Here is a 57671-nt window from a genome sequence, read left to right as displayed (position 1 = left end):
CGGGCGCAGGTGGCCGATCATGCAGATCTCGATGCGCTCGGCACGGGGTATGGCGGGCGCCGCCGGCGCCAGCGTGGGCGCGGACTGGTAGATGACGCGCGCCTTGGCGCGCAGCGGCGCCGGCAGGCGCGCGAGGGCGGCCTCCTGCAGCACGACCAGGGCGCTGGCGCGCTCGAGCGAGGAGCGTGCCTCGGGATCGGCGTCGATGTCGCGGTAGAGGTCGGTACCGGTCAGCGCCAGCACGGCCGGGCGCTGCGGAAAGGCCGCGCGGAAGGCGGCCAGCGCCGCGGCCGAGCGGCGTGCATGCAGGGCGACCAGCAGGTCGGGGGCGTCCAGAGCGCCGGGCGCGGGCCAGCCGCCCGCGACCTCGACCTGGTACTGCCCGCCCAGCATCCGCGCCCAGCGGCTGGCGGTCTGCCAGTTGCCGTTGTTGTCGCTGGCGGCGGCCGGGCTGACGATCAGGATGCGGGGACGGCTGGTCACGGGACGTGCGCTTTGGTGGAGGGAGGTGGGCGATTATACGGCGTGCCGGGCCACTATGCCGACTTGAACGCGGCGGCGGGCGCCGGCAAGGGGCGAAAAAAAACGGCTGCCGAGGCAGCCGTTTTCCGATGTCGCCGACAGCGATCAGTTATCGCCGAAGGTGCGGCGGGCGCTGTCGAAGGAGCGCGGGTGCGCGTTGCCGCGGTAGCCGCCTTCGCGACGGGCGCCGCCTTCGCGCGGAGCCGCGTCGCGGTTGTAGCCGCGGTCACGGTTGTAGCCGCCTTCGCGCGGGGCCGATTCGCGGTTGTAGCCGCCTTCGCGCGGGGCGGAAGTGCGGTTGAAACCAGCCTCGCGGTTGTAGCCACCCTCGCGCGGCGCGGCGTCGCGGTTGTAGCCGCCCTGTGCGCCATCGCGCTGGCCGTAAGGCTTGCTGAAGCTGCGCTGGCCTGGTTTGGCGGCGCTGCGGCCGTCGCCCGGCTTCCAGCCCGGACGCGCGCCCGAGCGGGTCGGCGCGGCACGCTTCGGCTCGTAGCCTTCCACCACATTGACCGGGATGGTCTGCTTGGTGAAACGCTCGATGCGCTTGATGTTGATGCCTTCGGCATGGTTCACCAGCGAGATCGCCACGCCGTTGCGGCCGGCGCGGCCGGTGCGGCCGATACGGTGCACGTAGTCCTCGGGGAACTTCGGCAGGTCGTAGTTCACCACGTGGGTGATGTTCGGCACGTCGATGCCGCGGGCGGCGACGTCGGTCGCCACCAGCACGCGCACCTGGCCGCGGCGCAGGCTGTCCAGGGTGCGGTTGCGCGCGCCCTGGTGCATGTCGCCGTGCAGGGCGGCGGCCGCGAAACCGGCGATATTCAGGCGGTCCGCGATGGTGTCGGCGTCGCGCTTGGTCGCGGTGAACACCACGGCCTGGTCCAGGGTCTCGTCGCGCAGCAGGTGGTCGAGCAGGCGGTTCTTGTGCGACAGGTCGTCGACGAAGTGCACGCGCTGCACGATGTTCTCGTGGCGGTTGGTGGCGCTGGCGATCTGGATCACCAGCGGGTTCTTGGTGATGCGGCGCGCCATGCTGCCGACCACGCCGTCGAGGGTGGCCGAGAACAGCATCGTCTGGCGGGTTTCCGGGGTCGCTTCGACGATCTTCTCGATGTCCTCGATGAAGCCCATGTCGAGCATGCGGTCGGCTTCGTCCAGCACCAGGATTTCCAGCTGCGAGAAGTCGATCTTGCCCGACTCCATGTGGTCGATCAGGCGGCCCGGGGTCGCCACCAGGATTTCAGGATTGCGCGACAGCAGCTGCATCTGCTTCGGGTAGGGCATGCCGCCCAGGATCGAGACGGCGCGGATGCGGCGCATCGAGGTCGTGTATTGTTCGGTCGCGGTGGTGACCTGCAGGGCCAGCTCGCGGGTAGGGGTCAGCACCAGCATCTTCGGCTGGGCTGGCTTGAAACGGACGCGTTCGCCACGGGCCTTGGCAGCCTGCGCTTCCTGCGCAGGGGTGCGGCCCATCGGCGCCGGCTCGGTATTGGCAAACTTGTTCAGCGACGGCAGCATGAACGCCGCGGTCTTGCCCGAACCGGTTTGCGACGAGACCAGCAGGTCGCGGCCGCCGATGGCGGCGGGGATCGCCTGTTCCTGGACCGCGGTCGGCTTCAGATAGCCGGCTTCGGTGACTGCCTTGACGAGCGACGCGTGGAGACCTAGTGCTTCAAAACTCATTGTTTTCTTTACTCTTTCGGTAGTGATCAGCGCTCGCCTATCGTTTGCGAGCGCAAAATAGCAACGCGAACCAACACAACGAAATGACTCAGAAATGAAAGAAATTTCGGCACAAAAGCTTTGCGCCGGGACGGTGTCAAGGTGCGACACACAGGGCGGGAGGGCTTTATGGGAGGGTATCTGAACGATACGCCTGGCTTGCGAAGCTGCTAGTTGTACTTCCAGTGCGGTGCTCGGCGAAAAGGTATCGCAACGTGGTTATTGCAGCGCACAAACCACACTATACAGCACTTTCGAAATGCTTGCACAGTGTGGTCCGTTTGATGTAGCGCAAAGAGCGAGCTGATGAAAATCCAGCTCCTGCGCGGGTCGACAGCGGGCCGGGCGGCCCGGCGGCGCCCGCTCAGCGGTGCTTGCGGGTGCTGTTGGTGTTGCGCGACACCCGGTTCTTCGACGAGGCCACGGCCTTGCTCTTGAAACGCTGGGTGCGGGCGCCGCCGCGTTTCTCGCCGCGGTCCGCTTCGAGGGCCACCACGGCGCTCTCGATGATGTTCTCGGCGATGTCGCTGTGCATGCTGGCCGAGGTCTTCGGCACCAGGATGGTCGAGCCGGCCTTGAGGCGGGTCTGGGCCGGGATGTTGTTGGCCTGGCGGATGACTTCCGGGGTGGTGCCGAACTTCGATGCGAGCGAGCCGATGCTTTCCTTGGCGCTGGTGATGCGGTGCGTGGTCCAGTTCGACAGCGCCTGGCCCCACTGCGCCAGGTTCAGGTGAAACTTCTCGGCGTTTTCCTTCGGCAGCAGGATCTTGGTCTTCTCGCCGGTGATGACCGGGCGCTTGAACTGTGGGTTCAGGGCCTTGAACTCGTCGAGCGACATCTCGGCCAGCTGGGCGGCGACGGCGACGTCGATGTCGCTGGTCTTGTCGACCGCGGTGAAGTAGGGCTGGTTGTCGATCACCGGCAGGGTCACGCCGAACTGGGTCGGATTGGCGACGATGTTCTTCACCGCCTGCAGCTTCGGCACGTAGTTGCGCGTCTCGGCCGGCATCAGGTCGGCCAGGCTTTCGAAGTCGGTCGGCTTGCCCGCTTCCTGGTTGGTCTTGATCGCCTTCAGGACGTTGCCTTCGCCCCAGTTATAAGCGGCCAGGGCCAGCTGCCAGTCGCCGAACATGGTGTACAGGCGCTGCAGGTAGGTCAGGGCGGCGTCGGTCGAGGCCAGCACGCCGCGGCGCTCGTCCTTGAACATGTTCTGCTTCAGGTTGAAGTCCTTGCCGGTACCCGGCATGAACTGCCAGATGCCGGCCGCGCTGGCGGTGGACAGGGCCTGGGGATTGAACGCCGATTCGATCACCGGCAACAGCGCCAGTTCGGTCGGCATGCCGCGCTTTTCCAGTTCCTGCACCACGTGGTACAGGTAGAGCGAGGCGCGGCCGGAGATGCGGGCCATGTAGTCCGGCTTGCTGGCGTAGGACTTGACGTGGCGCTCGACCAGGTTGTTGCTGATGTCGGGAATCGCGTAGCCGCTGCGGATGCGGCCCCAGACGTCGGTTTCCTTGTAGTCGTCGACCTTCAGCATGGCGGCGCCGGCAGGCGCGGCGGGACGGCCGATGGCGGCGCCCTGGGTGGCGCTGCTTGGGGCGTTATCGATGGCCTGGGCGAACGGTGCGGAGAAGAGAAGCACCAGCGCGGCGGCGACGGAAGTAAGGCGGGTCGTGTCGTACATAGCTTTCCAGTGTTGCGTCCAGGAACGGCGGGACTGACGATTAAGGGGGCAGTGTAAGGAGCTGCTGTTGAGGCAGTCAAGCAATATGTCAGCCCCGTTACAAATTTTTCTGTCTACTCTTTCTGCTAACAAGCAATACTTTATGGAATTTTTTAAAGGGGTATCGAATTTTTATTCCGCGTTTTGCCAATGAAGATGCGCAATGATGCCAAGGTACTCCCTCCGGGTATCACAAAAATTGCCTTATAGAAGAAATGCTTTACGGCAATATTTATGCGCCTGGCAGCCTTGCCAGCCCGACAGGGGCACGTGTTTACCGATGTGCTCGCGTGTTTCCAAAGTTACCCGCCGAGCATAGGCGGACCTATGAGCACACGCAAACTGTGCGTACAATCGCGCTTTCGCCTCAGGCATTTTTTATTATCGAAAGCATCACATGAGTACTGCCAACCCGAACGCCGACGACGACGCCATCGTCGCCGCCACCCGCCGCTGGCTGGAAAAGGCCGTCATCGGCCTGAATCTCTGCCCCTTCGCCAAGTCGGTCTACGTGAAGGAGCAGGTGCGCTACGTCGTGTCGCCGGCGCGCACACCCGAGGCATTGCTGGAACAATTGATGGACGAACTACAGCGCCTGTCCGACACCCCGGCCGAGGAAGTCGACACCACGCTCCTGATCCATCCCTTCGTGCTGAACGATTTTCTGGACTACAACGAGTTCCTCGACGTGGCCGATGCCGCCGTCGAGGACATGCATCTCGACGGCGAACTGCAGGTGGCCAGCTTCCACCCGGACTACCAGTTCGCCGACAGCGATCCGAACGACATCGCGAACTACACCAACCGCGCGCCTTACCCGATCCTGCACCTGCTGCGCGAGGACAGCATCGCGCGCGCCGTCGAGGCCTTCCCCGACGCGGCCGAGATCTTCGAGAAGAACATCGACACCATGGAACAACTGGGCCACGAAGGCTGGGACAAGCTCGATGTCGGACCCGCACGATAAGCCGCCCGTGCCGCAACGTCCGGACACGCCTTGCGTCGCGGTCTGCTCGACCACCTTCGACGAGGTCTGCCGCGGCTGCGGGCGCACCGTGGCGGAAGTGGCGCACTGGGTCTCGATGACGGCCGAGCAGAAGGAGCGCGTCTGGGAGCGCATCCTGGCGCAGGGCTATCCGCGCCGGAATACCTGAGCCGCCCGCGCTGGAACACCCGAGCACGGTTGAAACGCGCCGCGCGGGCTGCGCGCCCTGTGCGATCATAAGCCGTAACCGCCGGTCGATGCCGGCCCGTCTACCGGCGGTTGTCGGATGCCGGTGTACACCATAAATGATGACTCAGGGCAATTTGCTGTGCATAATCGTGGCGAGTGACCCGACGACTGGCCGGCCGCGCCGGCCCAACCATTGCTGCCACGACGATGTTCCGGATTGATTTGCGCGCCCTCGTTTCGCGTCTGAGCCGCTTCTACGGCAATTCGGTCTATGGCGCGCTCCTGATCGTCGTCGTCGTCGGCCTGGTGGTCCCGGCCGTGGCCGGCTACCTGCTGGTCGCGGCGCAGGAACGCCGCGCCACCGCGGCCGAACTCGACGCCGCCCTGCGGCGCAACGCCGAGATCCTCGCGCTCGGCATGCAGGAGTCGCTCTGGAACATGAATCCCGAGGCCGCCCGTCCCCTGGTCGACTCGGTCATGCGCGACCCGTCGGTGCTGCGGGTCCAGGTGCGCGGCGCCGCCGACGGCCCGATCGAGGCCGGCTTCATCGACGTCCGCGCGCCCGACCGTCCGCTGGGACGGGTGCTGCGCGCCGAACGCGAGATCGTGGTGCACGGCCAGCCGATCGGCCGGCTCACGATCGAGATGGACGACCGGCGCAGCGCACAGGCCCTGCACCGCAAGCAGGACAACTACGCGCTGGTGCTGGCGCTGCAGGTGGCGCTGTCGATGGCGCTGATCGTGGCCTACCTGCAGACCCGCCTGCACCAGCCGCTGCGCGCCCTGGCCGCGTTTTCCGAGCGCCTGTCGCGCGGCGACTTCGACACCCCGCTGGCGCTCCAGGCGAAAGGCGAACTGGGCCTGCTCGGGCGCCAGATGGAGCGCATGCGCGGCGCCATCCGCGAGCTGTTCGTCGACGTCGCGCGGCGCGAGGAACAGTTCCGCACCATCGTCAACCAGGTGCCGGGCGCCGTGTTCCGCGCCCAACCGGGCGGGGCGCTCGAGTTCGTGAGCGACGCCATCGAGGACATTTCCGGCTATCCGGCGGCAAAGCTGATGCGCGGCACCACCGACGACTGGTCGAACCTGGTGTGCCCGGAAGACCGGCGCATGCGGCGCCGCATCACCCGCGACGCCATCCTGTCCGGCCGCAGCTACGAGATCGAATACCGCATCGTCGACGCTTACGGCCTGGAGCGCTGGGTGCTCGAAAGCGGCCAGCCGCAGGGGCGGCCGGGCGAGCCGGGGTTCCGGGTCGACGGCATCATCTCCGACATCGGCGAACGCAAGCACAACGAGATGCGCATCGAGGCCTTGCTGGTAGAGCAGGGCGCGATCCTGGACAACGTGATGTTCGGCGTGGTCTTCACGCGCGAGCGCCGCATCGTCTCGACCAACCGCCGCGCCGACGAGCTGTTCGGCTATCCGGACGGCGGCCTGGTCGGCCAGCCGGCCGCGGTCCTGTTCGCCAGCAGCGACGAGCACGCGCGTGCCGAGGACGAATTCTTCCCGCGCATGGCGCGCGGCGAGGACCCGCGCCACGAACGGCGCTTTCGCCGCCGCGACGGCAGCCTGCGCTGGTGCCTGGTCAGCGGCAGTTCGCTGGTGCCCGGCCGCCCGGAGGCCGGCAACGTCTGGGTGTTCGCCGACATCTCCGAGCGCAAGGAGGCCGAGGAAAGCCTGCGCCTGTCTGCCACCGTGATCGACCATATCGCCGACGGCGTGATGGTGGTCGACACCGCGGGCACGGTCGTCGCCGTCAATCCTGCCTTCACCGCGATCACCGGCTACGCGGCCGGCGAGGTGGTCGGCGGGCCATGGGACGTGCGGCGTTCGCCGCGCCATGACGCCGCGTTCTACGAGGAGCTGGCCCGTGACGTCGCGCAGCACGACCTCTGGCGCGGCGAATTCTGGGCCGTGCGCAAGAACGGCGACATCTATCTCGAGTGGCTGACGGTGTCGACGGTGCGCGACGACGCCGGCGCGCTGACCCACTACGTGGGCGTCTTCAGCGACATCACGCGCCTGAAGGAGTCGCAGGAACAGCTCGACTTCCTGGCCCACCACGATCCGCTCACGCGCCTGCCGAACCGTCTGCTGTTCCAGGACCGCCTGCTGCACGCGACCGGGCGCGCCCTGCGCGAGCACCAGGAGCTGGCGGTGATGTTCATCGACCTGGACCGCTTCAAGAACGTCAACGACACCCTCGGCCACCAGGTCGGCGACCAGTTGCTGGAACAGGTGGCGGCCGCGCTGGGCATGCGCCTGCGCGAGGGCGATACCCTGGCGCGCCTGGGCGGCGACGAATTCGTCGTCCTGCTCGAGCACGTGGACGGCCACTTCGGCGCAGCCCAGGTGGCGGACAAGCTGGTGGCCCTGTTCGAGCAGCCCTTCCTGGTGTCCGGCCACGAGCTGTTCGTCACCGGCAGCATCGGCGTCAGCCTGTTCCCGCGCGACGCGCTCGACCCGGCCATGTTGATCCGCAATGCCGACGTCGCCATGTACCAGGCCAAGGCGCGCGGACGCAACGGCTACCAGTTCTATGCGCCCGAGATGGACGGCGAAGGGACGCTGCGCCTGCGCATGGAGGCGCTGCTGCGGCGCGCCATCGAGCGCGGCGAGATCTTCCTGCACTACCAGCCCCAGGTCGAGATCGAGAGCCGGCGCCTGATCGGGGTCGAGGCCCTGGTTCGCTGGCATAATGCCGAGCTCGGCGCGGTCAGTCCGGAACGCTTCATCCCGATCGCCGAGGACACCGGCTTCATCAACCAGCTCGGCGAATGGGTCCTGTTCGAGGCCTGCCGCCAGATGGTGCGCTGGGACGCGGCCGGGCTGGCGGTGCCGAAGATGGCGGTGAACCTGTCGGTGCGCCAGGTCGAGCGCGGCGCGATGGCGCCGCTGGTCCGCGCGGCGCTGGCGGCGACCGGCCTGGCGCCGCAGCGGCTGCAGCTGGAGGTGACCGAGTCGATCATCATGCACGCCGACGACGCCGCCGCCTTCATCGGCGAACTGCACGGGCTCGGCGTGGGACTGGCGATCGACGATTTCGGCACCGGTTACTCCTCGCTGGCCTACCTGAAGCAGCTGCCGGTGGACGTGCTGAAGATCGACCGCAGCTTCATCAAGGACATCTCGACCGACGTCAACGACGAGGCGATCGCGATCGCGATCATCCAGCTGGGCAAGAGCATGAACCTTTCGGTGATCGCCGAAGGGGTGGAAAACGACGACCAGGCGGCCTTCCTGCTGCGCCATGGGTGCGGCCGTGCACAGGGTTACCTGTACGGGCGGCCGGTTGGGGCGGACGAGCTGCTGGCGAATTGGGGATCGAAGGACAATGAGAGACGTGGACGGAAGCGGGAAACCAGCACTTGAACAAGGCGGCGCGGCGCCCCGGCGGTCGCGGCGCCGCTTCCTGATCGGCGGCCTGCTCGGCAGCGGCGCGCTGGTGGTGGGCTGGGGCATGCAGCCGCCGCGCCAGCGCCTGCACACGGCCGAGCCGCTGCCGGTGGAGCAGGGCGCGGTGGCCCTGAACGGCTGGGTGGCGCTCAATCCCGACGGCACGGTGTCGGTGGTGGTGCCGCGCAGCGAGATGGGGCAGGGCGTGCACACCGCACTGCCGATGCTGGTGGCCGAGGAGCTCGACATCGGCCTGGACCGGGTGCGCATCGCCCCGGCGCCGATCGACAAGATCTTCGGCAACCTGACGGTCTTGCGCGAGAACCTGCCTTTCCATCCCGACCAGCGCGGCAACGTCAAGGACGGCGCCCAGTGGATGCTGTCGAAGATCGGGCGCGAGCTGGGCATCATGTTCACCGGCGGCTCGACCAGCGTAAAGGACGCCTGGCTGCCGATGCGCGAGGCCGGCGCGGTCGCACGGGCGATGCTGGTGAAAGCCGCGGCCGCGGACTGGAAGCTGCCGGCCGCGCAGCTGCGCACCGAGGACGGCTTCGTGATCGGCGACGACGGCCGCCGCGCCAGCTACGCCAGCCTGGCCGCGCGCGCGGCCGAGGTCGGGGCCGGCATCGATGCCTCCGATGTGAAGCTGAAGGAGCCGCGCGCCTTCCGCCTGATCGGCAAGGCCGCGCCGCGCCGCGACACGCCGGCCAAGGTCGACGGCAGCGCGCGGTTCGGCATCGACGCGCGCGTGCCCGGCATGCTGTACGCGGCGGTGAAGATGGCCCCGACGGTCGGCGGCAGCGTCGCTTCCTTCGATGCCGCCGCAATCAAGGCCATGCCGGGCGTGACCGGCGTGGTCGATATCTCTTCGGCGCTGGACGCACGTGCCGGCGCCGGCGCGGGCGTGGCCGTGGTGGCGCGCAGCTGGTGGCAGGCGAAGAGCGCCGCGGCCGCGCTGCCGGTCGACTGGAACGCAGGCGAGGGCGCCGCGTTATCCTCGGAAGCGATCTTCGCCGGCTTCGCCGCCGCCCTCGACAAGGAGTCCGGCTACACCTATTTCGAATCCGGCACCCAGGACGTCGCCAACGTGGCGAAGACCGTGAGCGCCGAATACCGCGCGCCCTTCCTGGCGCATGCGGCCATGGAGCCGGTGAACTGCACCGCCCAGGTCGCGGACGGCAAGGTGCGCCTGTGGGCTTCGACCCAGGTGCCGAGCATCGCGGTGGACGTGGCGGCCAAGGTCGCCGGCGTGGCGCGCGAGGACGTCAGCATCGAGGTGATGCTGCTCGGCGGCGGCTTCGGGCGCAGGCTGGAAGGCGACATGGTGGCCCAGGCGGTGGCGGTCGCGATGCAGACCGCTGGCCGCCCGGTGCAGCTGATCTGGACCCGCGAGGACGACACGACCCACGACGTCTACCGCCCGGCGGCGCTGGCGCGCTTCACGGCGCGGCTCGACGCCGCCGGCAACATCCTGGCCTGGGACAACAAGTCGGCCAGCGGGGCGATTGGCCACCAGTACTTCCCGCGCAACCTCGGCCTGCCCGGCGTGGGCCCGGACAAGACCACGGCCGAGGGCGAGTACGACATGCAGTACGAGATCGACAACCAGCGCATCGCCCACGTGATCGTCGACAGCGCCGTGCCGCTCGGCTACTGGCGCTCGGTGGGGCACTCGCACAACGCCTTCTTCAAGGAAGCCTTCCTCGACGAAGTCGCGCATGCGGCCGGGCAGGACCCGGTCAGTTACCGGCGCGCGCTGCTGGCCCGGCATCCGCGCCACCTGGCGGTACTGGACAGGGCGGTCGCGGCGGCCGGCCCGGTGCCCGCGGGGCGCGCGCATGGCGTCGCGCTGCACCAGTCCTTCGGCAGCATCGTGGCCCAGGTGGCCGAGGTCTCGGTCGAGGGAACCGACATCCGCGTGCACCGCGTGGTCTGCGCGATCGACTGCGGCATCGTGGTCAATCCGAACATCGTGGCTCAGCAGATGGAAGGCGCGGTGGTGTTCGGCCTGTCGGCGGCGCTGGGCGGCGAGATCACGATCAAGGACGGGCGCGTGCAGCAGACCAACTACGGCGACTACCCGGTACTGCGCATGGACCGCGCGCCGATGGTCGAGACCATCATCGTCCCCAGCGCCGAGCCGCCCGAAGGCGTGGGCGAGCCGGGCGTGCCGCCGATTGCGCCGGCGGTGGCCTCGGCGGTGTTCCAGTTGACGGGCAAGCGGCTGCGCAGTTTGCCGCTGCGGCTGGCGTAAGCAAGGCCAGCCCGGGTGCGGCCGGTGCCAGGGGACCTGGCTCGTCTCTGATTTATTGCGCGCGCCGGTAGTGCATAGCGACCGCGCCGTTTCGGAGCGGCCTCGCCGAGATCAACGCGAGCCGTCGCGTGGCGGGCAGCCCCGTCTCGTACAGCGTCGGGCCGTGGCCGGCGATCCTGGGGTGGACGAGCAGCTTGTACTCGTCGATCAGGTCCAGCCGGTCAAGTTCGGCCGCGAGCCTGGCGCTGCCGAGCAGCACGCCGTCCGGGGTCGCGTCTTTGAGATGCTGTACGCCCGCACGCAGGTCGCCGGCGAGATGGTGGCTGTTGGTCCAGGGGAAGTCCGTGCGCGTCGAGGACACCACGACCTTCGGCTTGGCCTCCAGCTTGACCGCCCACGCGCGCAGCGCCGGCGGCGCCTCCACGTCGCCGCGCGCGACCGCCGGCCAAGCGCTTTCCATCATCTCGTAGGTGACGCGGCCCCACAGCATCGCCCCGGCCTGGTCCATGAGGCTCGTGAAATAGGCGTGCGTCTCGTCGTCGGCGATGCCTTCCTGGTGGTCGATGCAGCCGTCCAGGGTCAGGTTGATGCTGAAGGTAAGTAGTCCCACGATGTCCTCCGTTCGAGATATGCGAAGGGCCGTTCGCCATCTGCAGCAAGGGTAGAAACGGCCACTCCTGGCTGACTGTTGACGACCCGAAGCAGACCTTGCCGGAGCATGCCGTTAGATACTTGGTCTAGAAACAAACTGCCGCCACAGTCGAGAGACTACTGACCCGATAAAAAAAGCAACGACCGCATAGAACAAGATGAGTGCAGTGAGAAGCGGCACCATCACGAACCCAGCTGGAATCGAGTTGCCGAGCAGTAGCCCTAAACCTGAGAAGACAACCATCATTGCGAGCATGCCAGCAACAAAAGTCATCAGCTCATGTCGGGGAAATGCGCCTTGGATGACTCCGATTAAACAAACTAATCCGATGCCCACCGGGGCCGCGTCCAACATAGACGCGACAAGAAAGCACAAGGCCGCAATAGCGCCACTAACGCAGGGAGTGTTCAGTCGTTTCAGTAAATTCATGGTCTGGCTCGCCTCCGTGCATCGTCGCCCAGGGATTGCATCATCGTGATTTGACCGTCCGCTGTTGGTCGATAGCGGACAATCAATATGGCTCAGTGTATGCGAATGTTGTTCTCAGAAGAAGGTGGACGCTTCCGCCAGTCGTGCTTTCAGGCTTGCCGGCGCAGCATCCAATGCACACCCACGCCGACCACCAGCGCCAGCCCGACGTTCCACAACGCCACCGCCGCCGTCACCAGCACCGGCAACAGCACCCGCCAGTCGCGCGTGCGCGGCACGTTCCCCGCGACCAGGCGCGCGCCGGCGAGGGCGAGGATGGCGCCCAGCACGGCGGCCGGGATGGCGTGCAGCAGGAAGGCGATCGCGCCGCTGAAGCACAGGGCCAGCACCAGCAGCACCGCGCCGAAGATGACGGGCGCGCCGCCGCCGCGCGCGCCGAAAGCGGCGTAGGCCGCCATGCCGCCGGCGCCGTGGCACATCGGCACGCCGCCGACCATGCCGCCGAACAGGTTCATCAGGCCGGTGGACAGCGACAGCTTCTTCACGCTGGCCGGCCGGTCGGGAAACAGGCGGTTGTTTTCCTCGCTGGCGCCGATCACCGCGTTGCCCAGGGTGAGCGGCAACTGGGGCAGGGCCAGCAGCAGGGTGCCGGCGACGAGGTCGTCCCAGCGCAAGTCGCCCGGCGCGAAGGCGGGCAGGCGCAGGGCGAAGGCGAAGCTGGCGTCGCGCCACAAGTCGGGGTTGCGCGCCACGCCATAGGCCAGGCCGCCGAGCAGCAGCACCAGCATCGCCGGGAACAGCCGGCTCCTGCGCAGCAGCAGCGCCAGCGCGAGTGCGGCCAGCGCCGCCCGCCAGTCCCCGTCCATCATGCGCAGCCCCTGCAGCACGAACGTCAGGCCCAGTCCCAGCATGACACCCAGCACCGCCGCGCGCGGGACCAGGCGCGCCAGCCGCGTCGCCAGGCCGCTCATGCCCAGCAGCAGCCACAGCGCGCCGGTTACCAGGCTGGCGGCGATGACCGCGTGGGCCGACAGCATGCCGGCCTGCGCCACGGCGAGGGCGCCGACAGCCTTCATCGGCTGCACCGGGACCGGCGTGCGATAGGCCAAGCCGCAGCAAACCAGAGCCACGCCGAAGGCGAGCAGGATGCCGACCGGGTCCATGCCGAGCACGGCGACGTAGGCGACCACGTAGGGAACGAAGGTGCCGAGGTCGGCGAAGGCGGCGGCCCATTCGGCGCGGTCGAAGCGTAGACCTTGGCGTTCGTCCGCCGCCAGTCCGCCACCATGCCTCAGCTGTTCATCCATGGCCGCTTTCACTTCGGCTTGCGAAACGCATACCAGGGCAGGGCGCGGCTGAGCGAAATCACTTCGCCGGCGCCCGCGGTGTCGTAGCCGGGCAGGTCGCGGATCCCTTCCTGCCAGGCGCTGCGTCCGAGCAGTTCGCGCAGGGTGCTGATCGGCGCCACGTCGACCGCCTCCTTCAGGCAGACAAAATAATACTGTTCGCGCATCACCGGAATGAAGTCGAGCCCGAACTCGGCGGCGGCGGCCTGGATACCGAAGCCGGCGTCGGCCAGGTTCGACGCCACCGCCGCGGCCACCGCCAGGTGGGTGGGCTCGGCGCTGTCGAAGCCCTGCACGCGGGCAGGATCGACCCCCGCCTGGGCCAATAACTGCTCGACCGCCAGCCGGGTGCCGGACTGGGGCTGGCGGTTCACGAAGCGCACCTCGGGCCGCGCCAGGTCCTGCACGCTCCGGATACGTTTCGGGTTGCCACGGGCGACCATCAGGCCCTGGCGCCTGCCGACGAAGTTGATCAGCTTGTGGCGCCCGGGTTTGAGCAGCGCCTTGAACGCCTTCTGGGTCATGCTGCCCGGGGCCCGGTCTTCGCTGACGTGAAAGCCCGCCAGCAGGCATTCGCCGCGGCTGAGGGCCTCGATGCATTCCATGCTGCCGCGGAACTGCAGGTCGAGGTAGAGCTTGGCGTCGCGCGCGAGGCTGTCCTTCAGGCGCGGCAGGGCCAGGTCGTGGCTGGCGACCATCGGGATCACGTGCACGTTCGGATCGAAGGCCAGCGCGAATTCGCGCTCCATCTCGGCGATCAGGTTCTCGACCTGGGGCATGACCCGCATCCGCGCGCGCTGTTCGGCGAACAGCAGTTTTTCGCCGAAGGGCGAGAGGCGGGCGCGCTTGCCGCGCTCCCAGACGATCAGGCTGGATGCGAGCGCCGTTTCCCATTTCTTCAGTTCGCCCCAGACGTGGCGGTAGGACAGTTGCAGGCGCGCGGCGGCCTGGCCGACCGAGCCGGAGGCGTGGATGGCGGACAGGATGTCGAACAGGGGATTGTCGAGCTGGGTCCGCATGCCGGCGCACCGGTCGAAGGTATAGGCAAGCTTAACGTGCAGCATTTTCAGGGTGCAACCTATGCAATGATGTTCATATTGAAAGTTTTTAAAGGCGGCTTACCATAGCACATCGATAACAATGACACAGGGGATGCGAATGGGGCTGCACTCGAACAAGCGTGCGCCGGGCGCGAACGTGGCCGCGAATCTGTTCGCCACTGTGCTTGCGGCTTCTGTTCCCGGCGCCGCGTTGGCGCAGGATGCGAGCCCGGTCCGGGCGGCCGTCGGGGCCCCCGTGCTGCTGGCGGCCGGCAGCCTGCGCCCGGCCTTCGGCGAGATCCTGGCGGCCTGGCGCGCCGCCGGCGGCGCCGATTTCGCGGTTCAGTACGGCCCCTCGGGCAAGCTGCGCAAGGAGATCGAAGGCGGCCGCGCCGTCGACCTGTTCGCCTCGGCCTCGCCCGAGCACACCGAGGCGCTGGCGCGCCAGGGCCTGCTGGGCGAGTCCCGCGTCTTCGCCCGCAACGCGCTGTGCGTGGTGTCCACGCCCGAGATCGGCCTGCGCGCCGACAAGCTGCTCGACACCCTGGCCCGCCCGAGCCTGCGGCTGGCCACCTCGACCCCGGGCAGCGACCCAATGGGCGACTACACCTGGCAGTTCTTCCGCAAGGCGGATGCGCAACAGCCCGGCCTGTACGCCGTGTTCGAGGCCAAGGCGCTCAAGCTGTCGGGCGCCGCCCATCTCGACCCGAACAGCACCTTGCCCTATATCGCGGCCTTCCGGGACGACAAGGCCGACGCCTACATCATGTACTGCACCAATGCGGTGGTCGTGCGCGACGCGCTGCCGCGCCTGGAGATGCTGCGCATCCCCGACAGCCTGAACGTACCGAGCAGCTACGGCATCGCCGCGCGCAAGGGCTCTATCGAGGGCGAACGCCTGCTGCGCTTCGTGCTCGGCGCGCCCGCCCAGGACATCCTGCGCAAACACGGATTTCAATGAAAGGAAAGAGCATGACCCGACTGAAGAAACACCTTGCCCTGCTGGGCTTCCTGCTGGCCACGGCGGTGGCGACCCCGGCCCCGGCCTTTGCCCAGCAGGTGATCCGCCTGTCGACCACCACCAGCACCGAGAATTCGGGCCTGCTGCAATACCTGCTGCCGAAGTTCGAGGCCAAGACCAACTCGAAAGTCAACGTGATTTCGGTCGGCACCGGCAAGGCGCTGGAACTGGCGAAGAACGGCGACGTCGACGTGACCCTGGTCCATGCGCGCGCCAGCGAAGACAAATTCGTGGCCGAAGGCCATGGCGTGAACCGGCGCGACGTGATGTACAACGACTTCATCATCGTCGGCCCCGAGAACGATCCGGCCGGTATCAAGGGCAGCAAGGACGTGCTGGGCGCGATGAAGAAGATCGTCGACAGCAAGTCGAAATTCATCTCGCGCGGCGACAATTCCGGCACCGACCAGATGGAAAAGGCCTACTGGAAGCAGGTCGGCAGCCAGCCCCAGGGCCCGGCCTACGTGTCGGCGGGCCTGGGCATGGGCGAGGTGCTGAACATGGCGGCCGAACTGCGCGCCTATACCCTGACCGACCGCGCCACCTACATCGCCTACCGCGCCAAGACCGGCCTGCAGATCGCGGTCGAGGGTGATCCGAAGATGTTCAACCCCTACGGCATCATCGCGGTCAATCCGCAGAAGCACAAGGAAGCCAACTACAAGGGCGCGATGCAGCTGGTCGAGTGGATCACCTCGCCCGAGGGTCAAAGCCTGATCGGCGCCTTCAAGGTCGACGGCCAGCAGGTGTTTTTTCCATCATATAAAGGTGGGCAGTAGCAGGGCTTTGCCTGCCGGCTAGGCGACGCCGCCTGCCGGCGGGCTGTGTCACACTGGCATGCCATCGAACGACACGCAGGAGGAGCATCATGGCAAACCAGAACCAGCCGGGCCGGCAAGCCCAGCCCGACGCGCAGCAGGCGGGCCAGCCGCCGCAGCAGCAGGAGCAGCAACAACAGCAGGAGCGCGACGCCGCCCAGGCCCAGGGCGAGGCGCGCGGCGAGGAAAGCTTCGACGGCCTGAAGGACAAGAAGCCCGAGGACCTGACGCCGGAAGAGCTGCGCCTGATGGCCGACACCATGCCGGGCGAAGGTCCCGGCGACTGATCCTCCGGCCGTTTTTCGGAGAGGCTTGCCGTCGCATCATGTAAAATCCCCGGCGACTGCATTTTCATAGGTGGCACGCGACATGGGGTGGATCGGCAAGCTGTTCGGCGGCGAAGGAGAAAAACCGGCGGCGCGGACGGTCGAGACGGCGGATGCGGCGGCGCTGGCCGACGCGCACGCACCGGCCACCGCCGCCGAGGTCGACGCCGCCTGGTACCGCTGGCTGGTCGGCGCGAGCTGGCCGGCGGCCTCGCCCGATACCGAACACCGCATCCTGGCCGAGCTGGCGCGCCTGGGGCAGTCGCCGTCCTCCGGCGCCGCCCTGGTGCCGCGCGTTCCCGAGATCATCCCGCAACTGCTGCGCACCCTGCGCGACGAGAACATGAACGCGGCCGACCTGTCGCGCCAGATGGGCAAGGACGTGGTGCTGGTCGCCGAGGTCTACCGCGAAGCCAACTTGCCGCGCTACCGTCCGCGCTACCACGCCGGCCCGCCGGTCGACAGCATGGAAGCGGCCATCATGCTGCTCGGCCAGAACGGCATGCGCATGCTGCTGGCGCGCGTGGCCCTGCGTCCGGTGCTGAGCGTGCAGACCGGCGCGCTGGCGAAGCGCGCGGCGCCGCTGGTCTGGACTCAGTCCGAAAAATGCGCGCTCGCCGCCAGCATCCTGGCGCCGCATGCGCGCGCCAATCCCTTCGAGGCCTACCTGGCCGGCCTGATCGAGAACGTCGGCCTGGTGGTGGCGCTGCGCCTGGTCGACATGGCCTGCAAGGACGGCGCGCTGCCGCAGTCCGACGATTTCGTCGCCGGACTGTTCGCCGGCGCCCGCCTGCTGTCCTCGCGCATCGCCCGGCTATGGGAATTTCCCGAGACGGTGGCCGAGGCGATCGCGCGCGCCGGCCGCTCCGAGGCGCCGCCCCTGGCCCGGACGCTGGCGCTGGCCGACCGCCTCGGCAAGCTGCGCATGCTGGTCGACGCGGCGCGCGTCGGGATGGACGATCCTTTCGTGACGGCCGGGCTGGACCGCGCGGCGCTGGGCTGCTTCGAGCGCTTGCAGGACGAGGAAGAAGAGTAGGCGCGGCGCGGACGCCGCGAGGCGACGCGTGGCTGAGGTGACGCTCAGGCGGCGCTCTGCAGCAGCGTGCGCAGGTTGCAGTCGCGCTGCCAGGTCCGCCGCTCTTCGCTGGACTGGGCCAGGCGCGCCAGTTCCTCCGGCGCCAGTTCGGCCTGGGCCTGGACCAGGCGGTCGGCGACTGCGGGGTCGGGCAGCATGGTGCCGAAGAAGGCGACCGTGTCCTCGCGCTGCACCAGCAGGGCAGGGAAGTTCTCGACGTCGAGGTCGCCGACCACGTCGGCCTGGTCTTCGATGTCGATCCAGACAAAGACCTTGTCCGGGTGGCGCGCGGCCAGTCCTTCGAAGGCGGCGCGGTAGCTGCCGCAGGTGCCGCACCAGGCCGCGCACAGGCAGGCGACGACCCAGCGGTCGCCTTCGATGGCGGCGGCGATCGTGTCGCGGTTGTCGAACTCGAGTGTCAGGCTATGCATGGGCGCATTCTACCTCGGGCGCGGCAATCCAGCAGCAGGGTGTTGGCCGGCGGCCATGGCCGGGTCCCGCTCCGGCGGGTTAAAATAACGCATGCCTATCATCCTTGCTATCGAAACCTCGTCGGAACTCGCCTCGTGCGCGCTGCTGTCCGGCGCCCACCTTTATTCGCGCGAATCCGGCGGCGTGCGCACCCATTCCCAGGCCGTGCTGCCGATGGTGCAGGAACTGCTGCTGGAAGCCGGCGTGAAGCTGGCCGACGTCGACGCGATCGCCTTCGGCGCCGGTCCCGGTTCCTTCACCGGCGTGCGCACCGCCTGCGGCGTGGCCCAGGGCCTGGCCTACGGCGCCGACCTGCCGGTGGTCCCGCTGGTTACCCTGGAAGCGATGGCCGAAGCCTGCCGCGCGCGCACCGGGGCGACCGAGGTGCTGGCGGTGCTCGACGCGCGCATGGGCGAAGTCTACTGGGCGCAGTACCGCTACGACGGCGGCTGGTACGTCGTCTCCGAACCGGTGCTGGCGGCGCCGGATGCCGTGCAGCCGCTGCCGGCCGCGGGCCTGGTCGCCTGCGGCAACGGCCTGGCGGCCTATCCGGAGGCCTTTGCCGGCAAGGATTTCGCGGATGTCGTCGTTCCGGGCATCGGCGACATCGTCCCGCACGCGCGCGAGCTGGCCGTGCTGGCCGTGCCCGCGCTGGCGGCCGGGCAGGGTGTGCCGGCCAGCCAGGCCCAGCCGCTCTACCTGCGCAACAAGGTGGCCTACACCAGCGCCGAGCGCCAGGCGATCAACGCGGCCAAGGCCGGCGCATGACCGGCGTGCCTGTTCCGCCCGGACTGGCGCTGCGCCCGATGCTGCCGGCCGACGTCGACGAGGTCCATGCGCTGGAGTGCAGCGTGTTTCCGCACCCGTGGAGCCGCGCGAACTTCGACGATTGCCTGGTCAGCGGCTACGACGCTTGGGTCGCGCGCGAGGAAGTTGGCAAGCAGGCCGGCAAGCTGGCCGGCTATTTTCTCCTGATGTACGCGCTCGACGAAGCCCACCTGCTCGACGTGGCGGTGGCCGGCGAACGCCATGGCACCGGCCTCGGCCGCTGGCTGCTCGACAGCCTGTGCGCGCGTGCCCGCGAGATGGGCGCGACGTCGGTGCTGCTGGAAGTGCGCCCGTCCAACGAACGCGCGCTGCACGTCTACCGGCGCTACGGTTTCGCGGAGATCGGGCGGCGCAAGGGGTATTATCCGGCGCATGAGGGCAAGCGCGAGGAAGCGATCGTGATGAGGCTGGACGTATGAAGGTGAGCGAACGCGACGAGGTCTTCCTGCAGGAGATGGGCATCGCCCCGCTGTGGCGCCTGCGCCATGCGCCGCAGGAAGCGGCACAGGAGGAAGCAGGGCAGGCCGGGGCGGCGGAGGCATCCGCGCCCGTGGCCGAGGCAGCGGCTGCACCGGCGCTGGCGCCTGTCGCCCCCGCACCGCCCCCCGCACCCGTGCGTCCGCCCGAGCGCGACCCGGCCTGGGGTCCGATCCCGGTCACGGCCGCGCCGCCGCCGCCCGCCTGGACACCGCCGCCCCCGCCCGAGCCGGAGCCCGACCCGTTCGCCGTCGACGAGGCGGCGATCGCGTCCATGGACTGGGACGAGCTGCGCACCGCGATCGCCAACTGCAAGCGCTGCGGCGCCTGCGCGGGCGGCGCGAAGCCGGTGTACGGCGCCGGCGCCCGCGAGGCGCGCTGGTTCGTCGCCGCCGGGGCCAGCTCGGCCGCCGACGAGAAGGCCGGCGCGCCGCTGTCGGGCGAGGCCGGCAAGCTGCTCGACAACATGCTGGCCGCGGTCGACCTGTCGCGCGAGCGCGATGTCTACGTCACCAACCTGGTCAAGTGCCGGCCGACGACCGCGAACGGCGGCGACCGCGCGCCCACCCAGGACGAAGCCGCCGCCTGCCGCCCCTTCCTGGAGCGCGAACTGGCGCTCACCAGGGCATCGACCGTGCTGACCCTGGGCCAGATCGCCGCCAACGGCCTGCTCGGTAAGCCCTTGCAGGAGCCGCTGGCCGGCTCGCGCGGCGCGGTCCACGCCTTTGGGGCGGCCAGCCTGGTGGCGACCCTGCATCCGGGCGAGCTGCTGCGGCGCGGCCTGGACAAGGCCCAGGCCTGGGCCGACCTGTGCCGCGCGCGAGCTGTCCATGCGCGACGGGACCGATAGCTACCAGGCGTCTTTCCACCGCCGCTGGGGCCACCTGCGGCGCGCGCGGGTGCGTGCGCTGGCCTGGCTCCTCGATTCACCCGATCTGCTCGACGCCGGCGCCCCGCACTGGCAGGGCCGCATCGCCTCGCTGGGACCGGTAGCGGAGGAAACCGCGCGCTGGCTGGCCGAGCTCGACCGCGACCCGGCGCCGCTCGACGCCGCCCTCGGCCCGCGCGTCTACACCCGCCTCGGGCTGTACGCGGAAAAGCTGATGGCCTTTTATTTCCAGCACCAGGGCCGCCTGATCGCGCACGGCCTGCAGGTGCGCGCCGGCCGCAACGACACCGTCGGCGAATTCGACTTTTTGCTCGAGGCCGGCCCGGACGCGGCCGAACACATCGAGTTCGCCACCAAGTTCTACCTGCTGCAGGGAGAGGCGGACAAGGAATTCGACGCCCTGGTCGGCCCCAACCTGGCCGACAGCCTGGGCGCCAAGATGCGCAAGATCTTCGAGCGCCAGCTGGAACTGGGCGCGCATCCGGCCGCCCAAGCCTTGCTCCCAAGGCCGGTGGTGCGAGCGCGCGCGCTGGTGAAGGGCTGGCTGTTCTACCCGGCCGGCAGCTGGCCGGCGATGAGCGGCATCACCGCCGGCCACTGCCGCGGTTTCTGGTGCGCGCTGGACGAGCTCGATGCGACCGGGGCGGATGCCTTCCTGATCCTGCCGCGCCTGCAGTGGCTGGCGCCGTTCCGCGCGCTGTCGGCCGCCTCGTTGATGAACCGCGCGCAGTTGCACGCGGAGCTGGAGGCGCAGTTCGAGGAATCGGCGTCGCCGGTGCTGGTGGCCGTGGTGCGCGAGACGCCGGGCTGCGTGGAGGAGATCGAGCGCGGCTTCATCGTGCCGGACGACTGGCGCGAGCGCGCCGCGGCCCGCCGCGCCGGCGATGCGACGCGAAATATTGTTTGGTAATATTGCAATAATTGCAAATATTCGTAGGGTGGGGTCATTGATGCCGGGGGCATCAATGACGTGCCCACGCGTTACCTGCGTCTCTCATATTGTCGGCCGCGACGTAGCGCTACGCGGCGTTGACAGAATCCCTGGCGGCAGAGTGATGCGTTATCGAGCGATGTTTCCCGGTACGTAGCCGAAGGATGCGCCCGAAACGCGTGGGCACGGCGTGCCCACCCTACTTAATGCTTGTGCTCGCCAATCAAAGCCAGCGAATCGTGCTGCGCCTGGTTGCGCTGGTGACGCTTGAGGATGAGCCAGGTGATGCCCGCGATCGACAGCCCGAAGATCACGATGATCACGTTCAGGTCGAGGTTCAGGGTGATCATGATGGCGTACATCGCCAGCATGGTCAGGATCGACAGGTTTTCGTTGAAGTTCTGCACGGCGATCGAGTGGCCGGCGCTCATCAGGACGTGGCCGCGGTGCTGCAGCAGGGCGTTCATCGGCACCACGAAGTAGCCCGACAGGAAGCCGATCAGGGCCAGCAGCGGGTAGGCGACAGCGACGTCGTAGACGAACACCATCACGGTCACGACCAGGCCCATGAGGATGCCCATCGGGATCACGGTCAGCGATTTCTTCAGCGGCACGATCTTCGCCGCCAGCGCGGCGCCGACCGCGACACCGATCGCGACCACGCCGATCAGGTTGGTGGCCTTGTCGAGCGGCATGTCCAGCGAGCGCTCGGCCCACTTCAGCACGATGAACTGCAAGGTCGCGCCCGCGCCCCAGAACAGGGTGGTAATCGCCAGCGAGATCTGGCCCAGCTTGTCCTTCCACAGCGTGGCCGAGCAGTTGGCGAAGTCGGCGATCAGCTTCATCGGATTGCGTTCCTGGTGCTCGTAGCGGGCGCCGGTGTCGGGAATGCGCAGGTTGAACAGCGCGGCAAGGATGTAGATGCCGACCACGACCGCCATCGCGGCCTCGCTGGTGGTGTCGATGCCCGGGATGTGCAAGCCTACCAGGAAGGCGGAGCCGGCCTGGCTCACCAGCGCGCCGCCCAGCACGGTGCCGAAGATGATCGACATCACGGTCAGGCCCTCGATCCAGCCGTTGGCGGCGACGAGTTTTTCCGGCGGCAGCAGTTCGGTCAGGATGCCGTACTTGGCCGGCGAATACACGGCCGCGCCGAAGCCGACCACGGCGTAGGAGAGCAGGGGATGCACCTCCATGAACATCAGGGCGCAGCCGAAGATCTTGATCAGGTTCGCGATGAACATGACGCGGCCCTTCAGCATGGCGTCGGCGAAGGCACCGACGAAAGCGGCCAGCAAGACGTAGAACAGGACGAACGACAGCTTCAGCAGCGGAGTCAGCGAAGCCGGGGCATTCATCGTCACCAATATGTCAATGGCTACGAACAGCAGCGCATTGTCTGCCAGCGACGAGAAGAACTGCGCCGCCATAATGGTGTAAAAACCACGGTTCATCGAGAGTATCTGAAAACGAGTGTGGGTTGCTTTATACCATGAAAGGTCGGCTCGCCAAAGAAAACAGCCGGGCAGGACCCCGTCCGGTCCGGTAAAATAGAACCCTTCACCTAATTCACGATTCGCCCGGTTTTCGGTCTTTTTTCGTCATTTTTTACTGTCCGCCTGCCATGCCACGCCCGCTTTGCGCCACCATCCACCTCGATTCGATGCAGCATAACCTGGCGCGCGCGCGCGCCTGCGCTCCCCAGTCCCGGCTGTGGGCGGTCGTCAAGGCGAACGCCTACGGCCATGGGCTCGAGCGCGGCATGAAGGGCTTCGCCCAGTCCGATGGCCTGGCCCTGATCGAGACCGAGAACGCTCTGCGCCTCCGCGAACTCGGCTGGGTCAAGCCGATCCTGCTGCTGGAAGGAATCTTCGACGTCTCCGACGTGCCGCTGCTGGCCGAGCACAACATCAACAGCACGGTGCACTGCCTGGAGCAGATCAAGATGCTCGAGTACACCCAGCTGTACCGCCCGATCGACGTGCACCTGAAGATGAACACCGGCATGAACCGCCTCGGCTTCAAGCCGGAAGAATACGCCGCCGCGTACAAACGCCTGCGCGCGATTCCGGGTGTGCGCAACATCACGCACATGACCCACTTCGCCAACGCCGACGAGCTCGAGCACCCGCGCCTGACCATCGCCGAGCAGGTGCGCCGTTTCCGCAGCGGCGTCGAAGGCCTGGAGGGCGAGCGCAGCCTGTCGAACTCGGCCGGCGTGCTGCACAACGAAGCGCTGGCCAGCGAACTGCAGAACGACTGGGTCCGCCCCGGCATCATGCTCTACGGCGGCACCCCGGGCGGCGGCCGCACCGCGCACGACTTTGGCCTGCGCCCGACCATGACCCTGGCCTCCGAGATCATCGCGATCCAGGACCTGGTGGCCGGCGACACGGTCGGCTACGGCAGCCGCTTCGAGGCGACGGGACCGATGCAGGTCGGCGTGGTGGCCTGCGGCTATGCCGACGGCTATCCGCGCCACGCGTCGCATGGCACGCCGGTGATCGTCGACGGCATCCGGACCAGCGTGGTCGGCCGGGTGTCCATGGACATGATGACGGTGGACCTGACGCCGATCGCCAACGCGCGCGTCGGCAGCAAGGTCACGCTCTGGGGCGACGGCCTGCCGATCGACGAGGTAGCGGGCGCTTCCGGCACCATCGGCTATGAATTGATGTGCGCGCTCGCGCCGCGCGTGCGCGTGAGCGAAGGACGGATGGGAACCAATGGCTAAGGCAAAAACCCAGTACGTGTGCAGCGAGTGCGGCAGCGTATCGAGCCGCTGGATGGGCCAATGCCCCGACTGCAAGGCCTGGAACACCATGGTCGAGACGGTGGCGGAAAGCGCCGGCGTGAACCGCATGTCGCAGACCCAGCACCACAAGGCGCTGGCGCAGACCGCGCCGGTGCTCTCGCTGGCCGACATCGAGGCGATCGACGTGCCGCGCTTCGGCACCGGTATCGAGGAATTCGACCGCGTGCTGGGCGGCGGCCTGGTCGCCGGCGGCGTGGTGCTGATCGGCGGCGACCCCGGCATCGGCAAGTCGACCCTGCTGCTGCAGGCGCTGGCCAACCTTGCCTCGGTGCGCAGTACTTTATATGTGAGCGGCGAGGAATCGGGCGCCCAGATCGCGCTGCGCGCCAAGCGCCTGGCGGTCGACGCCAAGGACCTCAAGTTGCAGGCCGAGATCCAGCTCGAGAAGATCCTCGGCACGCTGGCCGACCTGAAGCCGGAAGTGGCGGTGATCGACTCGATCCAGACCCTGTATTCCGACGCGCTCACGGCGGCTCCGGGTTCGGTGTCGCAGGTGCGCGAGTGCGCGGCGCAGCTGACGCGCGTGGCGAAGCAGACCGGCGTGACCATCATCCTGGTCGGCCACGTCACGAAAGAGGGCGCGCTGGCCGGTCCGCGCGTGCTCGAGCACATCGTCGATACCGTGCTGTATTTTGAAGGCGACACCCAGTCGAGCTTCCGCCTGGTGCGCGCCATCAAGAACCGCTTCGGCGCCGTGAACGAGCTGGGCGTGTTCGCGATGACGGAAAAGGGGCTGAAAGGAGTGTCGAACCCCTCGGCCCTGTTCCTGTCCCAGCACGACAGCCAGGTGCCGGGCTCCTGCGTGATGGTCACGCAGGAAGGCACGCGGCCGCTGCTGGTCGAGATCCAGGCCCTGGTCGACGCCAGCCACCTGCCGAATGCGCGCCGGCTCTCGGTCGGCCTGGAACAGAACCGCCTGGCGATGCTGCTGGCCGTGCTGCACCGCCACGCCGGCATCGCGGCCTTCGACCAGGACGTGTTCATCAACGCGGTCGGCGGGGTGAAGATCGCCGAGCCGGCGGCCGACCTCGCGGTGCTGCTGGCGATTAACTCGTCGATGCGCAACAAGCCGCTGCCGCGCGGCCTGGTCGTGTTCGGCGAAGTCGGCCTGGCCGGCGAAATCCGCCCGGCCCCGCGCGGCCAGGAACGCCTGAAGGAAGCGGCCAAGCTGGGCTTCTCGACAGCGATCATCCCGAAGGCGAACGTGCCCAAGCAGAAAATCGAGGGCATGAACATCATCTCGGTCGAGCGTATCGACCAGGCTTTCAGCAAGCTGCGCGAACTCGACTAAGCGCGCCTGTCCGGCATGAAAACCGGGCCCGCTCAGCGGGCCCGTGTGTTTTTACCTATAATGAGGCCCGTTTTAAGTTTCAGCTGGTAAATTGTGCAGACAGATCAAAGGCAGTCCCCACGCAAGGTATTCAAGACACGCGCCATGCTGGCCGTCGAAGGCGCGGCGCCGGTGCTGGGCCGCACCACCGACATCGGGGCCAGCGGCGTCAGCGTGAGCGTGCCGCATCCGGTCGGCGTCGGCCAGTCGGCCCAGTTGCGCTTCGACTTGCTGGTCGACGGCAATATCGTCCCGGTGAACACGCGCGCCAAGGCGCAGTACTGCATCCTCAGCGGCGGCGATTTCAAGGTCGGTTTCCAATTTGTCAACCTGGAGCTGGCCGCCATGACGGCACTCTCGCGCTTCCTGCGTTAAGGACCGCGGCAGGAATCTTGGATGCCAAGGCGAAAGCGGCGAGCGCCCATCGGGCCTCGCCGCTTTTTCGTTGCTTGCGCTGACCCTTGAAAGGGCCGTTCGCTATTCGTGATAGCGGTCGTGCAGGGCTTCGGAACTGCCTTCGATTTCCTGGAAGATTTCGTAGGCAATCAGGCCAACCATGCCACTCAGGATTGCAAATACAAACATATTCCACATACGACTCAAACGCTCTTCAGCATCCCCTCCGTGTCAAGATGACAGTTTGAGCATAGCAGCCGGTGGTGTATTTACAAGAGTGGGGCCCGCCTATATTTGCAGCCGGCTTCGCGCGGCCGTGGCGGCCATCCGCGCCGGGCAGGGCGGCCGCGAACGCAATGAAACTAGCCGTCATCAATTGTGTGACGGCCATTCGCGCTTCGCGGCACCATGACGCCGGAATCCACGTCGCGGGCGTGCACGGCGCCCTCCTGCGGCCGTGACCGGTTCGTCATGAAGCCGACACCGTGCTGAAACATACGTGTGACAGGCCCGGCCGCCATGTCATCGATTCGATGACATGGCCGCGCGCCGCCGCAGGTGGGATGGGAATGTCATCAACTTGTCATATTCGGTCAGTAGACTTCGCGCTAATTGAACCGGGGCAGCCCGGGGCGCAGTCCGCGCCACTTTCTGAAAGGATATCGATATGCGTATGAAGCACCTGCTCCTCTCCGTCGCGGTGGCCGCCGCCACCCTGGCGGCGGGCGCCGCCCAGGCGGTCAACATCACCGGCGCCGGCGCGACCTTCCCCTATCCGATCTACGCGAAGTGGGCGGAAATGTACAAGGCGGCCAGCGGCAACGGCCTGAACTACCAGTCGGTGGGCTCGGGCGCCGGCATCAAGCAGATCAAGGCCAAGACCGTCGACTTCGGCGCATCCGACATGCCGCTGCCGGCAAAGGACCTGGAGGCCAGCGGCCTGTTCCAGTTCCCGGCCATCATGGGCGGCGTGGTGCCGGTCGTGAACATCTCGGGCGTGGCCCCGGGCCAGGTCAAGCTGACCGGCCCGGTGCTGGCCGATATCTTCCTGGGCAAGATCACCAAGTGGAACGCGCAGCCGATCGCCGCCCTGAACCCGGGCGTCAAGCTGCCGGCCGATAACATCACCGTCGTGCGCCGCGCCGACAGCTCGGGCACCTCCTTCCTGTTCACCGACTACCTGGCCAAGGCCAGCCCGGACTGGAAATTGAAGATCGGCGCCGGCACCTCGGTCAAGTGGCCGACCGGCGTGGGCGGCAAGGGCAACGAGGGCGTGGCCGCCAACGTGCAGCGCATCAAGGGCGCGATCGGCTACGTCGAGTGGGCCTACGCCAAGAAGAACCGCATGGCGCACACCCAGCTGCAGAACCGCGAAGGCGCCTTCCTCCAGCCGGACGACGCCGCCTTCAAGGCCGCTGCCGCCAGCGCCGACTGGGCCAAGGCGCCGGGCTTCGGCGTGGTGCTGACCGACCAGCCGGGCAAGGCCAGCTGGCCGATCACCGGCGCCTCGTATATCATCATGTACAAGGCCCAGGCGGATGCGGCCAAGGGCAAGGAAGTGCTGAAGTTCTTCGACTGGGCCTATCGTGAAGGCGACGCCGCAGCCGCCGACCTGGACTACGTGCCGATGCCCGACGCCGTCACCAAGCTGGTGCAGGATGCCTGGCGCGCGAACGTGAAGGATGCCGCCGGCAAGGCGGTCTGGTAATCGCGCGATAAGAAGCACCACGCGAAGCACCGAGCCAAGCCGCCGGGCCAGCCCGGCGGCGATCATCGCGGCACACACAAGAACATCACATGAGCGCACATCCTTCCGTCACCATCGAGGACAAGGCCCCCTTGGCCGCGGCCGACCACGAATACGCCGCCCTGCGCAAGACCATGCGCAACCAGCGCATCCAGGACTTCCTGTTCCACAAGATTACCCTGCTGTTCGCCGCCAGCGTGCTGCTGGCCCTGCTCGGCATCATCGTCTCGCTGGCGATCGGCGCGGCGCCCGCCTTCAAGGAATTCGGCGCCGCCTTCATCACCACCGTCGAGTGGGACCCGATCGAGGACCGCTACGGCGCCCTGATCGCCATCTGGGGCACGGTCGCCACCTCGCTGATCGCGCTCCTGATCGCCTTTCCGATCAGCTTCGGCATCGCCCTGTTCCTCACCGAGATCTGCCCCGCATGGCTGCGCCGCCCGATGGGCACCGCCGTCGAGCTGCTGGCCGGCGTGCCGTCGATCATCTACGGCATGTGGGGCCTGTTCGTGTTCGCGCCCCTGTTCGCCGACTACGTGCAGCCGCTGCTGCAGAACACCCTCGGCCAGCTGCCGGTCGTCGGCCAGCTGTTCCAGGGCCCGATGATGGGCATGGGCATCCTCACCGCCGGCCTGATCCTGGCCGTGATGATCATCCCTTTCATCTCCTCGGTGATGCGCGACGTGTTCGAGATCGTCCCCGCCGTGCTGAAGGAATCGGCCTACGGGCTGGGCTGCACCAAGTGGGAAGTGGTGCGCAAGGTCGTGCTGCCCTACACCCGCAACGGCGTGGTCGGCGGCGTGATGCTGGGCCTGGGCCGGGCGCTGGGCGAAACCATGGCCGTCACCTTCGTGATCGGCAATGCGCACGAGCTCTCGACCTCGCTCTTCATGCCGGGTAACTCGATCTCCTCGACCCTGGCCAACGAATTCGCCGAAGCGACGCCGGGCCTGCACGTGTCCTCGCTGTTCGCCCTTGGCCTGATCCTGTTCGCGATCACCTTCATCGTGCTCGCCGCTGCAAAACTGATGTTGGTGGGCATGTCCCGCAAGGAAGGTGTGAAATGATCGGCATCGTCAAGAACCCCGTGTACCGCCGGCGCCTGCTGGCGCACCGCATCGGCATCGCATTGTCGGTGCTGGCGATGGCAATCGGCCTGGCCTTCCTGGCCTGGATCCTGGCCACGCTGCTGATCCAGGGCTTTGGCGCGCTCTCCGGCCCGATGTTCAGCCTCGACACCCCGGCCCCGGGCAGCGCGGGCGGCCTGCGCAACGCCATCGTCGGCAGCCTGATGATGGTCGGCCTGTCGACCCTGGTCAGCACGCCGGTCGGCATCCTGGCCGGCATCTACCTGGCCGAGTACGGCGAGACCAACCGCTTCGGCCAGGTCACGCGCTTCGTCACCGACATCATGCTGTCGGCGCCCTCGATCGTGATTGGCCTGTTCGTCTACGCCCTGTACGTGGCCAACGTGAAGCACTTCTCGGGCTATGCCGGTTCGATCGCGCTGGCGCTGATCGCCATCCCCGTGGTGGTGCGCACCACCGACAACATGCTGCGCCTGGTGCCGAACAGCCTGCTCGAAGCGGCCTTCGCCCTCGGCGCGCCGCGCTGGAAGGTGGCGATGCTGGTGCGCCTGCGCGCCGTAAAGGCGGGCGTGATCACCGGCGTGCTGCTGGCCCTGGCCCGCATCTCGGGCGAGACCGCGCCGCTGCTGTTCACCGCGCTGAACAACCAGTTCTTCAGCACCGACATGGATGCGCCGCTGGCCAACCTGCCGGTCGTGATCTACACCTACGCGATGAGCCCCTACGACGACTGGCGCTCGCTGGCCTGGGGTGGCGCGCTGCTGGTGACCTTCACCGTGCTGTTCCTGAACATCCTGTCGCGTACCCTGTTCTCGCAGAAGACCCCGCGTTAATTTATCTTGAAAACCATGACCCAAGCTATGGCAACCCCGACCCCGACGCTGTCGGCCAAGACCAAGACCATCGAGATCTCGAAGCTGGATTTCTTCTACGGCAAGAGCCAGAGCCTGAAGAACGTCTCGCTCGACATCCACGAGAAGCAGGTGACCGCCTTCATCGGCCCTTCCGGCTGCGGCAAGTCGACCCTGCTGCGCACCCTGAACCGCATGTACGACCTGTATCCGGGGCAGCGCGCCGAAGGATCGATCATGTACCGCGGCCGCAACATCCTCGAGCCGGGCGTGGACGTGAACATGCTGCGCGCGAAGATTGGCATGGTGTTCCAGAAACCGACCCCGTTCCCGATGTCGATCTACGACAATATCGCCTTCGGCGTGCGCCTCTACGAGAACCTGTCGAAAGGCGAGATGGACGAGCGCGTCGAGTGGGCGCTGAAGAAGGCGGCGCTGTGGGAGGAAGTGAAGGACAAGCTGGCGAAAAGCGGCCTGTCGCTGTCCGGCGGCCAACAGCAGCGCCTGTGCATCGCCCGCGGCGTGGCGGTGAAGCCGGACGTGCTGCTGCTGGACGAACCGACCTCGGCGCTCGATCCGATCTCGACCGCGAAGATCGAGGAACTGATCAGCGAACTGAAGCAGGACTACACGATCACGATCGTGACCCACAACATGCAGCAGGCGGCGCGCTGCTCCGATTACACTGCATACATGTACCTGGGTGAACTGGTGGAATTCGGCGAGACCGACCAGCTGTTCATGAACCCCAGCAAGAAAGAGACGCAAGACTACATCACGGGCCGCTTCGGTTGATCGACGGTCCGGACAATAACGCATACCAGGGAGAGCAGTAATATGATGACCGGCGAGCATTCTTCTAAGCAGTACGACCAGGAACTGGAATCGATCCGCTCCAAGGTCCTGCTGATGGGGGGCATGGTGGAAACCCAGTTCGAGGAGGCGCTGAACTGCTTCCGCGTCGACGACGCGGCCAAGGCCGACAAGGTCATGGCCGATGACCACGCGGTGAACCAGCTCGAAGTGCAGCTCGACGACGCCTGCAGCCACCTGATCGTGCGCCGCCAGCCGACCGCCAACGACCTGCGCACCGTGATGGCGACCATCAAGGTGATCACCGACCTGGAGCGCATCGGCGACGAGTCCTCGAAGATCGCGCGCACCGCCAAGAACCTGCACGCGCGCGGCAACGCCGGCTTTGCCCACTTCGACATGATCCGCAGCATCGGCAAGGCCACCTCCGACCTGCTGCACGACGCCCTCGACGCCTTTGCCCGCCTCGACGGCAAGCAGGCGATGCAGATCATCGCGGCCGACGAGATCGTCGACCACGAATTCCGCACCATCCTGCGCAACCTGATTACGTTCATGATGGAAGACCCGCGCACGATCTCCTCGGCGCTCGACACGCTGTGGGTCGCGAAAGCCATCGAGCGCATCGGCGACCACGCCAAGAACATCGCCGAGTACGTGATCTACGTGGTCGAAGGGCGCGACATCCGCCACAGCAAACCCGCGAACCACGAGGGCTGACCGGATGAGCAACACGACCGTACTGGTGGTGGAGGACGAGCCGGCGATCGTCGAACTGGTGAGCTACTCGCTGCGCGAGGCCGGCTGGACGATCAAGTCGGTCGGCACCACGGCCGCGGCCTGGGACAGCATCGCCCACGGCAAGCCCGACCTGCTGCTGCTCGACTGGATGCTGCCCGACCAGAGCGGCCTGCGCCTCCTGGCGCGGCTGCGCGGCGACCGCGACTTCCAGGACATCCCGGTCATCATGCTGACCGCGAAGAGCATGGAAGAGGACAAGCTGGCCGGCCTGAACACGGGCGCCGACGACTACGTCACCAAGCCGTTCTCGCCGCGCGAGCTGCTGGCGCGCGCGCGCGCGCTGCTGCGCCGGAAAAGCCCGCACCTGGCCGAGGCGCCGCTGCGCGCCGGCGCCGTGGTGCTCGATCCGGCCAGCTGCACGGTCTCGATCGAGGGCAGCCAGATCGACATCGGCAACGCCGAATACAAGCTGCTGAAGTTCCTGCTGGCGCACCGCGAGCGTGTGTTCTCGCGCGCCCAGCTGCTCGACAAGGTGTGGGGCGACCACGCCGTGATCGAGGAACGCACGGTCGACGTGCACGTGCTGCGGCTGAGGAAAGCCCTGAAGGGCGCCGAGGGCCTGATCCGCACCGTGCGCAGCGTCGGGTATATGCTCTCGGAAAAATAATCCATACAAGGTCCGATGAATCCCAAACTGCTGTTCTGGGTGCCGGCGCTGTTGCGCCTGGCCTCCATCTTCGTGGCCGCCGGCGTGGTCTGGTGGCTGGGCGGGCTGGTCGCGGCCCTGGTGGCGGCGCTGGCCGGCGCCCTGGCGGCGCTGGTAGTGCAGCTGCGCTACCTGCAGGAGCTGGGCCAGTGGCTGGACGACCCGCATTCCGGCAGGCTGCCCGACGGCTGGGGCGCCTGGACCGACGTCTTCGCGCGCCTGTACCGCCTGCGCCGCGAGGACGAGCGCAACCAGGAGGAGCTGGCCGAGTGGCTGGCGCGCTTCCGCCAGGCCATGCGCCTGCTGCCGGAAGGCGTGGCCATCATGGACGACGTGCTCTTCCTCGAGTGGTGCAACCCGGCCGCCGAGCGCCACCTGGGCCTGACGCTGGAGCGCGACAAGGGCCTGCGCGTGACCAACCTGGTGCGCCATCCCGACTTCATCGACTACATCATCCTCGGCCGCTACGAGCAGCCGCTGACCCTGTCCTTCCGCGGCCGCAAGATCGAATGCCGCATCATCCCCTTCGAGAACCGGCGCCAGATCCTGGTCACCCACGACGCCACCGACACCGAGCGCATCGAGGCGATGCGGCGCGACTTCATCGCCAACGCCTCGCACGAGCTGCGCACGCCGCTCACCGTGATCGTCGGCTTCCTGGAGATCGCGATGTCGGACCCCTGCATGGACGCCGCCACCCGCGAGGCGCACCTGAAGCTGATGACCGAGCAGGGGCAGCGCATGCAGCGCCTGATCGAGGACATGCTGACGCTGTCGCGCCTGGAGTCGGACGAATTCCCGCTGCGCCGCGAACGTGTGGACATCAGGTCGCTGGTCGAGTCGGTGGCGAGCGAGGCGCGGGCGCTGTCGAACGGGCGCCACGAGATCGCGGTGTCGGTCGACGGCCCGGACGTGATGGGCAGCGCGGAAGAGCTGCGCAGCGCGTTCGCCAACCTGGCCTCCAACGCGGTGCGTTATTCGCCCGAGGGCGGGCGCATCGTGCTGTCCTGGCGCCGCGCCGAGGGAGAATTGCAGTTCGCGGTGAGCGACACCGGCATCGGCATCGACCCCCAGCACATCGCGCGCCTGACCGAACGCTTCTACCGCGTCGACAAGAGCCGCTCGCGCGACACGCAAGGCACGGGCCTCGGGCTGGCGATCGTTAAGCACGTGCTGCTGCGCCACGGCGGTCGGTTGAAGATCAGTTCGGTGGCGGGGGAGGGGAGTACCTTCACCGCGTCGCTGCCGGATACCTCGCTGCCGGGTTAGGTTTTGTAGGGTGGGTTCTCGAACCCACCGCTGGTGCCGATGCGTACCGTCGTCTCGGCCGGCGGCCGCAAGAAGCGTGGCGACCGTTTTCAAGCGCCCCGTTCGATCGACCGCTGCACCGCGTGGGTTCAAGAACCCACCCTACAAAACCGCCCTCATCCACGCCGCCACATTGCGCGGTACAATCGGGAATAGTCTTTCTCGACCCGCACATGTTCTCTCGACGTACCTCCATCATCGCGCTCGGCGCGCTCGTCCTGGCCGGCTGCGGCAGCACCCCGCCGGCCCCTCCGACCCCGGTGGCCGTACAACCGCCTCCACCGAAGAAGGTCCGCATCGGCCTGGCCCTGGGCGGCGGCGCGGCGCGCGGCTTCGCCCACATCGGCGTGATCAAGGCCCTGGAAGCCCAGGGCATCGTGCCCGAGATCGTGGTCGGCACCAGCGCCGGCTCGGTGGTCGGCGCGCTGTATGCGTCCGGCTACGACGGCTTCGCGCTGCAAAAGACCGCCATGACGATGGACGAGGCCACGATCTCGGACTGGGCGCTGCCGCTGTTCTCGAAGTCCCCGGGCGTGCTCAAGGGCGAGGCCCTGCAGAACTACGTCAACAAGGCGGTCGCCAACGTCCCGATGGAGCGCTTCCCGAAGCGCTTCGGCGCGGTGGCGACCGACCTGAAGACCGGCGAATCGATCCTCTTCAACAAGGGCAACGCCGGCCTGGCCGTGCGCGCCTCGTCCTCGGTGCCGAGCGTGTTCCAGCCGGTGAAGATCGGGACCAAGACCTACGTCGACGGCGGCCTGGTGGCGCCGGTGCCGGTGAAGTTCACGCGCGAGATGGGGGCCGACTTCATCATCGCGGTCAACATCTCGACCCAGGCCGACACCCAGGCCACGGCCAGCTCGCTCGACGTCCTGATGCAGACCTTCTCGATCATGGGCCAGCGCATCAACCATTTCGAGCTGAAGGAAGCCGACATCGTCATCACCCCGGCGCTGGGCAAGATGGGCAGCGCCGACTTTGCCGGACGTAACCTGGCAATCCTCGCCGGCGAGCAGGCCGCCGCGGCGGTCATGCCGCAGATCAAGGCCAAGCTCAAGGCGAAGCAGCAACAATAACTATTCAGATTGTAAACAAGGAGAACACCATGCAGACCAAACCGATGCTGACCCTGGCCGACGTGAAGACCATCGCCGCCGCGGCCGAGGCCGAAGCCATCAAGAACAACTGGCCCGTGACGATCGCGATCGTCGACGACGGCGGCCACCTGCTGTGGCTGCAGCGCCTGGACGGCGTGGCGCCGATCTCGGCCCACATCGCGCCGCAGAAGGCGAAGACCGCCGCCCTGGGCCGCCGCGAATCGAAGATCTACGAAGACATCATCAACAACGGCCGCGTGTCCTTCCTGTCGGCGCCGGAACTCGAAGGCATGCTCGAAGGCGGCGTGCCGGTCGTGGTCGACGGTCACGTGATCGGCGCGGTCGGCGTGTCGGGCGTGAAGTCGACCGAGGATGCGCAGATCGCCAAGGCGGGCATTGCCGCGCTGGTCCCTTCGGCGTAAGCGCGTTTTACCGTAGGGTGGGCGGCTCCATCCGGGAGCGCGCATATCGGCGACCTGTTCGCCGCCCACGCGTTCGAGCGGCGCCCGAGCTGCCGCACCATGTCACGAAGGCGGTTCTCTTCAGGCTCAAACCGGCTTCGTGATCCACAGTATCAGATCAGGCACTGGCTGAACGCGTGGGCGGCGCACCAGCCGCGTGTTCGCAAGCCACCGGGTATAGCCGCCCACCCTACGCCGCACACCAAGTCCGTTGAATCCCGGAAAATCCCAGCTCGACAGTAAGTAAAAACCCCGATTCAGCCCCTTTTCGATCCGTCGGTACATTGCCGGCCCACTCGATTCGCGCTATAATTTGGGGGTTTAGCCATTCACTTACTGCCGTAGCGCCTACCTCCCATTCCTCATTCCAAACGACCTCCAAACTCGGACCAGCTTCGCGCGTCCGTGGGCCTTGGATGTCGGTCTGACGTGGCGCAGCTACGGTAACTTTATTGGGAGTTACCCTTGCCGCCATTTTTTTCTGGCCCAGCCGTCCCAGCCATCCTGGCCCTTGCAGACGGAACGATTTTCCGAGGTTATTCCATTGGTGCCGCCGGTCACACGACCGGTGAAGTGGTATTCAATACCGCGATCACGGGCTACCAGGAAATCCTTACCGACCCCAGCTACTCGCGTCAGATCGTCACCCTGACGTATCCGCACATCGGCAACTACGGCGTCAATCCCGCCGACGTCGAAGCCGGTAAAGTCCATGCCGCAGGCCTGATCATCCGCGACCTGCCGCTGATGGCGTCGAATTTCCGTTCCACCCAGTCGCTGTCGGATTACCTGAAGGCCGAAAATGTCGTGGCAATCGCCGGCATCGATACCCGCAAGCTGACCCGCCTGCTGCGCGAGAAGGGCGCCCAGGCCGGCGCCATCCTGACCGGCACCCAGGGCAACCAGCCGTCGGAAACCCAGGCGCTGGAACTGGCCCGTTCCTTCCCCGGCCTGGCCGGCATGGACCTGGCCAAGGTCGTGTCCGTGAAAGAGCCCTACGTCTTCACCGAGACCGAGTGGAAACTCGGCCAGGGCTTCGGCAAGCAGGAAAACCCGCAATACCACGTGGTCGCCTTCGACTATGGCGTCAAGCGCAACATCCTGCGCATGCTGGCCGAGCGCGGCTGCAAGGTCACCGTGCTGCCGGCCGAATCGACCGCCGCCGACGCGCTGGCGCTCAACCCCGACGGCATCTTCCTGGCCAACGGCCCGGGCGATCCGGAACCCTGCGACTACGCCATCAAGGCCACGGCCGAGCTGATCGAGAAGGGCATCCCGACCTTCGGCATCTGCCTGGGCCACCAGATCATGGCGCTCGCGTCCGGCGCGAAGACGATGAAGATGAAGTTCGGCCACCACGGCGCCAACCACCCGGTGCAGGACCTGGATTCGAAGAAGGTCCTGATCACCTCGCAGAACCACGGCTTCGCGGTCGATCCGGACACGCTGCCGAAAAACTGCCGCGTGACCCACGTCTCGCTGTTCGACGGCTCGCTGCAGGGCTTCGCCCGCACGGACAAACCGGCGTTCTGCTTCCAGGGCCACCCGGAAGCGTCGCCCGGCCCGACCGACGTTGCCTACTTGTTTGACCGCTTCATCAGCCTGATGCAAGCCCAGGAGAAGAAATAAATGCCAAAGCGTAGTGATATCAAAAGCATCCTGATCATCGGCGCCGGCCCGATCGTCATCGGCCAGGCCGCGGAGTTCGACTATTCCGGCGCACAAGCGTGCAAGGCCCTGCGCGACGAAGGCTACAAGGTCATCCTGGTGAACAGCAATCCGGCGACGATCATGACCGACCCGGAAATGGCCGACGTCACCTACATCGAGCCGATCACCTGGAAGGTCGTCGAGCGCATCATCGCCAAGGAAAAGCCGGACGCGATCCTGCCGACCATGGGCGGCCAGACCGCGCTGAACTGCGCGCTCGACCTGCACCGCCACGGCATTCTCGACAAGTACAAGGTCGAGCTGATCGGCGCTTCGCCGGAAGCCATCGACAAGGCCGAGGACCGCTCCAAGTTCAAGGATGCGATGACCAAGATCGGCCTGGGTTCGGCACGCTCGGGCGTGGCGCACACCATGGAAGAGTCACGCGCCGTGCAGCGCGAGCTGGGCTTCCCGGTCATCATCCGTCCGTCCTTCACCATGGGCGGCACCGGCGGCGGCATCGCCTACAACGAGGAAGAATTCGAGGCGATCTGCAAGCGCGGCCTGGAAGCCTCGCCGACCTCCGAGCTGCTGATCGAAGAATCGCTGCTGGGCTGGAAAGAGTACGAGATGGAAGTCGTGCGCGACAAGGCCGACAACTGCATCATCATCTGCTCGATCGAAAACCTGGATCCGATGGGCGTGCACACCGGCGACTCGATCACCGTCGCGCCGGCGCAGACGCTGACCGACAAGGAATACCAGATCATGCGCAACGCGTCGATCAACGTGCTGCGCGAGATCGGCGTCGACACCGGCGGCTCGAACGTGCAGTTCGCAATCAATCCGGTCGATGGCCGCATGATCGTCATCGAGATGAACCCGCGCGTCTCGCGTTCGTCGGCGCTGGCCTCGAAAGCCACCGGCTTCCCGATCGCGAAAGTGGCGGCGAAGCTGGCTGTCGGCTTCACGCTGGACGAACTGCGCAACGAGATCACCGGCGGCGCGACCCCGGCCTCGTTCGAGCCGTCGATCGACTACGTCGTCACCAAGATCCCGCGCTTCGCCTTCGAGAAATTCCCGGCGGCCGACAAGCACCTGACCACCCAGATGAAGTCGGTCGGCGAAGTCATGGCCATGGGCCGCACCTTCCAGGAGTCCTTCCAGAAGGCCCTGCGCGGCCTGGAAGTCGGCGTCGACGGCCTGAACGAGAAGACGCGCGACCGCGAAGTCATCGAAGAGGAACTGGGCGAGCCGGGTCCGGAGCGCATCTGGTACGTGGGCGACGCGTTTGCCCAGGGCTTCACGCTGGAAGAAGTGCATGCGCTGACCAAGATCGATCCGTGGTTCCTCATCCAGATCAAGGAAATCGTCGACATCGAACTGTGGCTGGACCACCAGAAGCTGGAGTCGCTGGACAAGCCGACGCTGTACAAGCTCAAGCAAAAGGGCTTCTCGGATGCGCGCCTGGCCTTCCTGATGCACACCACGCAGGCCGAGGTGCGCAAGCGCCGTCATGAACTGGGCATCCGCCCGGTCTACAAGCGCGTCGACACCTGCGCCGCCGAGTTCTCGACGAACACCGCCTACATGTACTCGACCTACGACGAGGAATGCGAGGCCGCCCCGACCGACAAGAAGAAGATCATGGTGCTGGGCGGTGGCCCGAACCGTATCGGCCAGGGCATCGAGTTCGACTACTGCTGCGTCCATGCGGCGCTGGCGATGCGCGAAGACGGCTACGAGACCATCATGGTCAACTGCAACCCCGAGACCGTGTCGACCGACTACGACACCTCGGACCGCCTTTATTTCGAATCGCTGACCCTGGAAGACGTGCTGGAAATCGTCGATTTGGAAAAGCCGGTCGGCGTGATCGTGCAGTACGGCGGCCAGACCCCGCTGAAACTCGCGCTGGACCTCGAGGCGAACGGCGTGCCGATCGTCGGCACCAGCCCGGACATGATCGACGCGGCCGAAGACCGCGAGCGCTTCCAGCAGCTGCTGCAGAAGCTGAACCTGCGCCAGCCGCCGAACCGCACCGCGCGCACCGAAACCGAGGCGCTGGCCCTGGCCCAGGAAATCGGCTACCCGCTGGTGGTGCGTCCGTCCTACGTGCTGGGCGGCCGCGCGATGGAGATCGTCCACGAGCAGCGCGACCTCGAGCGCTACATGCGCGAAGCGGTCAAGGTCTCGAACGATTCGCCGGTGCTGCTGGACCGCTTCCTGAACGACGCGATCGAAGTCGACGTCGACTGCATCTCGGACGGCGAGACCACCTTCATCGGCGGCGTGATGGAACACATCGAACAGGCCGGCGTGCACTCGGGCGACTCGGCCTGCTCGCTGCCGCCGTACTCGCTGTCGCAGGAAACCATCGACGAACTGAAGCGCCAGACCGCGCTGATGGCGAAAGGCCTGAACGTGGTCGGCCTGATGAACGTGCAGTTCGCGATCCAGCAATCGGAAGTCGACGGCAAGACGGTCGATACGGTGTTCGTGCTGGAAGTGAACCCGCGCGCTTCGCGTACCGTCCCGTTCGTGTCGAAAGCCACGGGCATCCAGTTGGCGAAGGTCGCGGCGCGCTGCATGGTCGGCCAGAAGCTGGCGGAGCAGGGCATTACCAAGGAAGTGACGCCGCCGTTCTACAGCGTCAAGGAAGCCGTGTTCCCGTTCGTGAAGTTCCCGGGCGTCGACACCATCCTCGGCCCTGAGATGAAGTCGACCGGCGAAGTGATGGGCGTGGGCGAGACCTTCGGCGAGGCGTTCGTGAAGTCGCAGCTGGGCGCCGGCGTCAAGCTGCCGGAGTCGGGCAAGGTCTTCCTGTCGGTGAAGGGCTCGGACAAGCCGCGCGCCGTGAAGGTGGCGCGCGACCTGGTCGCGCTGGGCTTCTCGCTGGTGGCGACCAAGGGCACCGCGGCCGTGATCGAGGCGGCCGGCCTGCCGGTCACCGCCGTCAACAAGGTGATCGAGGGCCGTCCGCACGTGGTCGACATGATCAAGAACCACGAGATCGAGATGGTCATCAACACGGTCGAGGAAAAGCGCAGCGCGATCGCCGACTCGCGCACCATCCGCACCTCGGCCCTGGCCGCGCGCGCGGTGACCTACACCACGATCGCCGGCGCCGAGGCCGCGATCCAGGGCATGCGTCACCTGAACGAACTGAAGGTCTACGATTTACAAGGCCTGCATAACACCTTAAACTAAGCATCAAGTAGTACCCGTCAAACCACAGAGTTCGCGCGGCTTGCGCCGCGCGCCTCTGTGGTTTTCACTTGTACGTCCACAAACAACCGGAAAACCCAGGTTTTCAGTCAGCAGAAGCGAATTGATATGAACACTTCCGTACCGCTCACCAAATACGGCGCCGAACTCCTGAAGGAGGAACTGCATCAGCTCAAGACCAAGGAACGCCGCATCGTCATCGACGCGATCGCCGAAGCGCGCTCGCACGGCGACCTGTCGGAGAACGCCGAGTACGACGCCGCCAAGGAGCGCCAGGCCTTCGTCGAAGGCCGCATCGCCGAACTCGAAGGCAAGCTGAGCGCCGCCCAGATCATCGACCCGGCGACCCTGGACGCCGAAGGCCGCGTGGTCTTCGCCTCGACCGTCGACCTGGAAGACCTGGAGAACGGCCAGAAGGTGAGCTACCAGATCGTCGGCATCGACGAAGCCGACCTGAAGCTGAACAAGATCTCGGTCACCTCGCCGATCGCGCGCGCCCTGATCGGCAAGTACGCCGGCGACGTGGTCGAAGTGCAGGCTCCGTCCGGCCCGCGCGAATACGAAATCCTGGAAGTACGCTACGTCTGATGACAGCCATCGCTGCCCGCTTGCCTGCCGCGCGCCTGCTTGTGGCGGCGCTGTGGGCCGGCGCCCTTTGGGTGCTGGGCTACGTGGCCGCGCCGGCGGTGTTTTCCATCGCCTCGGGCACGACGGCCGGCGATATCGTCGGCGCCTTCCTGCATCGCCTGGCCTGGATCAGCTTTGCCTGTGCGGCGCTGATGCTGGTGCTGGTCTGCTTTTCTCCCGATCTCGAAGCGGGGCGCAAGCGTTTCCTGAACCTGCTGGTGCTGGCGATGCTGGCCTGCGCGCTCGTCATGTATGTGGGCCTGCAGCCGGCCATGGCCGCCATGCGCGAAGCCGCAGGCCCTGAAGGCATCCGTGCCTCGTCCTTGTGGACGAAGTTCGCGATCATGCATGGGGTGTCGCAGCTGTTTCACCTGATCGAGAGCATGCTCGCGGCGGTGCTGCTGGTGAAGAGCCGGCCGTAGGGTGGGCAGCTGCGCTGCCCACGCGGCGATCGTTGGCGGCTCCGCTCGCGGGCGCGATAATCTTGCTGCCGACTATCACCGCGTGGGCGGCGTATGCGCCACCAGTGCGTAGGGTGGGCGCCCCGTGCCCACGCGTAAACCTTGAGTAGACGCGACGCTTCATGAACGCCAACAAACGCCAACACGACGCAGGCTTCACTACGAAAAAAAACCGGGGAGACCCCGGTTTCTTTTTACTTGTTCAGCGCCGATTTCTTGGTGCTGGCCTGGCGCGGCTTGGCGCGCTTGATGTTGCCGCCCGCGGTCACGCGTTCGTTACCTTTGAGCATGACCTTGGTCACGCTCGGCTTCTTGGTGCCGCTGGCGCTGGCCTTGACGATGGTGACTTCGCGCATGCCCTTGCCGGCCTTGCTGCTGCGTTCCTTGACGGCTTCCTTCTTCGGGCGGTACAGCACCAGCAGCTTGCCGATGTGCTGGACCGGCGCCGCGTCGAGCTCTTCGCAGATCTGCTCGTACATGGCGACGCGTGCTTCGCGGTCGTCGCCGAACACGCGGACCTTGATCAGGCCGTGGGCGTCGAGACTGGTCGCGATTTCCTTCATGACGGACTCGGTCAGGCCGGCTTCGCCGATCATGACGACAGGGTTGAGCCCATGGGCTTCGGCGCGCAGCGCGCTGCGCTCGGCCGGAGTGAGTTTAAGCATAATAATTTTTGGATGTACCTATAAAAGCAGTATTCTACGCGAATGGCCAAGAACAAATTAAACAAAAACTGGTTGCACGACCATATTAACGATCCGTACGTCAAGCTGGCGCAGAAAGAGGGCTACCGTGCGCGCGCCGCTTTCAAGCTCAAGGAAATCGACGAAAGCGAAAAACTCATCAAGCCGGGCCAGGTCATCGTCGACCTCGGCTGCACCCCGGGCAGCTGGGCGCAGTACACCCGGCGCAAGCTGGCCGGCAAGGAAGGCGGGGGCATCAACGGCACCATCATCGGCCTCGATATCCTGCCGATGGAACCGATTGCCGACGTTCATTACATCCAGGGCGACTTCCGCGAGGACGAGGTGCTCGACCAGCTGGCTGTTGTTCTGGAGGGACATCGCGCCGATCTCGTGCTGTCCGACATGGCCCCGAATCTCTCCGGGATCCCGACGGCGGACGCTGCGCGCATGGAACACCTGATCGATCTCGCGATTGAGTTTTCTCAAATGCATCTGAAGCCGAGCGGCGCATTGTTGGTGAAGTGCTTCAAGGATATGGGGTTCACCCAGATCGTCGAGAAGTTCCGCACGGAGTTCAAGACGGTCAAGCAGATCAAGCCGAAGGCAAGTCGCGACAAGTCGTCGGAAATCTTCCTGCTCGGACGTGGTCTGAAGAACCCAGTGGAATATAAATCTGCGGTTTCAGGCGATCCAACCCTTGATATTTGAGATCGCAACCGCACATGCACGCCGTGATGCTCCGTTCGGTACGCGCGAACCGCGTAGTCGTGCCGCATGGAACTGGAAAAGGTGGCAATATGGCATCATGGGGCCTTGTGCGTAGCACGGCCTGCTTATTGCAGGTAAAATCGGCAAATCTCACATTGCAATTGGTGCGATTCGCATCGAAGGAGTTTTCGTGAATAATATGTTTTCAAAATCTGCCATCTGGGTGGTGGTCGCGCTGCTGTTGTTCATGCTGTTCAAGCAGTTCGACAACCATAGCCCTGCTGGCGGCAGCAAGACCATCGCTTATTCCGAGCTGCTCGACGATGTGAAGGCGCGCCGCGTGAAGGATGTCGTGATCGAAGGCGCGAACATCACCGCAACCCGTACCGACGACACCAAGGTCCGCGCTACCGCGACCATGCTCGATCGCGGCCTGATCGGCGACCTGCGCGAGAACGGCGTGCGCTTCGACGTCAAGCCGCCGGAAGAGCCTTCCTTCCTGCAGCAGGTGTTCATCTCCTGGTTCCCGATGCTGCTCCTGATCGGCGTCTGGGTCTTCTTCATGCGCCAGATGCAGGGCGGTGGCAAGGGCGGGGCTTTCTCGTTCGGCAAGTCGAAGGCCCGCATGCTCGATGAAACGAACAACAGCGTTACCTTCGCCGACGTCGCCGGTTGCGACGAAGCGAAGGAGGAAGTCAGCGAGATCGTCGACTTCCTGAAAGACCCGACCAAGTTCCAGAAGCTGGGCGGGCGCATCCCGCGCGGCGTGCTGATGGTCGGTCCGCCGGGTACCGGCAAGACCCTGCTGGCGCGCGCCATCGCCGGCGAAGCGAAAGTGCCGTTCTTCTCGATCTCGGGCTCCGACTTCGTCGAGATGTTCGTCGGTGTCGGCGCATCCCGCGTGCGCGACATGTTCGAGAACGCGAAGAAGCATTCGCCCTGCATCATCTTCATCGACGAGATCGACGCGGTCGGCCGTCACCGCGGCGCCGGCATGGGCGGCGGCAACGACGAGCGCGAACAGACCCTGAACCAGCTGCTGGTCGAGATGGACGGCTTCGAAGCCACCTCGGGCGTGATCGTGATCGCCGCGACCAACCGCGCCGACGTGCTGGACAAGGCGCTGCTGCGTCCGGGCCGTTTCGACCGCCAGGTGATGGTGGGCCTGCCGGACATCCGCGGCCGCGAACAGATCCTGAACGTGCACATGCGCAAGGTGCCGATCGGCGCCGACGTCAAGGCCGACATCCTGGCGCGCGGCACCCCGGGCTTCTCGGGCGCCGACCTGGCCAACCTGGTCAACGAAGCCGCGCTGTTCGCCGCGCGTCGCAACAAGCGCCTGGTCGAGATGGGCGACTTCGAGGACGCGAAGGACAAGATCTACATGGGTCCGGAGCGCAAGTCCATGGTGATGCGCGAAGAGGAACGCCGCAACACGGCGTACCACGAGTCGGGCCACGCGGTGGTGGCGAAGCTGCTGCCGAAGGCCGACCCGGTGCACAAGGTCACCATCATGCCGCGTGGTTACGCGCTGGGTCTGACCTGGCAGCTGCCTGAGCACGACAACCTGTCGGGCTACAAGGACAAGATGCTGGAAGAAATCTCCATCCTGTTCGGTGGCCGTATCGCCGAAGAGATCTTCGTGGGCCAGATGTCGACCGGCGCCTCGAACGACTTCGCCCGCGCCACCAAGCTGGCCCGTTCGATGGTCACCCGCTTCGGCATGTCCGAGAGCATGGGCGTGATGGTCTACGAGGACAGCGAGAACGAAGGCTTCTTCGGCGGCGCCACCAAGACCATCTCGGAAGCGACGCAGCAGAAAGTCGACGCCGAGATCCGCGCCATCCTCGACACGCAGTACGCGCTCTCGCGCCGCCTGCTGGAAGAGAACCGCGACAAAGTCGAAATGATGACCAAGGCGCTGCTCGACTGGGAAACCATCGACGCCGAGCAGATCAACGACATCATGGCCGGCCGCGAGCCGCGCCCGCCGAAGGCCGGCCTGCTGACCAAGCGCACGCCGCCTGGCGACAGCGGCTCGGGTGGCGTCGCCACCAACGCGACGGCGCCGGCTTGATCGCCAGCTAAGTTGATCATCTAGTAACAACCTGCGCAAAAGGCATCCCCTTGGATGCCTTTTGCGCGTTAACGACCTCTACTTTTTTATGCGTCAATTCCTGCAGTGTGGCCGCTTCCGTTTCGAGCTGGGGCGGCGTCCTCTCGTCATGGGCATCCTGAACGTCACCCCCGATTCGTTCTCCGATGGCGGGCGTTATCAATCGCTCGAGTTCGCCGTGTCGCGGGCGGAACAAATGGTCGCCAGCGGCGTCGACCTGATCGACATCGGCGGCGAATCGACCCGGCCGGGTTCCCCCAGCGTGTCCGTCGAAGACGAGCTGGCGCGTGTCATGCCGGCGCTGTACGCGTTGCAGGAAGCCGGCAACGCGCTGTCGGTCGACACCTGCAAGCCCGAGGTGATGCGTGAGGCGATCATCGCCGGCGCCGACATGATCAACGACATCAACGGTTTCCGCGCTCCCGGCGCGATCGAGGCCGTCGTGAACAGCGACTGCGGCCTGTGCGTGATGCACATGCAGGGCACGCCCCAGGACATGCAGGCCCAGCCCGTCTACACGGACGTGGTGCGGGAAGTAATCGATTTCCTGCGCGAGCGCGTGGCCGCATTGGTCGACGCCGGTGTCGACCGCGAACGCATCTGCGTCGACCCTGGCCTGGGCTTCGGCAAGACCGTCGAGCACAACTATGCGCTGCTGCGCAATACCCAGCGTATTGCCGACGAGCTCGGCCTGCCGGTGCTGATCGGCCTGTCGCGCAAGTCCATGATCGGCGCGGTCACGGGCAAGCCGGTCGAGGAGCGCATGGCCGGCAGCCTGGCAGGCGCGTTGGCTGCTTTGGCGCATGGCGCTAAAATTGTACGAGTGCATGATGTTGCAGAAACCGTCGACGCGCTGAAGGTATGGCGCGCGGCGACCATCGATTGATCACACAAGAAAGAGAAGAAGCATGGCACGCAAATATTTTGGTACCGATGGCGTTCGTGGCGAAGTCGGCGTGGCGCCGATCACGCCCGACTTCGTGATGCGTCTCGGCTACGCCGCCGGCAAGGTGCTGGCCAAGGACTCCGCCGCCGGCACCCGTCCCACCGTCCTGATCGGCAAGGACACCCGTATTTCCGGCTATATGCTGGAAGCCGCGCTCGAAGCCGGTTTCTCGGCTGCCGGCGTCGACGTGATGCTGGCCGGTCCGATGCCGACCCCGGCGATCGCCTACCTGACCCGCGCCCTGCGCCTGCAGGCCGGCGTGGTGATCTCGGCCTCGCACAATCCCTTCCAGGACAATGGCATCAAGTTCTTCTCGGAACACGGCACCAAGCTGCCGGACAGCGTCGAGCTGTCCATCGAGGAAGCGATCGACCAGCCGATGGACTGCGTTCCATCCGGCAAGCTGGGCCGCGCGACCCGCCTGCGCGACGCCCAGGGCCGCTACATTGAATTTTGCAAGAGCACCTTCCCGAACGAACTGGACCTGCGTGGCCTGAAGATCGTCGTCGACAGCGCCCACGGCGCCGCCTACAACATCGCGCCGCACGTGTTCCACGAGCTGGGCGCGGAAGTCGTCTCGATCGGCGCGACGCCGGACGGCTTCAACATCAACGCCGGCTTCGGCGCCACTTCGCCGAAAGCGCTGTCGCAGGCCGTGGTCGAGCACAAGGCCGACCTCGGCATTGCGCTCGACGGCGACGCCGACCGCCTGATCATGGTCGATGCCACCGGCCGCGTCTACAACGGCGACGAGCTGCTCTACCTGATGGTGCGCGACCGCATGGCGACCGGCGAGGTGGCTGGCGCCGTCGGCACACTGATGACCAACATGGCGCTCGAAGTGGCGCTCAAGGAAATGGGCGTGGGCTTCGCGCGCGCCAAGGTCGGCGACCGCTATGTGCTCGAAGTGATGCAGGAGCGCGGCTGGATCCTGGGCGGCGAAGGTTCGGGCCACCTGCTGGCGCTCGACAAGCACACTACCGGCGACGGCATCGTCTCGGCGCTGCAGGTCCTGTCCGCCCTGAAGCGCAGCAACAAGTCGCTGCAGGAATGCTGCGGCGAACTGAAGCTGTACCCGCAAACCCTGATCAACAAGAAAGTACCGGCAGGCTTCGACTGGACCCAGGACCACGGCCTGGTGGCCGAGAAGGAAGCCGTCGAGCGCGAGCTGGGCGACGCCGGCCGCGTCCTGATCCGCGCTTCGGGCACCGAGCCCCTGATCCGCGTGATGGTCGAGGCCAAGGAAACGGAACTGGCCGAGCGCATGGCGCGCCGGATCGCCGACAAGCTCGCCGACAAGCTGGCTGCATAAGGCAATCGGCAGGGTGCAGGGGCGCCGTCCTTGCATTGACGCGCCACGCCCGGAGGGGTATGATCGGTCCCAATCGGAGTGTGGCGCAGCCCGGTAGCGCACCTGGTTTGGGACCAGGGGGTCCAAGGTTCGAATCCTTGTACTCCGACCACAAGGCTTACGAAGCGGGCCGTCTTTTCCGACGGCCCGTTTTCATTCCCGCCATTCCGCCCGGCCGTTCCGCCCGGCACATACTGCCCATAGCTCAGTTGGATAGAGCATCAGCCTTCTAAGCTGAGGGTCGCTGGTTCGAACCCAGCTGGGCAGGCCAACAGAATTCCCCACATTGCCCGACCGTTCAGGATGACGCTGCCGCCGAGGCAGTTCGCATTCGTCCGGCCGTCATTGCGCCATCGTTGCGTACCCCGGCGCGGCCGGCTTGCGCCGCACCAGGGCACGTCCGATCAGCGGCGCTGCTCCTGCACGCCCAGGTACTTCGCCGCCTTCGGATTGGCGCGATTCCACTTCGGCGCCTCCGCACTGTTGGCGATGTTCCAGATCGCCAACGCCACCGCGCGGTTCACCGCTGCCATGTTCTCGTAGTCGATCTTGTCCCAGTGGTCGCCGTCGCCGTGGTAGTCGGGGAAGGCGTAGGCCACGCTGACGGTATGCGCCGGAATGCCCTGGTCGGCCAGCGCCTGGTTGTCGCTGTGCGCGAAATACTTGTCGCTGTTGACCGGATGCTTCCAGACCTTGATGCCGGTCTGGTCGCCGGCCTGCTTCAGGATCGCGCCGACGTCCGAGAAATCGTAGCCGGTCACGGCAAAGGCCAGCTTTTGCGGGCCTTCGCTGTCGTCGGTGCGGCCGACCTGTTCCAGGTTGATGCCGGCCACCGTCTTCGCGATTGGCACCAGCGGATTGGCGCCGTAGTAGCGCGAGCCGACCAGGCCGTGCTCTTCGCCGAACACCGTCATGAACACGATGCTGCGCTTCGGACGTTCCTTCTGCGCGCCGAAGGCCTTGGCCAGTTCGATCACCGAGACCGTGCCGCTACCGTCGTCGTTGGCGCCGTTGAAGATGCCGTCGCCTTCGCCCGGCTTCAGGCCGACGTGGTCGTAGTGGGCCGTCACCAGGATGTAGCTGTCCTTCAGCGCCGGGTCGGAGCCGCGCAGGATGCCGACCACGTTGCGCACCTTCGCCGGGGCGGCCGGCGCCGCGTTCTTGTCGCGGCGCGGGTTGATCTTGTTCCAGTCGGCGGTCTGGAAGTAGGGCTCGTCGCCCAGCGGTTCCAGGCCCGCCGCGCGGAACTGCGAGGCGATGAATTCGGCGGCGATATCCAGTCCGCGCGACGGCGTGCCGCGTCCCTCCAGCGCGTCCGACGCCAGGAAGGCCAGGTTGCCGCGCATGGCCGCGGCGGAGATCCGGTCGAGGATCGGCACCGCCTCGACGGCGGGCGCGGCAGCGGCGGCTGGAGCGGCGGCGGCGGCGAGCGGCGCGGCAATCAGCAGTGCTGCGTGCAGCACGGCGCGGGAAAGGAGGCGTCGGGTGATTGGCATATGTATGTCCGGGTCGGCGGTGTCGTTCGGGTTGATGAAGTGGCAAAACCTGTCAAGTATAGCGCTGGATAGCCGGACAGGCGAGCCTGGGGCGGGGCAGGATCGTCGCTGGTTCTTGTATGTTTGCAAACGGACGCCGTGCGGCAGGCCTTCATGGTAGCGTTGCCACGTTGCGGGCCCGATGCCGGGCCGATCATCTCGGAGCCTTTATGCCTGTCAGTCGCCTGTTGGGAAGCGCGGTCCTGTCCGTCGCGCTGAGCTGTACCTTTGCCACCGCCGCCTTCGCCCAGGCGCCGGCGGATACCGTCGATACCTTCACGCTCAAGCTGCCAGCCGGCGACCCGGCCGCCGCCGGCGTGGAGAACGGCACGGTGCAGTTCATCGGCACGGCCACCGTCATCATCCGCTACCAGGGCTTCACCATCCTTACCGACCCGAATTTCCTGCACAAGGGCGACCACGTGCACCTCGGCTATGGCTTGACGTCCCAGCGCCGGACCGATCCGGCGATCGCGTTCGAGCAGTTGCCGCCGATCGACCTGGTGATCCTGTCGCACATGCACGGCGACCATTTCGACCAGCTGGTGCAGGAAAAACTGCCGCGCAACACCCCGATCGTCACCAACAAGGAAGCGGGCGAGGCGCTCAAGAAGATGGGCTTCACCCAGCGCTTCGCGCTGAGCGAGTGGGACCGGCTGGAAGTGAGCAAGGGCGAGGCCCGCCTGCGCATCACCGCGACACCCGGACGCCATGGCGCGGCCGGCGTGTCGATCCTGCTGCCGAAGGTGACGGGCAGCGTGCTCGACTTCGGCGCGAATCCCGATACGCCCGACTACCGCATGTACATCAGCGGCGACACCCTGGTCTACGACGACATCCGCACCATTCCGCAGCGCTTCCCGGGCATCGACCTGGCGCTGCTGCACCTTGGGGGAACCCGCATCCTCGGTGTGTTCAAGGTGACGATGGATGGCAAGGACGGCGTCGAGATGCTGCAGATCATCCGGCCGAAGAAGGCGATCCCCATCCACTACAACGACTACGACGTCTTCAAGTCGCCGCTCGCCGATTTCGCGCGCGAGGTCAAGGCGGCCGGGCTGGAGGAAGGCGTGGTCTACCTTGCGCATGGCGAGACCTACGCTTTTACCCCGCGCAAGCCTTGATTGCGCCGGTAAAGCGTTACGTTACTGGCCGAGCAGGCTGCCGCCCACGGGCGACTCCGGATGGATGGTCGAGTTCTCGCTGTCGAACTCGTGGGGCATCACCACCGGTACCTGCAGGCAGATGCTCTTGGTCGGCAGCACGGTTTCCCAGGCACGCACCAGCTCGCGATAAGCGACGCCCACGGGCCGGATCTTGCGGTCGAGGTCGAACAGCCCGAGCGCATTCACGTTGCCGTTGTTTTCCCTTAGCGCACTGTCCCAGTCGACCTGATCAGTGAGCGAATACCAGGTGAAGCCGATCAGCGGCACGCCATTGTTGCGCACCCGCAGCACGTTCGCCCACTCCTTCTTGAGCCAGTACACGGCCTCGTCGCCCGTCGGCCCCTGGCACAGGTTCGTTTCCGTGTGCATCACTGGCAGGCGGTAGCGGTTGTAGTACTGGTGCGTGATGACCGCATAGCCGAAGATTTCGCCGGCGGCGCGCGTGACGCCGTCCGCCGACACATAGTGCTCGTTGGTCTGGTAATAGTCGTTCCCCATGATGCAGTGGTGTTTCAGGTTGTGCTGGAGGAAGAAGTGGTATTCCCCGCGCGTCATCCCGTTATCCAGCAGGTATTCGTACATGTCCGAATCGACGCGCCGTCCATAGTTCAGGTCGAGCGCCAGGAAACGCAGCGCATTCTTGATCTCGGCCGGTCCGATGGCGTCCGGCGACTCCGCATGGAAGTACTCGGTCGACTCGCTCTGCACGAAGAGCGCATCGGGGCGGATCTTGAGGATCTCGTGCATCGCCAGGATGTTGGCCTTCACCAGATGCTTGATCGCCGTGACGAAGGCGGCGTCGGTGCGCAGTTGTTCGTTCCACCAGCCATAGAGCGTCGAGAACACGGCGCAGATCCACATCTCGTTGATCGGCGTGTACATCTGCACCCAGGGATAGCGCCGGGCGAAGGCGCCGGCGTAGGCGGCGAAAAGTTCCGGGAAGTCGGGATTCTGGAAGTTGCCGATCCAGTCGGGCACCCCGAAGTGGCAGAGGTCGACGATCGGCGCGATGTTACGGCGCCGCAGGTCGGCAAAAGCGAGGTCGGCGAATTCCCAGTCATAGCGCCCGGGGCCGAGCAGGGTGCGGTGCAGCGGCGGGCCGTAGCGCAGCACGCGTAGCCCCAACTCCTGCACCAGGTCGAAGTCGAGCGACCAGTGGGTATAGTGGCCGCATTTCTCCAGCTCGTCCATGCGCGTGCGGCCGCCGTCGATGGTCGGGTTGCTGTTCTCGATCCCCGTCGCGAAAATGAAACCTGGATGCATCGGCCCCTCCCTTCGTCGGTATTGCCTTCAGTATCGTCCACGCATGGGCCGATTGCTAGCGTGCGCAAGCGTGCTTAAGTAAACGTTAAGCTATCGGCTCAACCATACCGCCAGCAGCGCATGAGCCACGCCGCCTCCGTTTCGCCGCATGCAAGCAAGGCCGCCAATGTCGCCAACCGGCGCCTGCTGGCCGGCCTGCTGTTGTCGCTGCTCGTGCATGGCGTGATCCTGTCGATCCAGTTCGGCGTGCCCGGCATGCTGGCCGGCAGCGCCGCGCCGATGGCCGTCGCCCTGGCGCCTGTGGCCCCTCCGGCGCCGGCTGCCGACTTGCCTGCGCCGCCGGCCCCGCTTGCAGACGAGGCGCCGCAGGCCGCTCCCGACCTGCCATCGCCGCCACCGCCGGGCCCGCCATCGAGCGGCTTCCAGTTGCGCGATCCGGTGCCGCTGGCGCCGCCGCCGGCGCCAGGCAAAACCCCGGGGCGCCAGCTGGCCCGGCGCCGCCGGCCAGCGCCGCGCCCGCCGCCGGTGCAGGAAGCGCTGGAGACGCCAGTCATTGCGCAGCACGACAATCCCGATGCCGCTTTCAGCCTGCCGCTGCCCGAACTGCAGCCCGGGCCGGAGCCGGCGGCTGCGGACGAGCCGGAGCTGGCCGCGCTGGACGAAGCGCCGGACGCACCGGCGCTGCCCGATGCCGCGCAGGAGGCGGCCGAAGCGCTGGCGCGGGCGCAGGAACGTGAGCAGGAGCGCGCGCGTGTTGCCGCCGAGGAGGCGGCGCGTCTGGCACAAGAGGAAGGCGAGCGGGAACGGCGCCTTGCCGCGGTGCGCGCCGACGAAGAGCGGCGCGCCCGCGAGCAGCGTCTCGAGGAGGAGCGCGAGGAGGAACAGGCCCGGCTCGCCGCGCAGCAGCGCATCGCCAACGAGCGCCGCGAGGCGGAGCAACGGCGGCGCGCCGACGAGGAGGCGCGCCTGGCGTTGCGACGCCAGGCGGAGGAGGGCGAGCGGATCGCCGCGGCCCGGCGCCAGGCCGAGGCGCAACTTGAACAGGGCCGGCAACAGGCGCAGCGGCAAGAGCTGGCGCTGGCGCGCGAACGCGAGCTTGCCCGCCAGCGCGAGCAGGACACCGCAGCGCTGGCCCTGGCCGAGCGGCAGCGCGCCATCGAGCGCGAACAGGAGGAGGCGCGCCGGCGCGAGCTGGCCCTGGCCCGGCAGCGGCTCGACGACGAACGGCGTGCGCGGGAAGCGGCCGCGCTGGCCGAGGCGCGGCGCGCCGCCGAGGAAGAAGCGCGGCGCCTCGCCGCGGCGCGCCAGCGCGAAGAGGACGCGGCGGCCCAGCGCCTGGCCGAGCAGGCGGCGCGCCAGCGCGAGGACGAAGAGCGCCGCCGCGCGGGGCAGCTTGCGCGGCGCGAGGCCGAACAGGCTGCCGAGGCCGGGCGCGCTCCCCAGGGCGCCGCGGGCGGACTGGCGCGTTCCGGCGCGGCCGGCCCGGCCGCCGGGCCGGGGCAGGGCGGCGGCGGCGGCGCGATCCCGCGTGGCATGCTCGGCAGCGACCTGGCCCTGCGTGCGCGCGAACTGGTGCGCGGCATCGACATTCCGGCCGACCCGCCGGCAGCCTTGCGCCCGGCCCAGCAGGCGGCCAACCCGCGCCGTGTCGCGGTGGCGTCGAACGAGCGTGATGTGCCCCTGCGCATGTACGTCGATAGTTTTCGCCAGAAGATCGAACGCAATGCCGCCCAGATCGGGTTGCGCCTGTCCGCCATGCCGGCGCGCACGGACCCGGTCGTCAGCGTGGCCGTGCGCAGCGACGGCAGCGTCGACGAGGTCACGATCCTGCGTTCCAGCGGGCGCGCCGATACCGACGACGCGGTGCGGCGCATCATCCACCTGAACGCGCGCTACGCCGCCTTCCCGCCGAACGTCGCCGCGCGTTTCGACGTGATCGAGATCCGCCGCATCTGGACCTTCGCCGAGACGCTAAAGCTCCTCGAAGAGGTGCGCTGAGCGCGTCTTTTCGTCATGCGCAATGGATGGCGCGCTTGTCCGCCGCTTGCAGTCGTACCTGAGCCTGCCGTTTGATGTGCAGCAAAGCTGCCGGTAATGGACGCCTTACGCTGACTTGGTCAGCCTGACAAGGCGCTTCATTTTCATAGGCAAGCCCATGAATTTTCAAAAAGAAATTTTGCACCTGCGCTTGATTGTCGTAGCAAGTATGCTCGCGCTTGCCGGCTGTGCCAGCGGGCCGCAATTCCATTCCGGCGACGGCACGTCCGCGGCCGAGCCGCCGCCGCCTACGGAAATGATTACCGAGAAATTGATCGCAGCCGAGAAGGAGGCCAGCGCCGTGCGCGGCGAGCAGGACCTGTCCCAGCTGCTGGTGCCGCACCCGCCGCCTTATACGATCGGTCGCGGCGACATCCTCTCGATCGTCGTCTGGGACCACCCGGAACTGGCGGCCGGCGGCATGACCGCCGCCGCGGCATCGAGCGACGCCGCGGTCGCCGCGGCCGGCGCCACCGCCAATATCGCCCAGCCGGGGTTCGCGGTCGACCACCAGGGGCGCATCCAGTTCCCGTTCGCCGGCCTGCTGCCGGTCGAGGGCCTGACCGAGGAGCAGGCGCGCGCGCTGCTGACGCAAAAGCTGGCCAAGTACATCGCCAACCCGAACATCACCCTGCGCGTGCAGGCCTATCGCAGCAAGCGGGTCTACATCGACGGCGAGGTGAAGGCGCCCGGCCTGCAGGCGATCAACGACATCCCGATGACCCTGGTCGAAGCGCTGAACCGTGCTGGCGGCCTGTTGCCCTCGGCCGACCAGAGCCGCATCGCGCTCGAGCGCGGCGACATCCGCTACAGCATCAACCTGCGCGAGCTGGTCCAGAAAGGCATCAACCCCGGGAACGTGATGCTGGCGCCGGGCGACGTGGTGCGTGTCCACTCGCGCGACGAAAGCAAGGTGTTCGTCTCGGGCGAAGTCGTCACGCCGCGTGCGCTCACGATGCACAACGGCCGCCTGACGCTGAACGAGGCGCTGGGCGAGACAGGCGGCATCAGCCCGCTGAGCGGCGACGCGCGCCAGATCTACGTGGTGCGCAAGACGCCCGAGCGCACTCGCGTGTTCCAGCTCGACGCCCGCCTGACCGGTTCGCTGGCCATGGCCGAGGCGTTCGAGCTGCGCCCGAAGGACGTGGTCTATGTCGCCGCTTCGCCGCTGGCCAACTGGAACCGGCACCTGAGCCTGTTGTTCCCCGGCGCGCTGACGAACGCGGTCGGCGTCACCACCCGTCCGTGATGCGGCCCCGCGCCACCGGCCTTCCGCGACCCACCGTCCGTAACGAACCGAGACGATCATGACCAAGCCCGCCGACAACCATTCCCTGGCCCACGTCGTGCACAGCCCGCCGATCCTGAGCGTGCCCTTCGACCCGCGTCCCTCGCTGAGCGCGACGGACGAGCCGGCCGTCGACCTGAAGGGGCACTTCAACACCCTGTACGACAGCCGCTGGCTAATCGGCGGCATCACGGCGCTCATCACCCTGATCGCCGTGCTGTATGCGCTGGTGGCCAAGCCGGTGTACGAGGCGAACCTGATGATCCACGTCGAGGAGGAAAGCCCGAACGCCTCGAAGAACATCCTGAGCGAAGCCTCGTCGCTGTTCGAAACCAAGAAGGCGGCGATTGCCGAGATGGAGCTGCTGCGCTCGCGCATGGTGGTGTCGCAGGCAGTCGACAACCTGCAGCTCTACATCGAGGTCCAGCCGAAGTATTTCCCGGTCGTCGGCTTCTGGTTCGCGAACCAGAACAACGGCGAGCTGTCGACGCCGGGCCTGTTCGGCCATGGCGGCTACGTCTGGGGCGGCGAGAAGGCCGAGGTGACGGTGTTCGACGTGCCGGATTCCTGGCTCAACCGCGAGTTCACGCTGACCGCCCGCGGCGCCAACCGCTACCATTTCTCCGGCGGCGGCCAGCGCCTGGCCTTCGAGGGAACGGCCGGCCAGCGCTACCGCGTGCCGACGCCCGACGGCACGGTCGAGATCAAGGTCGAGCGCATGGTCGCCAACCCCGGCGCGCGCTTCCGCCTGAAGCGCAAGTCGCGCCTGGGCACCATCCAGGCGATCCAGACAGCGATGGTCATCACCGAGCAGGGCAAGCAGTCGGGCGTCATCCAGGTCAAGCTGCAGGGCGAGAATGCCAAGCGCATCCACGCCTTGCTCAGCGAGATCGGCCGCGAATACATGCGCCAGAACCTCGCCCGCAAGACCGAGGAAGCCGAGAAGTCGCTGGCTTTCCTGAACAAGCAACTGCCGATCCTGAAGCGCCAGCTCGAGCAGTCCGAGGACCGCTACAACCAGTTCCGCAACCTGCACGGCACGGTCGACCTGCGCGAAGAGGCGCGCGTCAGCCTGGCCCAGGCCACCGCCGCGCGGGCCCGCCGCATCGAACTGCTGCAGAAAAAGACCGAACTGCTGGCGCGCTTCACCGAAGACCACCCGATCGTTGCCGCGATCAACCGCCAGCGCAAGGAAGTCGATGCCGAGATCGAGGAAATCTCGGCCCGCATCAAGACCCTTCCCGTGCTCGAGCAGGACGAGGCCCGCCTGACGCGGGACATCAAAGTCAACACCGACCTGTATACGGCGCTCTCGAACACGGCGCAGCAACTGCGCCTGATTTCGGTGGGCCGCGTCAGCAACGTGCGGCTGGTCGACGCGCCGATCGCGCCGGAAAAACCGCTCAAGCCCAACCGCCCATTGATCGTGGCGCTGGCCGTGATCACCGGGCTGCTCATCGGCACGCTGCTCGCGCTCGCACGCAAGGCGCTCAGAGGCGGCATCGACGACCCGCAAAAGATCGAACGCCTGCTCAATGCCCGGGTCGTGTACGCCTCGATCCCGCACAGCACCAACCAGGACAAGCTGCTGCGCAAGGCGCGCGGCGAGACGGCCCCCTTGCCCTTGCTGGCCCAGATCATGCCCGAGGACGCGGCGGTCGAAAGCTTGCGCAGCTTCCGCGCCGCGCTACAGTTTTCGATGCCGCACTTCAAGAACAACATCGTCATGTTCGCCGGACCGACGCGCAGCATCGGCAAATCCTTCATCGCGGCCAACTTCGCCGCCGTCATGGCATCGAGCGGCAAACGCGTCCTGCTGATCGACGCGGATCTGCGCAACGGACATCTGCACCGCTATTTCGGGATCGGACGCGAGCGGGGGCTGTCGCGTTCCATCCTCGGTTCGATGCCGGTCGAGGACATCATCCACCACGACGTCATGGAGAATCTCGACTTCATTCCCACAGGCGAGTTGCCGCCGAACCGTTCGGACTTCCTGTTGCACCTGAACTTCGGGGCGCTGCTCGAGTCGGTCAGCAGCCGCTACGATTTGGTCCTGATCGACCCGCCTCCGGTCCTGTCCGTGGCGGATGCGCTCATCATCGGCGCGCACGCAGGCGCAGTCTTCATCGTCGCGCGCGCCGGGGTGACCACCGAAGGGCAGATCAACGAGTCGGTGAAACGCCTGCACCATGCCGGCATATCGCCGCAGGGTGTGCTGTTCAACGACATGGCAGTGCGTCTTGGCGCAAGCGCGACGCATTACGGTCCGTCCACCGCGCAGATCGGATACGTGAGCTGATCGGCTTGCGTGCCCGGCGATTGAGCACACTCGGCAAGGAGCGCCGAACACCTGTGCCAACTGCGCCTGGCGCGTCTTCGCCATGAAAAAAGCCCCTGCAGGCTGGACGCGTGTCCGGGCTGCGGGGGCTCGTTCATCCGGCGCCGGCGGGCGCCGGGATCGAAGCTGCTTAGTACTCGTAAGCGCCGATGTCGTAGGCGCCGCCGCGCGGACGGGCCACGCCGGCGATGTCGACCTTCGGAGCACGCGTTGCCGTGCCTTTGTTGATCGCCGGCGAAGTGCTCTTCAGGCGATAGTCGCCGGTGCCGTTGACCTGGTAGTTGACGAATTGCGGGTTGGCCGAGACGGTGCCGGTGACGCTGCCTTTCACGAGCCAGGCGCGGCCGGTGTCGAACACCAGGTTGTTCGGATAACGGTTGTTGGTACCGACCTTGCCCATTTCCGTGATGCCGTAGGCGTTGCGGTAGACAATGTTATTCGCCACATAGTTGTTGCTGGTGCCGGCCGAGGTTGCGCCGCTGTCGCCATGGCCGATCACGATGCCCATCTTCGAACCGAAGATGGTGTTGTTGACGATCGTCGAGGCGGTCGCGCCGTGCCAGCTGTTGATGCCGACCGAGGCCACACCCGAGATGATGTTGTTCGAGATCGTATTGTTCTGGTTCGTGACGTAGATGCCCTGCACGGTGTTGCAGGTCTGGCCGGCGACCCATTTGTAGCCGATGTTGCGCACGACGTTCGAATCGATGACGGCGCCGCCGCCCGGACCCCAGGCGTCGATCGCGGCGCCGCCGCCGCCGTTGCAGCCGCCGCTGACGGTCAGGTCGTGGACGAAGTTCTTGGTGATGCGTTCCTTGCCGCCTTCGGCCAGGATGCCAATGCGGCCGCTGCCGCTGATGTCGAAGCCTTCGATGTCGACGTAGGCGCCCTTCGAGTTCCAGGCCATGCCGGTGCCCGAGAAGACGATCTTCGCGCCCCACTTGACGTCGGAGACAAACTTGATACGGGCGGTTGCCGTGCCGCTCTTGACGGTACGGATACCGGCGCTGCCGGTGGACGGTGCCGCCACCTTATAGGTGCCTCGCGCGACGTGGATCACGTAGCCGGCACGGGCCAGCGCATCGGCGCGGGCGATGGTCTTCAAGGGGCGCGCCTGGGTGCCGGGATTCGAGTCTGAACCGGTCGGCGAGACGTACAGGTGGCCGGTGGCGGTAGCCGTCGGGGTCACCAAGGTGCGGTCCGACTTGGCTGTGCCGGTACTGGACTCGGCGGCGGCCAGGGTGGCCGTCGGCGCTGGGGAATCATAGGCCGGCTCGACGCTTGTGCCGGTTTCGGCAGCGGCGGCACTGCCGGCCAGCAGGACTGCGGCGCTGGCGCACAGGAGATGGGAGAAACGAACACTTGCAACAAAAGGAACGAATTTTTTCATCTGAAACTTACCCTACCTTAACAACGTGAAAGAGTAAGCTTTGAGCGGAGGAAACTTCCTAAGTTCAATGTTTTTAAAAATAAATTTCTTTATTTTATCAAATGAATTAATACAATTTCTTCTGGGGAAGACAACGTAATAAAATTATGCTGGATTATGAGAATAAAATTTCGATAGAGAAAAATTATAGAATCTGCGGCAATGGTCGGCAGGAAGGTTGTGTATCCGAACAGGCAATTGCTGCACATGCGTTCGCGCGCTCGGCGACGCATCGCTGCGTAGAAGGGTTGTTAAGAACAAAAAAAGCCCCGCAGGCCGGACAGCGTGCAGGGCTTCGTTCCTTTGGCGTCGTGGGCGGCGCCAAGTCCGCGAGGGCTTAGAACTCGTAAGCGCCGATATCGAAGGCGCCGCCGCGCGGACGGGCCACG

At 66.4% G+C, this 57671-nt stretch carries 50 protein-coding genes and 2 tRNA genes (1 of these 52 running past the window's edge); 38 read left to right on the top strand and 14 right to left on the bottom strand.

The window, feature by feature from the left end; genetic code table 11:
- The 3 genes from senB to RT688_RS15310 all read right to left on the bottom strand — a co-directional run.
- On the bottom strand, positions 1-483 hold the 5' portion of the coding sequence (gene senB / locus RT688_RS15320) for a selenoneine biosynthesis selenosugar synthase SenB (RefSeq protein ID WP_313705714.1). It extends 507 nt beyond the left edge of the window; 483 of the gene's 990 nt are visible here — the first part of the coding sequence; its start codon is at positions 481-483; the stop codon falls past the left edge of the window.
- 144 nt (positions 484-627) lie between these two features.
- On the bottom strand, positions 628-2205 hold the full coding sequence (locus RT688_RS15315) for a DEAD/DEAH box helicase (RefSeq protein WP_313705713.1): 1578 nt from the start codon (positions 2203-2205) through the stop codon (positions 628-630).
- A gap of 403 nt (positions 2206-2608) precedes the next feature.
- The gene (locus RT688_RS15310) at positions 2609-3928 is read right to left on the bottom strand and encodes a transglycosylase SLT domain-containing protein (RefSeq protein WP_313705712.1); all 1320 of its coding nucleotides are present in this window, start codon (positions 3926-3928) and stop codon (positions 2609-2611) included.
- Positions 3929-4364: 436 nt separating this feature from the next.
- On the opposite strand from RT688_RS15310, the gene RT688_RS15305 reads away from it, so the two are divergent.
- From RT688_RS15305 to RT688_RS15290, 4 genes are all read left to right on the top strand, one after another.
- Complete coding sequence (locus tag RT688_RS15305) at positions 4365-4934, top strand: DUF1415 domain-containing protein (protein WP_313705711.1); 570 nt, start codon at positions 4365-4367, stop codon at positions 4932-4934.
- On the top strand, positions 4915-5121 hold the full coding sequence (locus tag RT688_RS15300) for a DUF1289 domain-containing protein (protein ID WP_313705710.1): 207 nt from the start codon (positions 4915-4917) through the stop codon (positions 5119-5121). Before RT688_RS15305 ends, RT688_RS15300 begins: the two co-directional genes overlap by 20 nt.
- Positions 5122-5348: 227 nt before the next feature.
- A complete protein-coding gene (locus RT688_RS15295; RefSeq protein WP_409521924.1) occupies positions 5349-8516 on the top strand; it encodes an EAL domain-containing protein in 3168 nt (1055 codons plus the stop codon).
- Positions 8479-10794: a xanthine dehydrogenase family protein molybdopterin-binding subunit gene (locus RT688_RS15290; RefSeq protein WP_313705708.1), complete on the top strand. Its 2316-nt coding sequence runs from the start codon at positions 8479-8481 to the stop codon at positions 10792-10794. The genes RT688_RS15295 and RT688_RS15290 overlap by 38 nt, the downstream gene beginning before the upstream one ends.
- A 52-nt stretch (positions 10795-10846) precedes the next feature.
- On the opposite strand, the gene RT688_RS15285 is transcribed toward RT688_RS15290, so the two are convergent.
- The 4 genes from RT688_RS15285 to RT688_RS15270 all read right to left on the bottom strand — a co-directional run bounded on the left by RT688_RS15285 (position 10847) and on the right by RT688_RS15270 (position 14285).
- Complete coding sequence (locus RT688_RS15285) at positions 10847-11404, bottom strand: dihydrofolate reductase family protein (protein WP_313705707.1); 558 nt, start codon at positions 11402-11404, stop codon at positions 10847-10849.
- A 114-nt stretch (positions 11405-11518) separates the two neighbouring features.
- Positions 11519-11875 carry a hypothetical protein gene (locus tag RT688_RS15280; protein ID WP_313705706.1) on the bottom strand — a complete coding sequence of 119 codons (357 nt, stop codon included), beginning with the start codon at positions 11873-11875 and terminating at the stop codon, positions 11519-11521.
- Between the two features lie 149 nt (positions 11876-12024).
- The gene (locus tag RT688_RS15275) at positions 12025-13182 is read right to left on the bottom strand and encodes a molybdate transporter family protein (protein ID WP_313705705.1); all 1158 of its coding nucleotides are present in this window, start codon (positions 13180-13182) and stop codon (positions 12025-12027) included.
- 8 nt (positions 13183-13190) lie between these two features.
- Entirely contained in the window at positions 13191-14285 is a 1095-nt protein-coding gene (locus tag RT688_RS15270; RefSeq protein WP_313705704.1) for a substrate-binding domain-containing protein, read from the bottom strand.
- Positions 14286-14379: 94 nt separating this feature from the next.
- On the opposite strand from RT688_RS15270, the gene RT688_RS15265 reads away from it, so the two are divergent.
- The 4 genes from RT688_RS15265 (at position 14380) to RT688_RS15250 (ending at position 17462) form a co-directional block, all read left to right on the top strand.
- Positions 14380-15222 (top strand): substrate-binding domain-containing protein, encoded by an 843-nt coding sequence (locus tag RT688_RS15265; protein WP_313705703.1) that lies wholly within the window; start codon positions 14380-14382, stop codon positions 15220-15222.
- A gap of 11 nt (positions 15223-15233) precedes the next feature.
- Entirely contained in the window at positions 15234-16061 is an 828-nt protein-coding gene (locus RT688_RS15260; RefSeq protein WP_313705702.1) for an extracellular solute-binding protein, read from the top strand.
- Positions 16062-16150: 89 nt separating this feature from the next.
- The gene (locus RT688_RS15255) at positions 16151-16387 is read left to right on the top strand and encodes a hypothetical protein (protein ID WP_313705701.1); all 237 of its coding nucleotides are present in this window, start codon (positions 16151-16153) and stop codon (positions 16385-16387) included.
- An 82-nt stretch (positions 16388-16469) separates the two neighbouring features.
- Positions 16470-17462: an HDOD domain-containing protein gene (locus RT688_RS15250; protein WP_313705700.1), complete on the top strand. Its 993-nt coding sequence runs from the start codon at positions 16470-16472 to the stop codon at positions 17460-17462.
- 44 nt (positions 17463-17506) lie between these two features.
- Here RT688_RS15250 and RT688_RS15245 read toward each other — a convergent pair whose 3' ends face one another.
- Positions 17507-17932, bottom strand: a complete 426-nt coding sequence (locus RT688_RS15245) for a thioredoxin family protein (RefSeq protein ID WP_313705699.1) — start codon at positions 17930-17932, stop codon at positions 17507-17509.
- 91 nt (positions 17933-18023) lie between these two features.
- On the opposite strand from RT688_RS15245, the gene tsaB reads away from it, so the two are divergent.
- From tsaB to RT688_RS15225, 4 genes are read left to right on the top strand one after another with little or no spacing between them, the layout of a single operon-like run.
- On the top strand, positions 18024-18740 hold the full coding sequence (tsaB, locus tag RT688_RS15240; RefSeq protein ID WP_313705698.1) for a tRNA (adenosine(37)-N6)-threonylcarbamoyltransferase complex dimerization subunit type 1 TsaB: 717 nt from the start codon (positions 18024-18026) through the stop codon (positions 18738-18740).
- A complete protein-coding gene (gene rimI, locus RT688_RS15235) occupies positions 18737-19219 on the top strand; it encodes a ribosomal protein S18-alanine N-acetyltransferase (protein ID WP_313705697.1) in 483 nt (160 codons plus the stop codon). Before tsaB ends, rimI begins: the two co-directional genes overlap by 4 nt.
- Complete coding sequence (locus RT688_RS15230) at positions 19216-20127, top strand: uracil-DNA glycosylase (RefSeq protein WP_313705696.1); 912 nt, start codon at positions 19216-19218, stop codon at positions 20125-20127. The genes rimI and RT688_RS15230 overlap by 4 nt, the downstream gene beginning before the upstream one ends.
- Complete coding sequence (locus tag RT688_RS15225; protein ID WP_313705695.1) at positions 20108-21076, top strand: DUF1853 family protein; 969 nt, start codon at positions 20108-20110, stop codon at positions 21074-21076. Before RT688_RS15230 ends, RT688_RS15225 begins: the two co-directional genes overlap by 20 nt.
- Before the next feature lie 224 nt (positions 21077-21300).
- Here the strand turns inward: RT688_RS15225 and lplT are convergent, their stop codons facing one another.
- Positions 21301-22551, bottom strand: a complete 1251-nt coding sequence (gene lplT, locus RT688_RS15220; RefSeq protein WP_313705694.1) for a lysophospholipid transporter LplT — start codon at positions 22549-22551, stop codon at positions 21301-21303.
- A gap of 170 nt (positions 22552-22721) precedes the next feature.
- Between lplT and alr the strand changes: the two genes are divergently transcribed.
- The 16 genes from alr to RT688_RS15140 all read left to right on the top strand — a co-directional run bounded on the left by alr (position 22722) and on the right by RT688_RS15140 (position 40377).
- Positions 22722-23831 carry an alanine racemase gene (alr, locus tag RT688_RS15215; RefSeq protein WP_313705693.1) on the top strand — a complete coding sequence of 370 codons (1110 nt, stop codon included), beginning with the start codon at positions 22722-22724 and terminating at the stop codon, positions 23829-23831.
- Entirely contained in the window at positions 23824-25203 is a 1380-nt protein-coding gene (gene radA / locus RT688_RS15210; RefSeq protein WP_313705692.1) for a DNA repair protein RadA, read from the top strand. Before alr ends, radA begins: the two co-directional genes overlap by 8 nt.
- Positions 25204-25296: 93 nt before the next feature.
- The gene (locus tag RT688_RS15205; protein WP_313705691.1) at positions 25297-25617 is read left to right on the top strand and encodes a PilZ domain-containing protein; all 321 of its coding nucleotides are present in this window, start codon (positions 25297-25299) and stop codon (positions 25615-25617) included.
- A gap of 688 nt (positions 25618-26305) precedes the next feature.
- The gene (pstS, locus tag RT688_RS15200; protein WP_313705690.1) at positions 26306-27346 is read left to right on the top strand and encodes a phosphate ABC transporter substrate-binding protein PstS; all 1041 of its coding nucleotides are present in this window, start codon (positions 26306-26308) and stop codon (positions 27344-27346) included.
- An 89-nt stretch (positions 27347-27435) separates the two neighbouring features.
- Positions 27436-28452, top strand: a complete 1017-nt coding sequence (gene pstC, locus RT688_RS15195; RefSeq protein ID WP_313705689.1) for a phosphate ABC transporter permease subunit PstC — start codon at positions 27436-27438, stop codon at positions 28450-28452.
- A complete protein-coding gene (pstA, locus tag RT688_RS15190) occupies positions 28449-29306 on the top strand; it encodes a phosphate ABC transporter permease PstA (protein ID WP_313705688.1) in 858 nt (285 codons plus the stop codon). Before pstC ends, pstA begins: the two co-directional genes overlap by 4 nt.
- A gap of 15 nt (positions 29307-29321) precedes the next feature.
- Complete coding sequence (gene pstB / locus RT688_RS15185) at positions 29322-30119, top strand: phosphate ABC transporter ATP-binding protein PstB (protein ID WP_313705687.1); 798 nt, start codon at positions 29322-29324, stop codon at positions 30117-30119.
- 45 nt (positions 30120-30164) lie between these two features.
- Complete coding sequence (gene phoU / locus RT688_RS15180) at positions 30165-30857, top strand: phosphate signaling complex protein PhoU (protein WP_313705727.1); 693 nt, start codon at positions 30165-30167, stop codon at positions 30855-30857.
- A 4-nt stretch (positions 30858-30861) separates the two neighbouring features.
- Positions 30862-31545, top strand: coding sequence for a response regulator (locus RT688_RS15175; RefSeq protein WP_313705686.1), 684 nt, complete (start codon positions 30862-30864; stop codon positions 31543-31545).
- Between the two features lie 15 nt (positions 31546-31560).
- On the top strand, positions 31561-32853 hold the full coding sequence (gene phoR, locus RT688_RS15170) for a phosphate regulon sensor histidine kinase PhoR (RefSeq protein WP_313705685.1): 1293 nt from the start codon (positions 31561-31563) through the stop codon (positions 32851-32853).
- Between the two features lie 212 nt (positions 32854-33065).
- On the top strand, positions 33066-33968 hold the full coding sequence (locus RT688_RS15165; RefSeq protein ID WP_312547650.1) for a patatin-like phospholipase family protein: 903 nt from the start codon (positions 33066-33068) through the stop codon (positions 33966-33968).
- 29 nt (positions 33969-33997) lie between these two features.
- Positions 33998-34411 (top strand): heme-binding protein, encoded by a 414-nt coding sequence (locus RT688_RS15160; RefSeq protein WP_313705684.1) that lies wholly within the window; start codon positions 33998-34000, stop codon positions 34409-34411.
- Between the two features lie 504 nt (positions 34412-34915).
- Complete coding sequence (gene carA, locus RT688_RS15155; protein WP_313705683.1) at positions 34916-36079, top strand: glutamine-hydrolyzing carbamoyl-phosphate synthase small subunit; 1164 nt, start codon at positions 34916-34918, stop codon at positions 36077-36079.
- Positions 36080-39310: a carbamoyl-phosphate synthase large subunit gene (gene carB / locus RT688_RS15150; RefSeq protein WP_313705682.1), complete on the top strand. Its 3231-nt coding sequence runs from the start codon at positions 36080-36082 to the stop codon at positions 39308-39310.
- 126 nt (positions 39311-39436) lie between these two features.
- Complete coding sequence (gene greA, locus RT688_RS15145; RefSeq protein WP_313705681.1) at positions 39437-39916, top strand: transcription elongation factor GreA; 480 nt, start codon at positions 39437-39439, stop codon at positions 39914-39916.
- Positions 39916-40377, top strand: coding sequence for a DUF4149 domain-containing protein (locus tag RT688_RS15140; protein WP_313705680.1), 462 nt, complete (start codon positions 39916-39918; stop codon positions 40375-40377). Before greA ends, RT688_RS15140 begins: the two co-directional genes overlap by 1 nt.
- Positions 40378-40610: 233 nt before the next feature.
- Here the strand turns inward: RT688_RS15140 and yhbY are convergent, their stop codons facing one another.
- Positions 40611-41081: a ribosome assembly RNA-binding protein YhbY gene (gene yhbY / locus RT688_RS15135; RefSeq protein WP_313705679.1), complete on the bottom strand. Its 471-nt coding sequence runs from the start codon at positions 41079-41081 to the stop codon at positions 40611-40613.
- A gap of 42 nt (positions 41082-41123) precedes the next feature.
- Between yhbY and RT688_RS15130 the strand changes: the two genes are divergently transcribed.
- The 6 genes from RT688_RS15130 (at position 41124) to RT688_RS15105 (ending at position 46494) form a co-directional block, all read left to right on the top strand.
- Positions 41124-41810, top strand: a complete 687-nt coding sequence (locus RT688_RS15130; protein ID WP_313705678.1) for an RlmE family RNA methyltransferase — start codon at positions 41124-41126, stop codon at positions 41808-41810.
- Between the two features lie 190 nt (positions 41811-42000).
- Positions 42001-43887: an ATP-dependent zinc metalloprotease FtsH gene (ftsH, locus tag RT688_RS15125; RefSeq protein WP_312547637.1), complete on the top strand. Its 1887-nt coding sequence runs from the start codon at positions 42001-42003 to the stop codon at positions 43885-43887.
- An 88-nt stretch (positions 43888-43975) separates the two neighbouring features.
- Positions 43976-44812, top strand: a complete 837-nt coding sequence (gene folP, locus RT688_RS15120; RefSeq protein WP_313705677.1) for a dihydropteroate synthase — start codon at positions 43976-43978, stop codon at positions 44810-44812.
- Positions 44813-44834: 22 nt separating this feature from the next.
- The gene (gene glmM, locus RT688_RS15115; protein ID WP_313705676.1) at positions 44835-46184 is read left to right on the top strand and encodes a phosphoglucosamine mutase; all 1350 of its coding nucleotides are present in this window, start codon (positions 44835-44837) and stop codon (positions 46182-46184) included.
- A gap of 74 nt (positions 46185-46258) precedes the next feature.
- A tRNA-Pro gene (locus RT688_RS15110) sits at positions 46259-46335 on the top strand.
- Positions 46336-46417: 82 nt separating this feature from the next.
- A tRNA-Arg gene (locus tag RT688_RS15105) sits at positions 46418-46494 on the top strand.
- A 133-nt stretch (positions 46495-46627) separates the two neighbouring features.
- Here the strand turns inward: RT688_RS15105 and RT688_RS15100 are convergent.
- Positions 46628-47719, bottom strand: a complete 1092-nt coding sequence (locus RT688_RS15100) for a M28 family peptidase (protein ID WP_313705675.1) — start codon at positions 47717-47719, stop codon at positions 46628-46630.
- Positions 47720-47928: 209 nt separating this feature from the next.
- Here RT688_RS15100 and RT688_RS15095 point away from each other — a divergent pair, with 209 nt between their 5' ends.
- Positions 47929-48882, top strand: coding sequence for an MBL fold metallo-hydrolase (locus RT688_RS15095; RefSeq protein ID WP_313705674.1), 954 nt, complete (start codon positions 47929-47931; stop codon positions 48880-48882).
- Between the two features lie 21 nt (positions 48883-48903).
- Here the strand turns inward: RT688_RS15095 and RT688_RS15090 are convergent, their stop codons facing one another.
- A complete protein-coding gene (locus RT688_RS15090) occupies positions 48904-50187 on the bottom strand; it encodes a family 1 glycosylhydrolase (protein WP_313705673.1) in 1284 nt (427 codons plus the stop codon).
- Between the two features lie 120 nt (positions 50188-50307).
- Between RT688_RS15090 and RT688_RS15085 the strand changes: the two genes are divergently transcribed.
- Positions 50308-52185, top strand: a complete 1878-nt coding sequence (locus RT688_RS15085) for a TonB C-terminal domain-containing protein (protein ID WP_313705672.1) — start codon at positions 50308-50310, stop codon at positions 52183-52185.
- A gap of 13 nt (positions 52186-52198) precedes the next feature.
- On the opposite strand, the gene RT688_RS15080 is transcribed toward RT688_RS15085, so the two are convergent.
- Positions 52199-52435 carry a hypothetical protein gene (locus RT688_RS15080; RefSeq protein ID WP_313705671.1) on the bottom strand — a complete coding sequence of 79 codons (237 nt, stop codon included), beginning with the start codon at positions 52433-52435 and terminating at the stop codon, positions 52199-52201.
- A 45-nt stretch (positions 52436-52480) separates the two neighbouring features.
- Here RT688_RS15080 and RT688_RS15075 point away from each other — a divergent pair, with 45 nt between their 5' ends.
- Both RT688_RS15075 and RT688_RS15070 read left to right on the top strand, forming a co-directional pair.
- Positions 52481-53473, top strand: coding sequence for a polysaccharide biosynthesis/export family protein (locus tag RT688_RS15075; protein ID WP_313705670.1), 993 nt, complete (start codon positions 52481-52483; stop codon positions 53471-53473).
- A 58-nt stretch (positions 53474-53531) separates the two neighbouring features.
- Positions 53532-55814, top strand: a complete 2283-nt coding sequence (locus RT688_RS15070; protein ID WP_313705669.1) for a polysaccharide biosynthesis tyrosine autokinase — start codon at positions 53532-53534, stop codon at positions 55812-55814.
- 169 nt (positions 55815-55983) lie between these two features.
- Here RT688_RS15070 and RT688_RS15065 read toward each other — a convergent pair whose 3' ends face one another.
- Positions 55984-57243, bottom strand: coding sequence for a choice-of-anchor Q domain-containing protein (locus RT688_RS15065; protein WP_313705668.1), 1260 nt, complete (start codon positions 57241-57243; stop codon positions 55984-55986).
- Positions 57244-57671: the final 428 nt, after the last annotated feature.

Origin of the sequence: Massilia sp. (genome assembly GCF_032106685.1) — a bacterium.
Lineage (GTDB): Bacteria > Pseudomonadota > Gammaproteobacteria > Burkholderiales > Burkholderiaceae_D > Telluria.
The sequence above is the reverse complement of the archived record's forward strand: the minus strand, read 5'-3'. Positions and strand labels throughout refer to the sequence as shown.

Coding starts and splice junctions, on each gene's coding strand:
- RT688_RS15160 (WP_313705684.1), top strand. CDS start 33,998: ATGCAGACCAAACCGATGCTGACCCTGGCCGACGTGAAGACCATCGCC.
- RT688_RS15295 (WP_409521924.1), top strand. CDS start 5,349: ATGTTCCGGATTGATTTGCGCGCCCTCGTTTCGCGTCTGAGCCGCTTC.
- glmM (WP_313705676.1), top strand. CDS start 44,835: ATGGCACGCAAATATTTTGGTACCGATGGCGTTCGTGGCGAAGTCGGC.
- RT688_RS15130 (WP_313705678.1), top strand. CDS start 41,124: ATGGCCAAGAACAAATTAAACAAAAACTGGTTGCACGACCATATTAAC.
- pstC (WP_313705689.1), top strand. CDS start 27,436: ATGAGCGCACATCCTTCCGTCACCATCGAGGACAAGGCCCCCTTGGCC.
- pstS (WP_313705690.1), top strand. CDS start 26,306: ATGCGTATGAAGCACCTGCTCCTCTCCGTCGCGGTGGCCGCCGCCACC.
- RT688_RS15175 (WP_313705686.1), top strand. CDS start 30,862: ATGAGCAACACGACCGTACTGGTGGTGGAGGACGAGCCGGCGATCGTC.
- lplT (WP_313705694.1), bottom strand. CDS start 22,551: ATGAACCGTGGTTTTTACACCATTATGGCGGCGCAGTTCTTCTCGTCG.
- RT688_RS15260 (WP_313705702.1), top strand. CDS start 15,234: ATGACCCGACTGAAGAAACACCTTGCCCTGCTGGGCTTCCTGCTGGCC.
- RT688_RS15250 (WP_313705700.1), top strand. CDS start 16,470: ATGGGGTGGATCGGCAAGCTGTTCGGCGGCGAAGGAGAAAAACCGGCG.
- rimI (WP_313705697.1), top strand. CDS start 18,737: ATGACCGGCGTGCCTGTTCCGCCCGGACTGGCGCTGCGCCCGATGCTG.
- tsaB (WP_313705698.1), top strand. CDS start 18,024: ATGCCTATCATCCTTGCTATCGAAACCTCGTCGGAACTCGCCTCGTGC.
- pstB (WP_313705687.1), top strand. CDS start 29,322: ATGACCCAAGCTATGGCAACCCCGACCCCGACGCTGTCGGCCAAGACC.
- RT688_RS15080 (WP_313705671.1), bottom strand. CDS start 52,435: ATGGAATTGCGGCCCGCTGGCACAGCCGGCAAGCGCGAGCATACTTGC.
- pstA (WP_313705688.1), top strand. CDS start 28,449: ATGATCGGCATCGTCAAGAACCCCGTGTACCGCCGGCGCCTGCTGGCG.
- RT688_RS15085 (WP_313705672.1), top strand. CDS start 50,308: ATGAGCCACGCCGCCTCCGTTTCGCCGCATGCAAGCAAGGCCGCCAAT.
- RT688_RS15230 (WP_313705696.1), top strand. CDS start 19,216: ATGAAGGTGAGCGAACGCGACGAGGTCTTCCTGCAGGAGATGGGCATC.
- RT688_RS15140 (WP_313705680.1), top strand. CDS start 39,916: ATGACAGCCATCGCTGCCCGCTTGCCTGCCGCGCGCCTGCTTGTGGCG.
- RT688_RS15305 (WP_313705711.1), top strand. CDS start 4,365: ATGAGTACTGCCAACCCGAACGCCGACGACGACGCCATCGTCGCCGCC.
- phoU (WP_313705727.1), top strand. CDS start 30,165: ATGACCGGCGAGCATTCTTCTAAGCAGTACGACCAGGAACTGGAATCG.
- RT688_RS15245 (WP_313705699.1), bottom strand. CDS start 17,932: ATGCATAGCCTGACACTCGAGTTCGACAACCGCGACACGATCGCCGCC.
- phoR (WP_313705685.1), top strand. CDS start 31,561: ATGAATCCCAAACTGCTGTTCTGGGTGCCGGCGCTGTTGCGCCTGGCC.
- alr (WP_313705693.1), top strand. CDS start 22,722: ATGCCACGCCCGCTTTGCGCCACCATCCACCTCGATTCGATGCAGCAT.
- RT688_RS15270 (WP_313705704.1), bottom strand. CDS start 14,285: ATGCTGCACGTTAAGCTTGCCTATACCTTCGACCGGTGCGCCGGCATG.
- RT688_RS15165 (WP_312547650.1), top strand. CDS start 33,066: ATGTTCTCTCGACGTACCTCCATCATCGCGCTCGGCGCGCTCGTCCTG.
- greA (WP_313705681.1), top strand. CDS start 39,437: ATGAACACTTCCGTACCGCTCACCAAATACGGCGCCGAACTCCTGAAG.
- RT688_RS15275 (WP_313705705.1), bottom strand. CDS start 13,182: ATGGATGAACAGCTGAGGCATGGTGGCGGACTGGCGGCGGACGAACGC.
- radA (WP_313705692.1), top strand. CDS start 23,824: ATGGCTAAGGCAAAAACCCAGTACGTGTGCAGCGAGTGCGGCAGCGTA.
- RT688_RS15255 (WP_313705701.1), top strand. CDS start 16,151: ATGGCAAACCAGAACCAGCCGGGCCGGCAAGCCCAGCCCGACGCGCAG.
- RT688_RS15090 (WP_313705673.1), bottom strand. CDS start 50,187: ATGCATCCAGGTTTCATTTTCGCGACGGGGATCGAGAACAGCAACCCG.
- RT688_RS15075 (WP_313705670.1), top strand. CDS start 52,481: ATGATTACCGAGAAATTGATCGCAGCCGAGAAGGAGGCCAGCGCCGTG.
- RT688_RS15265 (WP_313705703.1), top strand. CDS start 14,380: ATGGGGCTGCACTCGAACAAGCGTGCGCCGGGCGCGAACGTGGCCGCG.
- yhbY (WP_313705679.1), bottom strand. CDS start 41,081: ATGCTTAAACTCACTCCGGCCGAGCGCAGCGCGCTGCGCGCCGAAGCC.
- RT688_RS15315 (WP_313705713.1), bottom strand. CDS start 2,205: ATGAGTTTTGAAGCACTAGGTCTCCACGCGTCGCTCGTCAAGGCAGTC.
- RT688_RS15290 (WP_313705708.1), top strand. CDS start 8,479: ATGAGAGACGTGGACGGAAGCGGGAAACCAGCACTTGAACAAGGCGGC.
- RT688_RS15065 (WP_313705668.1), bottom strand. CDS start 57,243: ATGAAAAAATTCGTTCCTTTTGTTGCAAGTGTTCGTTTCTCCCATCTC.
- RT688_RS15095 (WP_313705674.1), top strand. CDS start 47,929: ATGCCTGTCAGTCGCCTGTTGGGAAGCGCGGTCCTGTCCGTCGCGCTG.
- carB (WP_313705682.1), top strand. CDS start 36,080: ATGCCAAAGCGTAGTGATATCAAAAGCATCCTGATCATCGGCGCCGGC.
- RT688_RS15310 (WP_313705712.1), bottom strand. CDS start 3,928: ATGTACGACACGACCCGCCTTACTTCCGTCGCCGCCGCGCTGGTGCTT.
- RT688_RS15100 (WP_313705675.1), bottom strand. CDS start 47,719: ATGCCAATCACCCGACGCCTCCTTTCCCGCGCCGTGCTGCACGCAGCA.
- RT688_RS15070 (WP_313705669.1), top strand. CDS start 53,532: ATGACCAAGCCCGCCGACAACCATTCCCTGGCCCACGTCGTGCACAGC.
- RT688_RS15225 (WP_313705695.1), top strand. CDS start 20,108: ATGCGCGACGGGACCGATAGCTACCAGGCGTCTTTCCACCGCCGCTGG.
- RT688_RS15300 (WP_313705710.1), top strand. CDS start 4,915: ATGTCGGACCCGCACGATAAGCCGCCCGTGCCGCAACGTCCGGACACG.
- folP (WP_313705677.1), top strand. CDS start 43,976: ATGCGTCAATTCCTGCAGTGTGGCCGCTTCCGTTTCGAGCTGGGGCGG.
- RT688_RS15280 (WP_313705706.1), bottom strand. CDS start 11,875: ATGAATTTACTGAAACGACTGAACACTCCCTGCGTTAGTGGCGCTATT.